Source organism: Actinomyces urogenitalis (genome assembly GCF_002861525.1).
GTDB lineage: Bacteria > Actinomycetota > Actinomycetes > Actinomycetales > Actinomycetaceae > Actinomyces > Actinomyces urogenitalis.
In genome coordinates this window covers 165,774-207,543 of record NZ_PKHA01000003.1, presented here as the reverse complement: position 1 = coordinate 207,543, position 41,770 = coordinate 165,774, and the positions used below count along the sequence as shown (strand labels likewise).

Annotated in this window: 32 protein-coding genes and 1 tRNA gene; 17 read left to right on the top strand and 16 right to left on the bottom strand. The window is 67.3% G+C overall.

Going from position 1 to position 41,770, the window contains the following annotated elements; all coding sequences use genetic code 11:
* Together CYJ26_RS10810 and CYJ26_RS05020 are read right to left on the bottom strand one after the other, a co-directional pair.
* Positions 1-341 (bottom strand): transposase (locus CYJ26_RS10810; protein WP_244902031.1); only part of this gene is annotated, 341 nt, incomplete at its 3' end.
* 890 nt (positions 342-1,231) lie between these two features.
* Positions 1,232-1,305: transfer RNA gene (locus CYJ26_RS05020), tRNA-Pro, on the bottom strand.
* 121 nt (positions 1,306-1,426) lie between these two features.
* Between CYJ26_RS05020 and CYJ26_RS05015 the strand changes: the two genes are divergently transcribed.
* The 6 genes from CYJ26_RS05015 to CYJ26_RS04990 all read left to right on the top strand — a co-directional run bounded on the left by CYJ26_RS05015 (position 1,427) and on the right by CYJ26_RS04990 (position 6,517).
* Positions 1,427-1,717 (top strand): hypothetical protein, encoded by a 291-nt coding sequence (locus tag CYJ26_RS05015; RefSeq protein WP_024036722.1) that lies wholly within the window; start codon positions 1,427-1,429, stop codon positions 1,715-1,717.
* A 127-nt stretch (positions 1,718-1,844) separates the two neighbouring features.
* Positions 1,845-3,209, top strand: coding sequence for a trigger factor (gene tig / locus CYJ26_RS05010; RefSeq protein WP_006548646.1), 1,365 nt, complete (start codon positions 1,845-1,847; stop codon positions 3,207-3,209).
* 208 nt (positions 3,210-3,417) lie between these two features.
* The gene (locus CYJ26_RS05005) at positions 3,418-4,014 is read left to right on the top strand and encodes an ATP-dependent Clp protease proteolytic subunit (protein WP_034237261.1); all 597 of its coding nucleotides are present in this window, start codon (positions 3,418-3,420) and stop codon (positions 4,012-4,014) included.
* A 1-nt stretch (position 4,015) separates the two neighbouring features.
* Positions 4,016-4,711 (top strand): ATP-dependent Clp protease proteolytic subunit, encoded by a 696-nt coding sequence (locus CYJ26_RS05000; RefSeq protein WP_024036723.1) that lies wholly within the window; start codon positions 4,016-4,018, stop codon positions 4,709-4,711.
* 148 nt (positions 4,712-4,859) lie between these two features.
* The gene (clpX, locus tag CYJ26_RS04995; RefSeq protein WP_101638065.1) at positions 4,860-6,152 is read left to right on the top strand and encodes an ATP-dependent Clp protease ATP-binding subunit ClpX; all 1,293 of its coding nucleotides are present in this window, start codon (positions 4,860-4,862) and stop codon (positions 6,150-6,152) included.
* On the top strand, positions 6,149-6,517 hold the full coding sequence (locus CYJ26_RS04990; RefSeq protein WP_048682533.1) for a chorismate mutase: 369 nt from the start codon (positions 6,149-6,151) through the stop codon (positions 6,515-6,517). The genes clpX and CYJ26_RS04990 overlap by 4 nt, the downstream gene beginning before the upstream one ends.
* A gap of 65 nt (positions 6,518-6,582) precedes the next feature.
* Here the strand turns inward: CYJ26_RS04990 and CYJ26_RS04985 are convergent, their stop codons facing one another.
* Both CYJ26_RS04985 and CYJ26_RS04980 read right to left on the bottom strand, forming a co-directional pair.
* Positions 6,583-8,511, bottom strand: a complete 1,929-nt coding sequence (locus CYJ26_RS04985; RefSeq protein WP_034237180.1) for an AMP-dependent synthetase/ligase — start codon at positions 8,509-8,511, stop codon at positions 6,583-6,585.
* 168 nt (positions 8,512-8,679) lie between these two features.
* Positions 8,680-10,587: an AMP-dependent synthetase/ligase gene (locus CYJ26_RS04980; RefSeq protein ID WP_006548652.1), complete on the bottom strand. Its 1,908-nt coding sequence runs from the start codon at positions 10,585-10,587 to the stop codon at positions 8,680-8,682.
* Between the two features lie 219 nt (positions 10,588-10,806).
* On the opposite strand from CYJ26_RS04980, the gene CYJ26_RS04975 reads away from it, so the two are divergent.
* Together CYJ26_RS04975 and CYJ26_RS04970 are read left to right on the top strand one after the other, a co-directional pair.
* Positions 10,807-11,946: a hypothetical protein gene (locus CYJ26_RS04975; protein WP_048682539.1), complete on the top strand. Its 1,140-nt coding sequence runs from the start codon at positions 10,807-10,809 to the stop codon at positions 11,944-11,946.
* 119 nt (positions 11,947-12,065) lie between these two features.
* On the top strand, positions 12,066-12,371 hold the full coding sequence (locus CYJ26_RS04970) for a YhbY family RNA-binding protein (RefSeq protein WP_006548654.1): 306 nt from the start codon (positions 12,066-12,068) through the stop codon (positions 12,369-12,371).
* Positions 12,372-12,721: 350 nt separating this feature from the next.
* Here the strand turns inward: CYJ26_RS04970 and CYJ26_RS04965 are convergent, their stop codons facing one another.
* Entirely contained in the window at positions 12,722-13,417 is a 696-nt protein-coding gene (locus tag CYJ26_RS04965) for a DNA alkylation repair protein (protein ID WP_101638063.1), read from the bottom strand.
* Positions 13,418-13,610: 193 nt separating this feature from the next.
* On the opposite strand from CYJ26_RS04965, the gene valS reads away from it, so the two are divergent.
* On the top strand, positions 13,611-16,424 hold the full coding sequence (valS, locus tag CYJ26_RS04960; RefSeq protein ID WP_101638062.1) for a valine--tRNA ligase: 2,814 nt from the start codon (positions 13,611-13,613) through the stop codon (positions 16,422-16,424).
* An 84-nt stretch (positions 16,425-16,508) separates the two neighbouring features.
* Here the strand turns inward: valS and CYJ26_RS04955 are convergent, their stop codons facing one another.
* The 7 genes from CYJ26_RS04955 to proC all read right to left on the bottom strand — a co-directional run bounded on the left by CYJ26_RS04955 (position 16,509) and on the right by proC (position 25,126).
* Positions 16,509-17,579 carry a Gfo/Idh/MocA family protein gene (locus tag CYJ26_RS04955; protein ID WP_034237184.1) on the bottom strand — a complete coding sequence of 357 codons (1,071 nt, stop codon included), beginning with the start codon at positions 17,577-17,579 and terminating at the stop codon, positions 16,509-16,511.
* Positions 17,576-18,604, bottom strand: coding sequence for a Gfo/Idh/MocA family protein (locus tag CYJ26_RS04950; protein WP_101638061.1), 1,029 nt, complete (start codon positions 18,602-18,604; stop codon positions 17,576-17,578). Before CYJ26_RS04950 ends, CYJ26_RS04955 begins: the two co-directional genes overlap by 4 nt.
* Before the next feature lie 5 nt (positions 18,605-18,609).
* Complete coding sequence (locus CYJ26_RS04945; protein ID WP_034237186.1) at positions 18,610-19,443, bottom strand: carbohydrate ABC transporter permease; 834 nt, start codon at positions 19,441-19,443, stop codon at positions 18,610-18,612.
* A 22-nt stretch (positions 19,444-19,465) separates the two neighbouring features.
* Positions 19,466-20,314: a carbohydrate ABC transporter permease gene (locus tag CYJ26_RS04940; RefSeq protein WP_034237265.1), complete on the bottom strand. Its 849-nt coding sequence runs from the start codon at positions 20,312-20,314 to the stop codon at positions 19,466-19,468.
* Positions 20,315-20,399: 85 nt separating this feature from the next.
* Positions 20,400-21,674 carry an ABC transporter substrate-binding protein gene (locus CYJ26_RS04935; RefSeq protein WP_101638060.1) on the bottom strand — a complete coding sequence of 425 codons (1,275 nt, stop codon included), beginning with the start codon at positions 21,672-21,674 and terminating at the stop codon, positions 20,400-20,402.
* Between the two features lie 42 nt (positions 21,675-21,716).
* The gene (locus CYJ26_RS11185; protein ID WP_101638059.1) at positions 21,717-24,050 is read right to left on the bottom strand and encodes an ROK family protein; all 2,334 of its coding nucleotides are present in this window, start codon (positions 24,048-24,050) and stop codon (positions 21,717-21,719) included.
* A gap of 224 nt (positions 24,051-24,274) precedes the next feature.
* Entirely contained in the window at positions 24,275-25,126 is an 852-nt protein-coding gene (gene proC, locus CYJ26_RS04925; protein ID WP_006548664.1) for a pyrroline-5-carboxylate reductase, read from the bottom strand.
* A 138-nt stretch (positions 25,127-25,264) separates the two neighbouring features.
* Between proC and CYJ26_RS04920 the strand changes: the two genes are divergently transcribed.
* Complete coding sequence (locus tag CYJ26_RS04920) at positions 25,265-26,281, top strand: ornithine cyclodeaminase (protein ID WP_101638058.1); 1,017 nt, start codon at positions 25,265-25,267, stop codon at positions 26,279-26,281.
* 34 nt (positions 26,282-26,315) lie between these two features.
* Here CYJ26_RS04920 and CYJ26_RS04915 read toward each other — a convergent pair whose 3' ends face one another.
* Positions 26,316-27,821, bottom strand: coding sequence for an alpha-amylase family protein (locus tag CYJ26_RS04915; RefSeq protein ID WP_101638057.1), 1,506 nt, complete (start codon positions 27,819-27,821; stop codon positions 26,316-26,318).
* A gap of 46 nt (positions 27,822-27,867) precedes the next feature.
* Between CYJ26_RS04915 and CYJ26_RS04910 the strand changes: the two genes are divergently transcribed.
* From CYJ26_RS04910 to ileS, 4 genes are all read left to right on the top strand, one after another.
* Positions 27,868-28,632, top strand: a complete 765-nt coding sequence (locus CYJ26_RS04910; RefSeq protein ID WP_006548667.1) for an SDR family NAD(P)-dependent oxidoreductase — start codon at positions 27,868-27,870, stop codon at positions 28,630-28,632.
* A gap of 111 nt (positions 28,633-28,743) precedes the next feature.
* The gene (locus CYJ26_RS04905; protein ID WP_101638056.1) at positions 28,744-29,409 is read left to right on the top strand and encodes a hypothetical protein; all 666 of its coding nucleotides are present in this window, start codon (positions 28,744-28,746) and stop codon (positions 29,407-29,409) included.
* Positions 29,410-29,525: 116 nt separating this feature from the next.
* Positions 29,526-31,202, top strand: coding sequence for an alpha-amylase family glycosyl hydrolase (locus tag CYJ26_RS04900; RefSeq protein ID WP_101638055.1), 1,677 nt, complete (start codon positions 29,526-29,528; stop codon positions 31,200-31,202).
* A gap of 357 nt (positions 31,203-31,559) precedes the next feature.
* Entirely contained in the window at positions 31,560-34,922 is a 3,363-nt protein-coding gene (ileS, locus tag CYJ26_RS04895; RefSeq protein WP_006548672.1) for an isoleucine--tRNA ligase, read from the top strand.
* Positions 34,923-35,001: 79 nt separating this feature from the next.
* Here ileS and CYJ26_RS04890 read toward each other — a convergent pair whose 3' ends face one another.
* Entirely contained in the window at positions 35,002-35,814 is an 813-nt protein-coding gene (locus tag CYJ26_RS04890) for an HAD-IIA family hydrolase (RefSeq protein ID WP_006548673.1), read from the bottom strand.
* A 258-nt stretch (positions 35,815-36,072) separates the two neighbouring features.
* Here CYJ26_RS04890 and CYJ26_RS04885 point away from each other — a divergent pair, with 258 nt between their 5' ends.
* The 3 genes from CYJ26_RS04885 to ndk all read left to right on the top strand — a co-directional run bounded on the left by CYJ26_RS04885 (position 36,073) and on the right by ndk (position 39,355).
* Positions 36,073-38,013 carry a bifunctional folylpolyglutamate synthase/dihydrofolate synthase gene (locus tag CYJ26_RS04885; protein ID WP_101638054.1) on the top strand — a complete coding sequence of 647 codons (1,941 nt, stop codon included), beginning with the start codon at positions 36,073-36,075 and terminating at the stop codon, positions 38,011-38,013.
* Between the two features lie 112 nt (positions 38,014-38,125).
* A complete protein-coding gene (gene dhaL, locus CYJ26_RS04880; protein WP_101638053.1) occupies positions 38,126-38,788 on the top strand; it encodes a dihydroxyacetone kinase subunit DhaL in 663 nt (220 codons plus the stop codon).
* 132 nt (positions 38,789-38,920) lie between these two features.
* Complete coding sequence (gene ndk, locus CYJ26_RS04875) at positions 38,921-39,355, top strand: nucleoside-diphosphate kinase (RefSeq protein WP_024035071.1); 435 nt, start codon at positions 38,921-38,923, stop codon at positions 39,353-39,355.
* Between the two features lie 69 nt (positions 39,356-39,424).
* Here the strand turns inward: ndk and CYJ26_RS04870 are convergent, their stop codons facing one another.
* Both CYJ26_RS04870 and CYJ26_RS04865 read right to left on the bottom strand, forming a co-directional pair.
* Positions 39,425-40,714 (bottom strand): ABC transporter permease, encoded by a 1,290-nt coding sequence (locus CYJ26_RS04870; protein WP_081945004.1) that lies wholly within the window; start codon positions 40,712-40,714, stop codon positions 39,425-39,427.
* Positions 40,711-41,694, bottom strand: a complete 984-nt coding sequence (locus CYJ26_RS04865; RefSeq protein WP_034237193.1) for an ABC transporter ATP-binding protein — start codon at positions 41,692-41,694, stop codon at positions 40,711-40,713. The genes CYJ26_RS04870 and CYJ26_RS04865 overlap by 4 nt, the downstream gene beginning before the upstream one ends.
* Positions 41,695-41,770 lie beyond the last annotated feature (76 nt).

Genomic DNA, 41,770 nt, shown 5'->3' with positions numbered 1-41,770 from the left:
GGGCCTCCTGCTTGCTGGATCCGGCGGCGGACGTCATCGACGGCCGCACCGGCGAGCTTGACGATATGGAACGCGTCCAGCACGCAGGTGGCGTCCTCGTGCTGGTCATCGATCGCGTTCTTGTATCCCTGGAACGGGTCCAGCGTTGCGATCTCGACCTGCTTGCGGAACTCATCGCCGCGCTCGTCGAGCCAGTCTCGGTAGGCCTTGCCGGATCGGCCGGGGACGAGGTCAAGGAGCCTGGCAGTGGGGTGGGATCCTCGAGCCAGATCGACCATCCCGGTGAGCTCCTTCGGTCCGCGCCGGCGCGGGTCCCGGTGATGCCAGACATGTTCGTCCACGCCCAGGACCTGCACGTCCTCGAACCGGGAAGGGTCGTTCGCGGCCTCGATCAGGACCGGTCGAACCTGGGACCAGAACGTGTTCCACGTCGTGCCGAGCTGGCGGGCCAGGCCCTGGATCGTCGCCCCCTCGCGCCGGAGCCGGCCGATCGCCCAGCGGACAGCGCGCCTGCTTAGCAGGCCCCGTGGAGCGCAGACCTGCGGATTGCTCGACGAAGGTCGTCACCGCGCAGACGCCCTCGAGACAGATCCAGCCACGCTTACGCCACCGGATCCGCACCGGACGGCCCACCCACGGAGCATCGATCACCTCGACCACCACCCGACCGTCACCGGTGGCGATAACCCCGCAACCGGGGCATCCGGCCACTGGATCGCAGGACTCCACCTCGAGCACCAGTCCGGCCCGGGCCTTCGAGACGGCCACCAGATGAAGGCCCGGGAAGTCCAGAAGGAAGTCGCACCGGTCGCAGCGATCGAGCGCGTCAGGGCATGCACAACGATGGTTGGGCATCGTCGAGGTCCTTGAGATCAGCGGGCGTAGGAGTCCGCTCATCATCAAGGACCTCGACGTCTATCCCCAGCTACCCCCCATCACCGGCGCGCCCACACTCAACTCTGAAGAGCCCATAAAGTGATACAACGGGGTTTAAGTGATACAACCCCTAAGGTGAGGTTTCCAAGGTGGGATCACGAGCATGGCCTCCCCATCATTCACTCTCTCCCACGAGCTCATGCACGGGTGCGAGCTTCACGGCGTGCCCGCCGGTCATCTACCCCGGTGCGCTGACATGAGGGCGGGCGAGCAGACCGCGAATCACCCTGCCGGGAGTGAGCGGGCGCGAAACCTGCAACCCGGTGCGGGCCAAAACCTGCAACACTCCCAGCGGTCGGGGTAGCGGGATTTGAACCCACGATCTCCTGCTCCCAAAGCAGGCGCGCTACCAAGCTGCGCTATACCCCGTGGCTCAACCGCGGCGAGGCGGACGAGCACCGGCAGTGTACCTGAGGCGGGGCGTGGGCCCAATCCGGCCGGCGAGCGCGGCTGCTTGGGAAGCGGGAGAGGACCGCCGTAGCGTGCTCCTATGCCGTCCTACCGCACCATCCTCACCATCGGCGCCCTCGCTCCTGGCCGTGCCCCGCTCGACGTCGAGCGCGCCGCACGGGACGCCGTCGAGGCCACTACGATCCTGGAGGCCTTCCAGATCGACGTCGTGCGCGGCGAGCCTCGCGTCACCGTTCGCTTCACTGGGGCGGACGACGGCGAGGCTCGCGCCGTCCATGACCGCACCACCGCCGCGGTCCGCCAGGTGGCCAGCACGCCGCGGGCGGTGCTGGCCAAGGTGGTCTCCGGTCGCAGCGTCCCGCTGGCCTAGGCCTGTGCCCAGACTCATTTGGGGCCAGAGGCCATCTGTGCCCTAAGATGACACAGATTGACGCCACCGGCGTCCGCCGGGAGGAACGTCCGCCCTGGCGTACCACTAGCACCTACCCGGAGCACCCGTGAAGAGCACTGTCGAGAACCTTGACCCCGCGCGCATCAAGCTGACCGTGGAGGTCCCCTACGAGGAGCTCAAGCCCAGCCTCGACGCCGCGTACAAGCAGATCGGTTCTCAGATCCAGGTTCCCGGCTTCCGCCGCGGCCACGTCCCCAACCGCGTCATCGACCAGCGTGTGGGCCGTGGCTCGGTCATCCAGGAGGCCGTCAACAACAAGCTGAGCGACTTCTACCGCGAGGCGATGACCGAGGCTGGCCGCGTCCCGATGCTCCAGCCCGAGATCGAGATCACTGAGCTGCCCAACGTCACTGGTGAGCAGGGTGGCCAGCTGGTCTTCACCGCTGAGGTCACCGTTCGCCCCGAGATCGAGATCCCGGAGCTGAGCGAGATCGAGGTCACCGTTGACTCCGTCGCCGTCACCGACGAGGACGTGGACACCGAGCTGGACAACCTGCGCGCCCGTTTCGGCTCGCTGAAGTCCGTCAAGCGCAAGGCCAAGACCGGCGACTTCGTTACCATCGACCTCAAGGCCGTCATCGACGGCGAAGAGGTTGACTCCGCCTCCGGCGTCTCCTACGAGATCGGCAAGGGCAACATGCTCAAGGGTCTGGACACCGCTCTGCGCGGCCTGAAGACCGGCGAGTCCGCGACCTTCACCACCCAGCTGGCCGGCGGCCCGCACGAGGGCGAGGAGGCTGAGGTCACCGTGACCGCCGAGGCCGTCAAGCAGCGCGAGCTGCCCGAGGCTGACGACGACTTCGCCCAGATGGCCTCCGAGTTCGACACCATCGAGGAGCTGCGTGAGGACCTGCGCAAGCAGGCCGGCGAGCGCAAGGCCGGGGACCAGGCGGTCGCCGCCCGCGACGCCCTGCTGGAGCAGCTGCGCGAGAAGATCGAGTTTGAGCTGCCCGATGGCCTGGTCGACAACGAGATCGCCCAGCACCTGCAGGCTGAGGGCAAGGCCGCTGACGACCCGCACGCGGACGAGATCCGTGAGGACATCACCACCGGCGTGCGCGACCAGATCATCCTGGACGTCCTGGCTGAGAAGCTCCAGGTGGGTGTCACCCAGGACGAGCTCATCGAGTTCCTCATCCAGACCGCCCAGCAGTACGGCATGGAGCCCGGCCAGTTCATGCAGGGCGCTCAGCAGGCTGGCCAGATCCCGGCCTTCGTCTCCGAGATCGCCCGCAACAAGTCCCTCGCCATGGGCCTGCGCCAGGTCAGCGTCAAGGACTCGGACGGCAAGGACGTGGACCTGACCGAGTTCATCGGCTCCGACGAGCTCGACGCCCAGAACCTGGTCAGCCAGGTCGCCGAGGCTGCCGCTGAGGACGAGGACAAGGCTGAGGAGAACGAGGAGGCCTGAGCCTCACTCCGTCTCTGACACTGACGACGGCGGTGCGTCACCCACGTGGGGAACGCACCGCCGTCGTCGTGATCAGCCTGCTCGGTTCCCGCGATTGGTGGGCCGTGAGCGAAAAGAGCGGTGGGCCGGGCATGGAGGGCCGCCGCCCCGCGTTAGCGTTGGCATCAACGACCACGAGAGGACTGACGTGAGCGAGCACATCGCGCCCATGGCTGCCGACTCCCACGGCGGCGGACTCGGCCTGACCGACTCCATCTACAACCGGCTCCTCAAGGAGCGCATCATCTGGCTCGGTTCTGAGGTGCGCGACGACAACGCCAACGCCATCTGCGCCCAGATGCTGCTGCTGGCTGCCGAGGACCCGGAGCGGGACATCTACCTGTACATCAACAGCCCCGGTGGCTCCGTGACGGCAGGCATGGCCATCTACGACACGATGCAGCTCATCCAGCCTGACGTCGTGACCGTGGCTACCGGCATGGCTGCCTCGATGGGGCAGCACCTGCTGTCTGCCGGCGCCAAGGGCAAGCGCTACATCACCCCCCACGCCCGCGTGCTCATGCACCAGCCCTCCGGCGGTGCGGGCGGCTCGGCCACGGATATCCGCATCAACGCTGACCTCATCATCAAGATGAAGCACGAGCTGGCCGAGATCACGGCGGACAACACCGGTCACACGGTGGAGGAGATCATTGCCGACTCCGACCGTGACCACTGGTTCTCCGCCCAGGAGGCCCTGGAGTACGGCTTCGTCGACCACATCATCTCCTCCTCGCGCGAGATCCAGCAGAACGGAGAGAACTGACATGACAAGCTCTCGCCCCTACTTTGACGCCATGGCGCGCCAGATGCAGGTCGGCGGCGTCAACCCGGCCGCCCTGCCCGCAGCCCGTTACGTCATGCCTCAGTTCGAGGAGCGCACGGCCTACGGCTTCAAGCGTCAGGACGCCTACTCCAAGCTGTTCGAGGACCGCATCGTCTTCCTCGGTGTACAGGTGGATGACGCCTCCGCTGACGACGTCATGGCCCAGCTCCTTGTCCTGGAGTCCCAGGACCCCGACGGCCTGATCACCATGTACATCAACAGCCCCGGTGGTTCCTTCACCGCCCTGACGGCGATCTACGACACGATGCAGTACATCAAGCCGCAGATCCAGACCGTGTGCCTGGGCCAGGCCGCCTCGGCGGCAGCGGTGCTGCTGGCAGCCGGAAGCGAGGGCAAGCGCCTGGCGCTGCCCAACGCCCGCATCCTTATCCACCAGCCGGCGATGGAGGGCATGCAGGGACAGGCCTCAGACATCGAGATCGTGGCCAACGAGCTGGACCGCATGCGCACCTGGCTGGAGGAGACCCTGGCCGCGCACACCGGCCAGAGCGTGGACAAGGTCCACGCGGACCTGGAGCGGGACAAGATCCTGACCGCTCAGGCTGCCCTGGAGTACGGCCTGGTGGACCAGGTCCTCTCCTCGCGCAAGACTCCGCGCTCGCCCCACTCGGCCTGAACGCAGTCAACCGTGGCCGCCGGGGCCCGACGACGCATCTGCCTTGCGCCGTCGGGCCCCGGCGCGTCCTGGTGAAAGGCCAGGCCGGGCACCGTAGGCTGAGGAAGAGCCCGCCGCTGGCGGGTTTGAGGAACCGGGAGGAAACCAGGTGGCACGAAGCGCTGAGAGCGTCGACCTTCTCAAGTGCTCCTTCTGTGGCAAGAGCCAGAAGCAGGTCAAGAAGCTCATCGCGGGCCCTGGGGTCTATATCTGCGACGAGTGCATTGAGCTGTGCAACGAGATCGTCGACGAGGAGCTGGCCGAGTCCGGAGCGGGAGTCCCGCTCGAGCTGCCCAAGCCCCAGGAGATCTTCGACTTCCTCAACGAGTACGTCATCGGCCAGGAAGCCGCCAAGCGCGCCATGAGTGTGGCCGTGTACAACCACTACAAGCGCGTCCAGGTGCGTGAACGCGCCGTGGCTGAGGGCGACGGCCTGGAGCTGGGCAAGTCCAACATCCTGCTGCTCGGGCCCACCGGAACCGGCAAGACCCACCTGGCTCGCACCCTGGCGCGGCTGCTTGATGTCCCCTTCGCCATCGTGGACGCCACGGCCCTGACGGAGGCCGGCTACGTGGGCGAGGACGTGGAGAACATCCTCCTCAAGCTCATCCAGGCCGCTGACGGCGACGTCAAGCGCGCGGAGAAGGGCATCATCTACATCGACGAGATCGACAAGATCGGCCGCAAGGCCGAGAACCCCTCGATCACCCGTGACGTCTCCGGCGAGGGCGTGCAGCAGGCCCTGCTCAAGATCATTGAGGGAACCACCGCCTCGGTCCCCCCGGGTGGCGGGCGCAAGCACCCCCACCAGGAGTTCCTGGAGATCGACACCACCAATATCCTCTTCATCGCGGCGGGCGCTTTCGCGGGCATCGAGGACATCGTGCGTCAGCGCCAGCGCAAGGAGTCCGGGGCGACGACGCTCGGCTTCGGAGGCACGCTGAGCGAGGAGACCCAGGACGTCTTCACCACCAAGGTGCGCCCGGAGGACCTGCACAAGTTCGGCCTCATCCCCGAGTTCATCGGGCGCTTGCCGGTGATCGCCACGGTCCAGGACCTGGGGGTCAAGGAGCTCGTGCGCGTGATGACCGAGCCCAAGAACGCCCTGGTCTCCCAGTACGAGTACCTCTTCAGCCTCGACGGCGTCGAGCTGGTGATGACTGGCGAGGCTATCGAGGCAGTGGCTGAGATGGCGCTGGCGCGCAAGACCGGTGCCCGTGGGCTGACCTCGATCGTCGAGGAGGTCCTGGGAGACGCGATGTTCGAGGTGCCCTCGATGCCGGAGGTGGGGCGAGTCGTCGTCGACGCCGATGCTGTGCGCGGCACCGCCAAGCCACGCTACGAGGCGGGATCGGGCACGCTGAGCGCGACCAGCCGCAGTGGGCGGAGCCGGACAGCATGAGCGGGGCGCCAGGACCTCGCACCGAGGCCGTCGAGGCTGCTCAGCCAGGCGTCCCCGCAGAGCTGGCAGGCTACCGGGCCACGATTGACAACCTGGACGCGGCGCTGGTCCACCTGCTGGCGGAGCGCTTTCGCTGCACCCAGCAGGTCGGGATGCTCAAGGCCCGGCTGAACCTGCCGCCCTCGGACCCCGGCCGTGAGGAGCGCCAGGTGACTCGGCTGCGTGCCCTGGCCGAGGACTCAGGACTGGACCCCGTCTTCGCGGAGAAGTTCTTCGCCTTCATCGTCGAGGAAGTCATCCGCCACCACGAGGCAATTCGTACTGAGCAGGCCGGCGAGCACACGGCTGGGCAGGCGGGCGCCTGAGCCCAGCCGGCGCCCTGAGACGTCTGCCGGCCGTCTGCCGGCGCCGCCTCAGGGCTGGCGTCGCCTCAGGACTGCGGACGCGCCGGAACCTTGGAGTACAGCGCGTCGATCTCCTCGGCGTAGCGCGCGATCGTCTCGGCGCGCCGGACCTTGAGGGACGGGGTCAACAGCCCGTTGGCGATCGTGAAGTCAGTGGGCAGCACGGTGAAGGTGCGGATCGACTCCGCCCGCGAGACGGCCTCGTTGGCGCGGGTGACCGCGCGCTCCAGCGCGGCGCGCACACGCGGGTCCTGGGAGGCCGCCACCGGGTCCATGTCCTCCATGCCGTGGCTGGAGAGCCACAGGGGCAGCATCTCGGCGTCCAGGGTCACCAGCGCACCGATGCACGGGCGGTTGTCACCCACCACGAGGACTTGGCTGACCAGCGGGTGACCGCGCAGACGGTCCTCCAGAACCGCGGGGGCCACGTTCTTGCCTCCGGCGGTGACGATGAGCTCCTTCTTGCGGCCCGTGATGCGCAGGAACCCGCCCTCGTCAAAGGACCCGATGTCCCCGGTGCGCAGCCACTGGTGCTCGTGGGAGCCAGCCTGCCCAGCCTCCTCCTCGTGGGCGCCGTCGGCAATGAAGCACTCCTGGGTGGCGTCGGGGTTGTTGTGGTAGCCACGGAAGACCCCGATTCCGCGCACCAGGATCTCGCCGTCGTCAGCCAGCCGGATCGAGGTCCCGGGAAGCGGCAGGCCGACGCTGCCGATCCGGGTCGCGCTGGGCAGGTTGACCGAGCAGGGGGCTGCGGTCTCGGTCAGGCCGTAGCCCTCCAGAACGGTCACGCCGGCGCCACGGTAGAAGTGGCCGAGCCGCTCGCCCAGCGGCCCGCCGCCGGAGATGACGTGGGTGACCCGGCCGCCCAGGAGCGAGCGCAGCGTGGAGAAGACCAGCTTGTCAAAGGTCGCGCGCTGAGCCCGCAGTGTCCGGGAGGGCCCGGCTGGCGTGTCCAGGGCACGGGAGTAGGCGATGGCGGTCTTGGCCGCCAGACGGAAGACCTTCTGCTTGGCCCCTGTGGCCCGGGCGTCCGCGGCGTTGTAGATCTTCTCGAAGACGCGGGGCACTGCCAGCACAAAGGTGGGCCGGAACAGCCCCAGGTCGGTGACGAGGTTCTTCACGTCAGGGGAGTGCCCCACCACGCCGTGCTCCGAGCACACGATCGCGATCTCGACGAAGCGCGCGAGCACGTGGGCCAGGGGCAGGAAGAGCAGCGTGCGTACCTCAGTGCCGCCCAGGACCTCGGGCACGTAGTGGCAGGTGTTCAGTGCGAGGTAGACCAGGTTGCCGTGGGTGAGCTCAGCGCCCTTGGGCCGTCCGGTGGTGCCCGAGGTGTAGACGATGGTGGCCAGGCTCTGGCTGGTCAGCACGGCGGTGCGATCGTCCAGGACCGACTTGTCAGTGTCCTTGCCGGCGCCAATGAGCTCGGTGACGGCCTCCTTGGCCAGGCAGAAGACCTTGAGGTCGGCCAGCGCAGGGTCCTGCGCCTGGAGGGAGGTGACTACGGCCTCCATAGCCTCGTCCTCGACGACGATGAGACGCACTGAAGCGTCGGTGAGGATCCAGGAGGTCTGCTCGGCCGAGGAGGTCTCGTAGACCGGCACCGCGACGCAGCCCGCCTCCCAGATGGCGAAGTCCAGCAGCGTCCACTCATAGGAGGTGTGGGCCATGATGGCCACGGCGTCCCCGGCCTGGAGCCCCTGAGCGACCAGGCCTGCCGCCACCTCGCGCACATGGGCCCGGAAGGACCTGGCCGGCATGTCCCGCCAGCGCCCGCCGACGGAGGACTTGCGGGCGATGAGGGCACCCTCGGGATTACGGCGCACCCGCTCGGCCAGCGCCCAGGGAGTGGTCATTCCGGCGTGGACAGGAGCGGCCAGGGCGGTGGAGTACTCGCGGGCGGTGGTGGTCTGGGCGGGGCCGTGGGAAGCGGGGGAGGAGGCGTCATGGCTCATAGAGCCAGTGTGACGCACGTGGGGGCCTGACGCTCCTCGTGGCAGCGTCAGTGTCCGGGCCGCGTGCTTGTGGAAACCACAGGACGACGGCCGGGCTCACCACGGTGGCAAGCCCCGCCGTCGTCCTGGCATCAGGGCGTGGCCAGGCACCCGGCCGCGGCGGCCAGCTCAGTCCTGCGGGCCCTTCTTGGTCGTGGAGTAGATGTCCGCCACGACGTCGGCGTAGACCTTCATCACCGCCGCGCGCTTGACCTTGAGCGAAGGCGTGAGCAGCCCGTTGGCCTCGGTGAAGTCCGTGGTCAGCACCCGGTAGGTGCGGATGGACTCCGCACGCGAGACCGCCCGGTTGGTCCGGGCGACGGCGCGGTCCAGCGCCGCCAGGATCTCCGGGTTGGTCGAGGCCTCAACCACGTCCATCTCCGGCAGGCCGTGGTTCCTCAGCCACTGCGGCAGCATCTCGGCGTCCAGGGTGATGAGGGCGGAGATGAAGGGCTCGCCGTCACCCACCACGAGGACCTGGCTGACCAAGGGGTGGCCGCGCAGACGGTCCTCCAGGATCGAGGGCGCCACGTTCTTGCCCCCGGCGGTGACGATGAGCTCCTTGCGCCGGCCCGTGATCCGCACCCAGCCGTCGGCGTCGATCGAGCCGATGTCCCCGGTGCGGAACCAGCCGTCGGAGGTGAAGACCTCGGCGTCGGCGGGGTTGTTGTGGTAGCGCGGGAAGACGGACAGGCCTCGCACCTGCAGCTCGCCGTCGTCGGCCACACGGATGTGCATGCCCGGCACAGGCGGCCCGACGGTGCCGATCTTGTTACGGATGTCAAGGTTGACGGTGGCCGGGCCGATGGTCTCGGTCAGGCCGTAGCCCTCGAGGACGACCAGGCCGATGCCGCGGTAGAAGTGGCCCAGGCGCTCACCCAGCGGGCCTCCGCCCGAGATCGCGTAGCGGGCATTGGGCCCCAGCAGCGCCCGCAGCTGGCGGTAGACCAGGCGATCGGCCAGTGTGTGGGCGGCCTTGAGAGCCGGCGAGGGACCTGCCTCGGTGTCCAGGGCCCGGGAGTAGGAGACTGCGACCTTCGCCGCCCAGCGGAAGGTCTTGAGCTTGGCGCCCGAGCCGGCCTTGGCGTCAGCGGCGTTGTAGATCTTCTCCAGCACGCGCGGGACCGCGAGCACGTAGGTGGGGGCGAAGGCCTGGAGGTCAGGCAGCAAGGTCTTGGCGTCTGGGGTGTGGCCGAGCACGCCCTGGCCACCGATGGCCAGCAGCTGGAGGAAACGCGCGTAGGCGTGGGCCAGGGGGAGGAAGAGCAGGAGCCGGCTGTCCGGGCTGAACAGCAGGTCCGGGATCCACCGCACACCGTTCCATGCCAGGCCGGCGCAGTTGGTGTGGGTCAGCTCCACCCCCTTGGGACGGCCGGTGGTGCCAGAGGTGTAGATGATGGAGTACAGGTCGTCTCCGCGCAGAGCGGCGGTGCGGGCCTCCACCTCCTCGCGCGGTACGCTGGCCCCGGCGACGGTGAGCTCGGTTAAGGCATCGTGGTCCAGGGACAGGATCTCGGCTACCGGCGCCTGCGGGTCGGCTGCGCGGCGGGCCGCGACGGCCTGACGCACGATCTCGGCCAGGGCGACGGACTCGGTGATGACTAGACGCAGGCCCGCGTCAGCCAGGATCCACTCGATCTGCTCGGCAGAGTCGGTCTCGTAGATCGGCACGGAGACGAGGCCGGCACGAGCGATCGCCATGTCCAGCAGCGTCCACTCATACGAGGTGTGCGCCATGAGCCCCACCGTCTGGCCCGGCTCCAGGCCCCGAGCCACCAGACCCGCGGCCACGCGCGCCACCTCCTCACCGAAGCTGCGGGCGCTGACCGCAACCCAGGTGTTGCCCAGGGGCGACTTGCGTTCGATCAGGGTGGCCTCGGGCAGGCGCTCGATGCGGTCAGCCAGGAGCCAGGGAACGGTCCAGGTTGGCTCAGGAGTCTTGACGAGCGGAGAGATCGCGACGCCGTCGACCACCGATGGAGAACCGGCGATGGAAGGAGTGGCTTGTGACTCAGTCTGCTGGGTACGTGAACTCACCGCGGCATTATCTCAGGCTGGCCCGCACGGCGCCGCCGTGACGAGCCACAGATCGACCACGCTCGGCCCTGAGGATTTCCTCAAAAGCCTTGGGGTATCTGGTCTGACGGGACGTAGGTCGGGGAAACGGCCTGTGATAGCGTCAGCGAGTCGGTGCTGGTGGCTGCGCTCTGCCGGTGGCCGACCTTCCCCATCCTGACATCCCCCGAAGGACCGCGCATGCGTACACGTCCTGTGATCGCCGTCGTCGCTATGGCTGCTCTGGCAGTGGCTGGAGCACTGAGCGCCTGCTCCTCCAAGGAGCCAGTGGCGGTCACTGCGCTCACGCCGTCAGCCTCCGCCAGCGCCGAGCCGAGCGTCAACCCGGTCTTTGTCAAGGCTGCCAAGGTCTATCGGCAGGTCCTGGCTGATCCGGCTCCATACCTTGGGCTCGATGCGGGCGTGAGCGCGCAGGAGGTCACCTACACCCTCGACCCGCTCGGGGACGCCTCCACGCCTCGCCTGGTCCTGCAGGCGATGAACCTGGGGCAGGGCCAGGAGACGATCGGCGTCCTGCGTTTCATCAGCGTCCAGCCAGAGGGAGACGACGTCACGGTCCTGGACGCCGACTACTCCGTCGGCGTGGCCAGTGCCGGGGGCTTTCGGGGGCAGGTGGCTCGTTCCTCCCAGGGCAAGGGTTTGATCTACACCTGGTGGCTCTCGGGCACCGGTGAGGGATCGGTGACCCGGATCACGGCGGGCGCGACCGGGTTCACGCAGGAGCAGCTGTGTGAGGGACAAGTTGTGCAGGTCTCTTGCCTGCCCGACGGCGAGCAGGGCGAGGAGATCTCCTGGACCGACGCCTCGGACACGAGTCTGCTTGACGCTCTGGAGTCCGGGACGTGGGACCCGACAGCCTCCGCCTCGCCGGCTAGTGACCAGGGATCGGCCGGTCAGGGCACGCCACTCGGGCAGGGAGGAAAGCTGACCAAGGACCGGCCTGCTGCCACCAGCCCCAACGGGGACCCGGTCTACACCGGCACTGTGCACATGACTGACTACGACGGAGTGCTCGCCCTGCAGGGGCAGCAGGATCCGAATCCCGGGTCAGGCCAGTACACCCCTGGACCCTATGCGCTGCTGGTCCTGGACCAGCCGCAGGAGGTCACAGCGACCAACGGCGACGGGCAGGGAACGTCCTCGCGCACCGCCTCCATGGTGCTGCTGGGCTACGCGGAGCAGGCCTCGGCGTGGAGCCAGTACGACGGCCAGCGAATCTCGGTGTCTCACCCCGCCGCTCAGACCTTCTGGCCCTCGGACACCTCCCTGCCTCTGGGAGAGCCGCGTCTGAACGGCGCCGCGACGCTCCTGTCACGCTAAGGACCACGGCTGCGACGACGTCGGCCTGGGGACACCTGGGTAGGCTGAGCCGCAGTCCGGGGCTGAGCGTGATGCCAGCCCGCCTCGCGCCAGTGGGCGCCAAGCCAAGGAGAGCAGATATGGCCCTGACCAAGAAGCAGGTCAAGCAGCTGCGGTCGCTGGGACACCACCTCGATCCGCAGGTCATGATCGGCAAGAACGGGCTGACTCCAGGACTGGTGGCCCAGGCCGAGGCCACGATTGACCAGCGTGAGCTCATCAAGTGCTCGGTCCTGGAGTCCAGTCCCGTGGAGGCCAAGGAGGCGGCTGGTGCGCTGGCCGGAGAGCTGGAGGCGGAGGTCGTCCAGGTCATCGGCGGCCGTTTCATCCTCTACCGGCGCACGCGCCGTGACGACGTCAAGCCCCTGGAGCTTGTGCGGGACTGAGCGCTGAAGGCGCGGGGCGTCCAGGGCTGTCGCTTCAGTGACCGGGGCCGCTGCATCGTGGTCTGAAAGGTGCCTTGTCGCCGTCGTCGGGGTGGCTGGGGCGTGCTTTGCTGACTGGACCGGCGTTCTGCTGATTGGTGCGTACTTGCCAGGCTCTGGCAGGCACGCACCAATCAACAGGGCACGTAGCAATCGACAACCGTGCGTCTCAAAGCAGGATCCGCTGCCTGCACGGGCCGCCGGCAGACACGCCACAGTCACCGATGCACGCAGCAATCGGGAACCTGCGTCTGACTGGCGGTTCGCCGTGTGCTCCTACACGTGCAGTGTCGATGCCGCGGACGGGTCTCCTACCGGGGGAGCGTGGCGCGTACCTGCCGCAGGAGGTCCTTGGTCTCGGGCGGAATCCGCGTCGCGTCCAGGCACTTGGCGATCGCCTTGCGGCGTACCGAGACTGAGAGTCGGCCAGCCAGCTCCTCCTGGGTCAGCCACGGCAGTGCGGTGCCCGGCTGCTTGGTCACGGCAGTGGCCAGGTACCAGGCGACCATCATCTCCAGGTAGTACTCCTGCGACGTCACTGATGCCACCAGCTCCACGAGCTCGGGGCGAAAGGCCTCACCCAGGAAGAACTCCATGAGGACACCGATACCGAAGCGACGGGTGTACAGGTGCTCGGCCGCGATCCACCGCCGGGCGGCGGCCTCCAGCGTCGGCAGGTCACGGCGCAGGGGCTTGGCGCTCATCGAATCGCACACGGCCCAGTTGTCGATGTAAGGCAGGAAGGCCTCGGCGCCGTCGAGAAACTGCTGGGGGTCCTTGGACTGGCTAAGCAGCAGGCCGTGGAGCATGTTCTCGTCAAAGAGCCGGTGAGGCAGGGTCTGGAGGAACTCGGCGACCTCCCCGGGACGCTCCCGCCAGGACTCCTTGGCGTAGGCGCGCAGCGCGGGCACGCGCGCCCCCACGATCGTGCCGGGGTCGATATGCGGCACCAGACGGGCGACGAAGTCGGCGTTGCCGGGGTCCGCGAGGTGGGCCACGCTCAGCATGGCTCTATTGTGCCTGGTCCATGGCGCGAGCACGCCGTTGGTCGGGGAGGAGGGCACGTCGACAGATGACGTCGGTGCGCCATGCCAGGTCGCCTGGATGCTCGTGGCGCGGGGCGACGTCGTAGCCCACCTCACAGGGCGGGAGCGCCGCCCGCTTGGGGCTCTCCCTGGTGACCATGACAGAATCAGGGCCATGTCTGGAACTGAGCCCTCTCCGCGGATCCTCCCCTCCGAGCTCCACAGCCCCCGAGTCCCCAGCAAGGTCAGCGCCGACGGTCTGGAGGCCGCCTGGGGCAAGCGCTGGGAGGAGGACGGCACCTACGCCTTCGACCGCTCCGCCGAGCGTCATGAGGTCTACTCCATCGACACCCCGCCGCCCACGGTCTCCGGCTCCCTGCACGTGGGCCACGTCTTCTCCTACACCCACACTGACACCGTCGCTCGTTACCAGCGCATGCGCGGCATGTCCGTCTTCTACCCCATGGGCTGGGATGACAACGGCTTGCCCACCGAGCGCCGCGTGCAGAACTACTTCGGCGTGCGCTGCGACCCGTCCCTGCCCTACGACTCCGACTTCGTCCCCCCGCACGCCGGTGGCGAGGGCAAGTCCATCAAGGCTGCCGACCAGGTGCCGATCTCGCGACGTAACTTCGTCGAGCTGTGCGAGCGCCTGACTGTTGAGGACGAGGCTCAGTTCGAGGCACTGTGGCGTCACCTCGGCCTGTCGGTTGACTGGAAGCAGAACTACCAGACCATCGGCGTGCGGGCCCGCAAGGTGGCTCAGGCCGCCTTCCTGCGCAACCTCGCTCGTGGCGAGGCCTACCAGGCCGCGGCCCCTGGCCTGTGGGACGTGACCTTCCAGACCGCCGTCGCCCAGGCTGAGCTCGAGTCGCGCGAGTACCCGGGTTTCTACCACCGCCTGGCCTTCCACGTCGTCGACCCTGCCGCGGCCCAGGCCGCCAAGGACGCCGGCGCCCCCATCGAGGAGGGCCCGGCCGGTACCGCGGACATCTGCATCGAGACCACGAGACCCGAGCTCCTGCCGGCCTGCGTGGCCCTCATCGCCCACCCTGACGACGAGCGCTTCAAGCCTCTGTTCGGTACCACCGTCGCCTCCCCGGTCTTCGGCGTCGAGGTCCCCGTCCTGCCCCACCCTGAGGCGGAGATGGACAAGGGCGCCGGCATCGCCATGTGCTGTACCTTCGGTGACACCACGGACATCGACTGGTGGCGTGACCTCGACCTGCCCCTGCGCGCGATCCTGCGTAAGGACGGTCGCCTGGAGACCGAGACCCCCGAGTGGATCACCGACGCCCACGGCCGCGAGGTCTATGAGGCGATGGCTGGCAAGACCACCTTCTCCGCTCGCAAGGTCCTGGTTGATGAGCTGACGGCGACCGGCGAGATGCGCGGCGAGCCCACCAAGACGGTGCGTCAGACCAACTTCTTCGAGAAGGGCGACAAGCCCCTGGAGATCGTCACCTCTCGCCAGTGGTACATCCGCAACGGCGGCAAGGCCTGGACCAACCCGGCCACCGGTAAGGACCTGAACGCTGAGCTGCTGGAGCGCGGCGCGGAGCTCGACTTCCACCCCGACTTCATGCGGGTGCGTTACGAGAACTGGGTCAAGGGGCTGAACAACGACTGGCTGATCTCCCGCCAGCGCTTCTTCGGCGTCCCCTTCCCGCTGTGGTACAAGGTCGGCGCCGACGGCGAGGTCGACTACGACGCGATCATCACCCCTGAGGAGTCCGCCCTGCCAGTGGACCCGTCCTCTGACCCGGCTCCCGGCTACACCGAGGACCAGCGTGGGGTGCCCGGCGGCTTCGTCGGTGAGCTCGACATCATGGACACCTGGGCCACCTCCTCCCTGTCCCCGCAGCTGGTCTCGGGCTGGCTGGAGGACGAGGACCTCTTCGCTCGTGTCTACCCCATGGACCTGCGCCCGCAGGGCCAGGACATCATCCGTACCTGGCTGTTCTCCTCCGTGGTGCGTGCTGACCTGGAGTTCGGCGCTCTGCCCTGGAAGCACGCTGGCATCTCCGGGTGGATCCTGGACTCTGACCACAAGAAGATGTCCAAGTCCAAGGGCAATGTGGTCACGCCCATGGGTCTGCTGGACAAGTACGGTTCGGACGCCGTGCGCTACTGGGCTGCTTCGGCCCGCCTGGGACTGGACCCGGCCTTCGAGGAGGCCCAGATCAAGGTTGGCCGCCGCCTGGCGATCAAGGTCCTCAACGCCTCCAAGTTCGCTCTGTCGATGGGCGTGCCGTGGGACGCTGACGAGGCGACGCTGGCTGCCGTGCCAGCCCCGAGCCTGGACGTGACTAAGGTGACCGAGCCGATTGACCGGGCGGTGCTGGCCGCGCTGGCTGGCGTCGTCGACACCGCGACGGCTGCCTTCGACCGCTACGAGCACGCTCGCGCGCTGGAGGCGACGGAGTCCTTCTTCTGGACCTTCTGCGACGACTACATCGAGCTGGTCAAGGACCGCGCCAACGACTTCGAGGGCACGCACGATGCCGCTGCGGTGGCCTCGGCCCGCACCACCCTCGCTATTGCGGTGGACACCTTTGTGCGCCTGTTCGCTCCCTTCCTGCCCTTCGTCACCGAGGAGGTGTGGTCCTGGTACCGCACCGGTTCGGTGCACCGCGCTGCCTGGCCCACCGCCGAGGGGCTGCGGGCGGGCGCCGGCGAGGCGGACGCCGAGCTCGTGGCGCATGCTGGTGTAGCGCTTGCGGCGCTGCGCAAGGTGAAGTCGGAGGCCAAGGTCAGTCAGAAGACGCCGATCCTCTCGGCGAGCCTGACCGTGGCTCCGGAGCTGGTCGCGGCGGTGGAGGCCGTGCGCGCTGACCTGCTGGAGGCCGCCAAGGTCACCGGTACCTTCGAGGTCGCGGCTGGCGCGCCGTCGGCCGCCGGGACGACGGCGGAGGGGGACGAGGCCGTCCAGGCGGCTCCCGTAACGGTCACTGCCGTCGAGCTGGGGGAGCCTCCGGCCAAGCGCTGAGCTCCACGTTCTGCGTGACATGACGCCACGGGACGGTCCACCGGGAGAGAATCCGGCGAACCGCCCCGTGGCTTCTGCCTGTGACTAGGAGGCTGAGGACACGACCTGCATGGTCGCGCAGTCGACCACACCTCCTTGGTATGCAGCCGAGATCAGGGCGGCCTCGACGATCGTCGCGGTGCGGGTCCCTGCAGCACCGTCAGGCACGGGGGCGTGCCCGTCGCGGATCCCGCGCTTGAACGCGTCGATCATCTTGGCGTCGAGGTTCTCACCGAATCCGAGGAAGAGCGCGCGCCTGCCCTCATCGGTCATGCCAGACAGCCCGTGGCCGAACGGCGCGATGTGCGCGAGCGTCGTGGTTGTCAGCACGTCAAGCGTGAGGCCCCCCCACACAGGTGCCTGGGAGGGCTGGCTCCACGAGCAGTCGATGCTCAGGCTCAGTCCGTTGGCGTACTCGACCTGAACCAGGCCCGCCGTCTCGGCATCGACGCCGGGGACGGCGCGGTGGAGAATCTGGTTGGAGACCGCGCGGACCCGGACAGGCTCGGACTCAAACAGCGCGTCGGCCAAGTCGGCGACGTGGACGGTGTGGTCCACGAGTGCTCCACCGCCTGCGAGCCTGGGATCAGTGAACCAACGACGGTCACCAACTGGGATCTTGCCGTTATTGGTCCCGCTCAGGGCGACGACGCTGCCAAGCTCGTTGCGCCTGATGGCGGTGGCCAGGTCCTGGAACTCGGCCGCGAAGCGTACCGGGTAGGCAACCATGAGGAAGACCCCGGCGTCGGCAGCCAGGGCGGTGTAACGCTGAGCCTCGGCGCGGGTTACCGCGAGCGGTTTCTCGCACAGCATGGGGACACCGGCCGCTGCGGCCATCTCGATGAGCTCACCGTGGCGGGTGTTCTCGGAGCAGATGATGACTCCGTCGGGTTTCCAGGCGAAGAGCTCCTCATAGGTGTCGACGTAGCTGACTCCCAGGTGATCGGCTAGTGCCCGGCCGCGCAGCTGCCCGGGTTCAGTGGCAGAGGTCTGTGCACCATCCGGGTCGGCACACAGTAGCGTGACGTCTGGCATGGAGGCCAGCAGCGTGGCATATCCAGCAGCATGGACATGAGCGAAGGAAGCGACAGCAATCTTGAGTTGACGCGGCATCATGCCACCTCCAGGTTGTGGCAGGTCACGGGGCTGTTGGTCTGGATAGAACGTGCCACCGCCTGGGCAAGGCGGATCGCCGCGATTCCATCGATGGCGCTCACGACTGGTTCATGGTCGTGGTGCGCACGGGTGGCCAGGAAGTCCTCGATCTCGGCGGTGTACGGAGAAGGGCCTGAGGACGAGGGGATCGTGGTAGCCCCGTCGCTGCCGCCGTTGGTGGAGATGGGCAGGTCGTGGGCGGAGGCGTAGCTGAGCTTGCCGGTGGTGCCTGCCAGGGAGAACTCCGTGGTGAACCGCATTCCCGGCGGTCCCCAGATCGCTTGAACCTGACTGACTGCGCCGGAAGAGTGTGTCAGGGTGCAGTCAAGCATCTCGATGGGCAGATCGCCCTCGCCCTGAGCGTGGGCCAGGGTGGCGTAGACCGTGTCGACCGGTCCGGCAATCCACAGGGCTTGATCCAGGTCATGGATGGCGAGGTCCATGACAAGGCCACCTGAACGTTCCTCATCAGCAAACCACGAGGACCAGCTCGGGTAAGAACCAGCCCGACGGAACCTGCAGACGGCCAGCTGCCCGATCTCACCACGCTCGACCGCCTTCTTGGCCTGCACGTAGGCCGGGAAGAATCGCACCACGTGTGCGGGATAGAGCGTGCGGTGACATGAATGAGCGAGGGACGCGATCTCTTCAGCCTGGTCTAGCGTGCGCGCCAACGGCTTCTCGCACAGGACATCGAGTCCTGCCTCCAACGCCTGTCGAGCGAGCTCTGCGTGGGTGTCCGTGGGTGTACAGATATCAACGGCCTCCACACTCTCAAGCATCTCAGGCAGTTGCGAGCAGACCTGGATCGGTACGTGCCGTCCTCCGGTCAGACCAGGATTGCGCTCCTGCATCTGCTCCAGCTCACGGGCGAACTCCTCGGCACCCTCAAGCGAGTACAGGTAGATCGCTTGGGCGTGGGCGAGCCAGCCCGGCGCATGGGCACGGGCGATACCGCCTGTGCCAATGATTCCAAGAGAGATCACGAGAATTAACCTTTCATTCCAGAGAAGGCGAGTCCCTCGACGACGCGCTTTTGCAGCAGGAGGAACAGAATGAGAACGGGTGCCATGGCCATTACCGAGGCCGCCATCATGACCGAGTAGTCGACCTGGGTCCGGCCGGCCAGCGTGGCAATTCCAGCGCTCAGTGGCATCGAGGTCTCACGAGTAGTGACAACTAAAGGCCACAGCAGGTCATTCCAGGACCAGAGGACGGTGGTAATGGCAACTGCGGACAGGCCGGGGCGGGCCAGAGGCAGCATGACCTTCCAGAAGGTCTGGAAGGGGGAAGCCCCGTCCAGACGTGCTGACTCTTCCAGCTCACGCGGCAGTGACATGAAGGACTGACGCATCAGGAAGGTACCGAAGGCAGAGAAGATACCCGGCAGTGCTACGCCCCAGGGGGTCTCCAGCAGATGGAGGTCCTGGATGATCTGGTACTGCGGGATCAGGTAGACCTGGCCTGGCACCATGAGGATGGCCAAGATGAGGGCAAGGATGGCTCCCTTAAAGGGAAACCGCAGACGGGCGAAGGCATAACCGGCCAACGAGCACAGGATAAGTTGGCCGAGGGTACGGATCACTGTGATCAGGACGGACACTCCGAGCTGGTTGAGGAAAGGTAGCTTGGTAAAGACGTCCACGTAGTTGTGCCACTGCGGCGTCTCCGGGAAGAACCGGACCGGAACCGCTTGGATCTCAAAGTTGGTGGAGATCGACATGATCAATTGCCAAATAAAGGGAAAGACCATGACGATCGAGGCCAGACACAGTGCGATATGAGCCCAGGTGTCATTGCGCTTGACCCTGCGGGTGGGAGTCAATGCGCCCTTCTTGAGTGGCAGATTAGGCAAGATACTGCACCCACTTCTTCTGTAGCTTGAACTGGAGCGCGGTCAGGATTCCAACGACGAGCAGGATGGCCATCGCGATCGCCGCGGCATACCCCTTGTGGTTGACCATGAAGGCCTCGTTGTAGAAGAGGTAGACAAAGGTGCGGGTATGGGGCATAGCGGGATTGTTTGAGCCCATCATGGCGAAGAGAAGGTCGAAGACCTGGAACCCGTTGATTGCCTGAATAACCGTGAGGAAGAAGATAGATGGAGTGAGGAGTGGGACGGTAATGGAACGGAACTGGCGCCAGTGGGAGGCGCCATCGATCGAGGCTGCCTCGTAGAGCTCGGAGGGAATTGCCTGCAGACCGGCTGACAGGATGATCATGTTGAATCCAATGGAAGACCACATCCCTACGATTGACACTGCCACGATGGCAAAACCGGGTGTGGAGGTCCAGTAGGGCGGATCAGAGATACCAATGCTCCGTAGGGCCTGATTGATAATTCCGAAGTCCCCATTAAACATCAGACGCCATACCAGTGCGATTGCTGTAGGCATTGCGATGTAAGGCATGAAGAAAGCAATCCGATAGAGCTTGGCGAAGCGCAGCCCTGGCCTGGAGATCAGCGACGCAAATATCACTGCGATCGGGATCCCCAGCATGAGGACCACGGTGTAGGTCAGGGTGTTGACAGTGGCGTTGCCAAAGGCGGAGTCGGTCGCCAGCTTCTCGTAGTTAGCCAGTCCGACGAATTTGGAAGAGGTGCCAAAGACATTGGGCTGGGTGAAAGAGGAATAGAAGTTCTTCAGGATCGGGTAGAGGTAGAACACCGCCACGCCGGCGAGGACCGGAAGCACGAATAGCGCTCCGGTCCTCGCCTCAGCGAGGTGGATCCGACCGCGCGGCCTGGTCCTGGTCCGCTCGGGAGATCGCTGCATGGGGTTACTCCGACTGCAGCGCTTCGTTCATCTTGGCGGCGAGCTCCTTGCAGACCTCAGACACGTCCCGCTTGCCAGAGAAGGCATCAGGCAGGAGCTGCTCCTCGAAGTCGTTCCACACCTGGGTGTTCCTGGATACCGGGTAGGGCACGGCATAGTCAGTGGCCGCTTCAGCAAATGCCTTCATGTTCCACTGAGGCTGGGAGTCTTGGAAGGTCTCCTGTGTGCCGTTGAAGGCGGGGTTGGCGATGCCTAGTTCAGCTTCCCTCAGATGCTGCTCCTTCTGTGCCAGGAAGGAGACGAAAGCCTTGGCGGCCGCCTTGTTCTCTGAGCCAGCTGCCACGACCGTGGTCAGACCGTGGATGACCGAGGCGCGCTGCTCGCCCTTGGGCAGGGGCGCGATGTCCACGTGGTCCTTGTTCGGCAGTTTCTCGGCGAACTCGGAGACGATCCAGGTTCCGGACCAGATCATGGCTGCCTTCTCGGACTCGAACATGACGTTGGGCTTGGTATCCGCCATCGCTTCCAGGGACGGGCTGGCGCCTGAGGCGATGAGCTCTTTCCAGAACTCGATCCCCTTGATCGACGCATCGTGGTCGTAGCCGGACTTGCCATCCTCAATGATGAAGCCGCCTGCTTGATGGACGGTGTTGTACCAGCCCTCCTGTCCTCCAGCCAGGCCGGTGGCAACGCCGTAGACACCGTCGTCCTTCAGAGCAGTCGAGATGGTGTTCGCCGTCGTTGTGAAGTCCTCCCAGGTCCAGTCCTCCTGGGGGTAGGCCACCCCAGCGGCATCGAAGAGCTTCTTGTTATAGAACACAGCGACGGTGTCGTAGTCCTTGGGGACGCCGTAGTGCTTGTCCTCTACCGTGTAGAGGTCCACCAACGCCTGCGGGTAGTTGTCCCATGAGACATCAGCCAGGTCGTCCAGGGGTTCCAGCATTCCGTTGGATGCGTAAAGCTCGATATGCGGACCATTCATCCAGAACAGATCTGGGAGATTGTCCCCCTCGGCCTGGGTCTGCAGCTTGGTCCAGTACTGTGAATAGGGCGTGATCGAGGTTGTAATGCTGACCTCGGGGTGGAGTTTGACGAACTCTGCGATGTGCTGGTCGATGGCCACCTTCTGGTTCTGGTCCCAAAAGGAGAAGGTTAGGTTGCCCGTGATCTTGCCGTCAGAGCCGCCCGAGTCCTCGCCTCCTCCACAGGCAGCCAGGGTGAGGGCGACTCCGGTTGCCAGGCCGCTGGCCAGTGCGGTGCGACGGGAGATGGTGCGCATGGTGAACTCCTTTGTTCTGTGATGAGGTCGTGGGCAGGAGGCTCACGACTGCTTGCGCTGGTTGTTGTTGAAGTAGTTGATGAGGTCGTCAGGGAGGGGTGGAATCTGCTCGGGGCGCGACCCGTGGCGTAGGGAATCGGTGGCCTGAATGCCTGCAGCGACGGCGTACCAGGCGCCTAACGGTGAGGTATCCGTCGGCGCTCCATCGCGCACGAATCGGATGAATTCGGTGACCGTGAGGACATCAGCATCGCTATGGCCGCCGGCATCTCCCAGGATGGGGAAGGAAGTGTCCCCGTCAGGGGAGTAGTCCGAGCGCGAAGCCCATAGCCGGATGAGCCCGCCCTCGCCGTCGCCGAAGTTCTCGATCCGGCCCTCGGTGCCGATCACGGTGTAGTTGCGCCAGTAGTCGGGTGTGTAGTGGCACTGCTGGTAGGAGGCGTAGACGCCGGACTCCATACGCATCAGCATCATCGACAGGTCTTCGACGTCGATGGTCGGGTTGAGCCGCTCCTGGGCGAGAGGAGGCCAGTGGCTGGTGGCGAACCAGTCGCTCATCAGCTCATCAGAGTTGTCCGCCCTGCTGGCGACCTGGTCGTAGAGGGTCAGGCCTCCCATAGCCACTACCTCGGTTGTGTGAGAGTCGGCGAGCCAGTGCATGACATCGATATCGTGGGCGGCCTTCTGCAGCAGCAGACCACCGACGTGACTTCGTTCGGCGTGCCAGTCCTTGAAGTAGTAGTCCCCGCCGTGGCCGACGAAGTGGCGGCACCATATGGCCTTGACCTCGCCGATACGGCCGGAGCGGATGATGTCACGCATGGACCGCACGACGTTCATGTGCCGCATGTTGTGTCCGACGTACAGACCTGTGCCTGTGCGATAGGCGGTCTGGAGGATCCGGGTGGCTCCCTCGAGATCGATGGCTAGTGGCTTTTCCAGGTAGACCGGGATACCTGCTTCGAGCAGGTCGCAGGTGACCGAGGCGTGGGTGTCGTCAGGGGAGGTGACAAAGGCGATGTCGATGCCGGTCTTGACGAGTTCTTCGACGCTGCTGGTGACCGATAGCGAGTCCGGATCGCGTCGAAGGCGCTCACGCACGCGCTCACGCACGAGTGGGTGGGGATCACACACTGCGGTGATGTGCGCGTTGTTCTCTGGGCGTTCGCAAGCTAGGGCAAAACGTGAGCGCGCGCCGACGCCAACGATGCCTGCGCGTAAGGTCTCTGGCTTGCTGGACGATTGGAACAGGTTCATGACACTGTGAGATCCCTTCATAGAGGCTGCCGTGATGCTGGCGGTACCGGTGAGATGTACAGGGGTCGGAGAAAGGACTCCGGTCAGGATAGTGCCTGCTGCTGCCAGCGCCGTGTGGATAGCGCCGATGACAGAACCGGCTCCCTCCAGCTCCGCTAGCTCTAGGCGGATTCGTGAGCCGTTCTTGCCCTGGAGATCGTCTAGGCGCTGGATGACTTGGAGGATGGCGTCTCGCATATGGGCGTTGGAGGCGGAGAGCACGACGATGTCTGGATCGAGGACTGCCGAGACCGTGGCGATGGCCAAGGCCGTACGCGACATCCACTCCTCATCTGGCTCGTCGCCGGTGCGTAGATCGATGAGCTCGGAGATCTCTCCAGCTTTCCAACGACGTCCGCGGTGGACCTGGCCGTCGAGGATGAGCCCCGTGCGGGGCCCCCGGGTGAACTGGACCAGAAACAGGCACGAGTCTGCTTCAACCCGGTGTTCTTGGTATCGCAACGTGTACTCGCCGAAGGCGGCCATATTGATGTCGTTCTCGACTATGACCTGTACGCCCAGAGCCTGGGCCAGGCGTTCGGCAAGAGGAAAACCGGACCACACCGGGACAAAGTCAGAAGCGACGATGGAGCCGTCTGGGTCGACGACGCCGGTTGCTGAGACGCCTACCGCTAGTAGTCGTCCTGAGTCCTGCTGGGCCTGGGCAGCCTCGTGGATGAACGAGCTCAGCTGAGACAGGCGGCGGTCGGCATTGTCGGTGTCCAGGGTGTACTGGTGGGCGAGGAGAACCTCTCCTCGCAGGTTGACCACAACCAGGAGCATTGAGGTGGCTAGTAGGTCGACGCCGATGATGATTCCTGCATCTGGGCGGATGCGCCAAGAGGTTGCGGGCCGTCCTACCCCCTGGTCGCTGAGTGAGGCTTCTTCGGCAAGGCTGTTAGCGCACAGTTCGTCAAGGGTGGCGGTGACAGTCGGGCGGGAGTATCCGGTCTCCTGAGCGAGGAGCGAGACTGTCGTTGTCTGGTGGCGCCGTAGTGCTGCCAGGACGGCGTCGACCCTGGTGCAGTGTCCGTCCGTACGCCGACGAATTCGCTGATCTGAGGAGGTGCGAGTGCTCATCTTTGAGCCCTTTCTTGTGGCGTGACGTCAGTGGTCCGCACCACATCTTTAATGAAAGGGAGTTTAGCAAGGTGTCTGCATAATGCAAGTGGGAACGACGATAGAGAAACGGGCTGGGTGGGCCACTGCGATGTGGCGTTCTGAACCGGGGGCTAGACGGTGCGTAGCCCCCGGTTGCACACAGGAAACCCCGGTCTTGATGCGGTCTTGATGCGGGTGGAGGGCTAGGCCCCGAGCTCCCGGTCCCGGGCCACGGTGGCACGGAAGGCCTCAATGACTGCGCAGGAGAAGCCTGCCTGCTCCATCGCGACCACCCCGGCCACAGTGGTCCCGCCTGGCGAGCACACGGCGTCAACGAGGTCGGCGGGCGTCCGCCCTGCCTCGCCGCGCTCGCGCCGCTCCGCCTCCGCCTGGACCGTGCGGGCTGAGCCCGCCACCGCTTGCGCGACGATCTCGACAGCCTGGGCCTTGGGGATCCCACCCAGCACGCCGGCACGTGCCAGGGCGTCAATAAAGGTGAAGACGAAGGCGGGGGAGGAGCCAGCCAGCCCGATAAAGGCGGAGAAGTCCTTCTCCGCAAGCACCACTGTGCGTCCGACGGCCGCCATGAGCTCCTCGACGATGTCCAGATCCTCCTGGCCGGCTGCGCTCCCGGCCGCCAGCGCCGTCATGGACTCGCCCACCGCTGCCGCCATATTCGGCATCGCTCGCACCACGCGGGTGCCCGCGGGCAGCATCGCCTCCAGCTTCTCCAGGCTCAGTCCCGCCGCGATGGAGACCACGAGGGGCTTGCTCGCTGCGAGCTCCTGACTGAGCTCTTCCAGGACTCCGGGGATCACATGCGGCTTGACGGCCAGGACGACGACGTCCGACTCCTGGACCAGCGCGCTGGCCTGCGCCACGAGCTCAGCGCCGGTCTGCTGCGCCAACCGGGCCGCCGAGCCGTGGGCAGAGGTCACCAGGACTCGGTGGCCCGCCCCGCCCTTGTCAGCGCGGCGGGTCAGGCCTGCTGCCACCGCCCCACGCACGATCGCGCCCGCCATGTTGCCCGCACCGATGAAGCCAAAAGTCGTCATGCGGCCAGGCTAGTAGATCAGCTCCGTCAAAGACGTTGCCTGCTTGGTCACCGGCCCGTACAGTCGAGATGACGGTCAGCTCGTCGGTGCCAACGAGGGCGAGGGCGACAGCGGTGACCGTGGCTCCAAGGAGTAACGATGCGATTCGTCGACGTTCCCCACATGGTTCGTTGGATGAGGCAGACCGGGCCGCAGACCTTGCTGGCCGGCATGATCGAAGCGATGGAGAAGGACTTCAGGCGGTGGGACAGCTTTGAGCTTCGTCCGCGTGTGGCCTCGCACTCCGAGATCGGCGTCATCGAGCTCATGCCCACCAGCGACGGGCAGACCTACGCCTTCAAGTTCGTCAACGTCCACCCTTCCAACCCCGCTCGGGGATATCAGACGGTCACCGCCTTCGGCGTCCTGGCTGACGTCCACAATGGCTACCCGCGGCTGCTGGCGGAGATGACTCTGCTCACCGCCCTGCGTACCGCAGCAACCTCTGGGATGGTCACCCGCCTGCTGGCCCGGCAGGACTCGCGCCACCTGGCCCTCATCGGTGCCGGCTCGCAGTCGGAGTTCCAGGTGCTGGCCAACCGGGCCGTGCGGCCGATCGAGCGGGTGAGCGTCTACGACGTCGACCCGGCGGCCAGCCAGAAGCTGCGCCGCAACCTCGCCGCCTACGACATCGAGGTCGAGATCGCCGACTCGGCTTCCCAAGCCGTGGCCGGGGCGGACATCATCACCACCTGTACCGCGGACAAGCGCAACGCTCAGGTCCTGTCCCGCCACGACATCCGCCCCGGCGTCCACCTCAACGCCATCGGGGGCGACTGCCCGGGCAAGACCGAGCTCGACCCCGGCATCCTGGACATGGGCCCGGTCTTCACCGAGCACACCCCGCAGACCCGGATCGAGGGGGAGATCCAGGCCAAGCCGGCGCACTACCCGGTCACCGAGCTGTGGGAGGTGCTGGCAGGCGCTCAGCCAGGGCGCACGAGCGTCGAGCAGGTCACGGTCTACGACGGCGTCGGCTTCGCGGTCGAGGACTTCACGGGCCTGGTCTTCCTGGAGGACTGCCTCAAGCAGCAGGGAGGAGAGCGCTTCTACGAGGAGATCGACCTCGTCGCCGCGCCCAGCGACCCCAAGGACCTGTTCGGGATGCTGAACTGAGATACCAGGGACGACGGCGGGGCATGCTGCCCGGTCAGCCCAGCACCGCCCATCCGCACGGTGGCAGGACGACGCCGTCGCGCTCGGCGCGCGGGGCGGGTGCTTGACGGTCCGTGGCCAGGACCGTGTGCGCGCCGCGGGTGGGCAGCCAGGCCTCGTGCTCCTCCAGGGACAAGGCCAGGACCACCGAGGTCGGTGAGGTGCCGGCATCCTGACCTCCCGGCTCCTTGGCTCTGGGGGCCAGCCTGAGGCTGAGGAGCCGGTTGTCCAGGTGCACGGTGGTGACCTCGGCGTCATGGAGCCAGGACAGGCGACGGCGCAGCGCGATGAGCTGGCGGTAGAGGTCCTCAACCTCAGCCCCTGGGCGCTGGCCGGTGGGCAGGGCTGGCTGACGTGACCAGGGCTCGGCCGGCAGCGCAGGGCGCACCGCGTCGTCGCCTCCCAGCCTCTCCTCCTTGACCCCCTCGAGCCCTTCCTCGTCCCCGTAGTAGATAACGGGCGTGCCAGGCAGCGTCATGAGCAGGGCGACGGCGTGGGCGAGCCGGCGCGCCCCACCGGGACGGCAGCCCAGTGCGCTGGCGATGCGCGTGGTGTCGTGGTTGCCGAGGAAGGTGACCGGCACGAAGACGGGCAGGAGGTGGGCGTGGCGGCCCAGGCACCAGTCGAGCTCGTAGAAGTTCTCCTCAGCCAGGCCGTGCCAGACCGCTTGCCACAGCTCGTACTGGGTAACCGAGTCCATGCCGGAGTCCGTGACCACCTGGGCGTAGTCGCCGTGGATCACCTCGCCGAAGACATACACCTCAGGAAAGCGCGAGCGCAGTCGGGGCAGGACCTGGGTCCAGAAGGCTGGCGGGACGGCGTAGGCAGCGTCCAGCCGCCACCCGTCCACCCCAAGAGCGCACCAGTGCTCCATCACCTCGCTGACCATCTCCACCACGTCAGGGCTGGTGTGGTCCAGCTCGGGCAGCCATTCCTGCCCCTCGAAGCGAGCGTAGTCACTGGGGGCGGCGCCCGGCGCCCAGCTCCCCTCAGGCCAGGAAAGCCGGTACATCCCTGCCTCGGGCGAGCGTGGGCCGCTCTGAGCCAGACCGGCGAAGGAAGGGTGCTCGATCCCGGTGTGGTTGAAGACGCCGTCGAGGACCACCCTGATGCCGCGCGCATGGGCCTGGTCGATGAGGACTTTCAGGTCCTCGTTGGTGCCCAGCCTGGGGTCGACGTGGTAGTAGTCAACCGTGTCGTAGCCGTGGGACATGGAGTGGAAGACCGGCCCGAGCAGCAGGACATTGGCGCCCAGGGTGATGAGGTGGTCCAGCCAGGGCACGAGCCGCGCCAGGCGGTGCTCATCGGCCACCAACCCGGCCGACGAGTCAGGGTCCTGCGGGTCTCCAGGCGGACACAGCGGCTCGGCGCCGACGGCGCCCAGCGGGTAGACGTGCCAGGCGATGGCGTGCCGGACCCAGCCGGGTTCCTGCCTGGAGTGGCCCGGAGCCGCAGTGGCGGTACCCGGCAGTGCAGATGGCGCGGCGTCGTCGACGTGCATGGCCTCACACTATCGCGCAGGGGCGGCGCGGCGGGAGAATGCTCCTATGACTACCACCTCCACCGCCCCCGTCCGCCGCGCCGTCGTCACCGGAGCCTCCACCGGGATCGGAGCAGCCACCGTCCGTCTCCTGCGCCGTCACGGTTGGGAGGTGGTCGCCACCGCTCGGCGGGCTGAGCGCCTCCAGGCACTGGCTGACGAGACCGGCTGCGGCTGGGTGGCAGCGGACCTGCAGGAGCCCGACGACGTCGCTCGCCTGGCACGCGAGGTGCTGGCGGGCGGCCCGGTTGACGCCGTCGTCAACAACGCCGGTGGCGCCCTGGGGACGGACTCGGTGGCTGACGGGAAGGCAGGGGAGTGGGCCGCGATGTACGAGCGCAACGTGCTCGGCGCGCTCGCGGTGACTCAGGCCTTCCTGCCCGGTCTGCGTGAGCGTGGAGGGGATGTGCTGTTCCTGACCTCGACCGCTGCCCATGACACCTACCCGGGAGGCGCCGGCTACGTCGCGGCCAAGCACGCCGAGCGCATCATCGCCAACACCCTGCGTCTGGAGCTGGTGGGGGAGCCGGTGCGCGTCATCGAGGTTGCTCCGGGCATGGTGGCGACCGAGGAGTTCTCCCTTAACCGCTTCCATGGTGACCGGGCCAGGGCGGAGGCGGTCTATGCCGGTGTCCAGGCGCCGCTGAGTGCCGAGGACGTGGCTGAGTGCGTGGTGTGGACCCTGGAGCGACCGGCCCACGTCAACATTGACTCCCTCATCGTCCGGCCGCGAGCGCAGGCTTCCAACACCGTCGTCGCGCGGACACTGTGAGCCCATCAGGGTCACAGAAAGGTCATAAGAACTAGTCAGAAGGCAATGAGGGGACGCTCGTAGTCTCGGGGGTAACTCCACAGGAGTGGAGGGGATCCCGAGAGGAGACTCATGAGCGGCCACGACGAGCCCACCGGCAGCCTTCCGGCGCACGACGACGCATCCCCGCAAGGCAGTGCTGTCCAGTATCAGCAGGTGACGGCCACGCTGCCCACGGCTGGGGAACCGAAGCAGCCCGAGGGTGGCGAGCAGGCGCCGACGCTGCAGCGCGATGGCGCGTCCTCCCACCTCACCCCTGCTCAGCCTGTGGCTGGCGCCGATGGCCTGCTCGGTCTGGTGGCCGCTGAGGCGGCGGCTGCTCGGAAACCGTGGTACCGCCGTCTGTCGGTGCGCGTGGCCGCCAGTGTCGCGGTGGTTGCAGCCTCCTTCGGACTGGGCTGGGGTACCCATGCCCTGGTGGGCTCTGACGGGGAGCCGGAGCAGGGCTCGTTTGCCGGACCGGGTGGCCAGGGCGGACCTGGTGGCGGCGGCCAGGGTGGCCCTGGTGGCATGGGCGGCCAGGGGCCCGGAGCCTCGGGGCAGCAGGGGCAGGACGGATCTGGACAGGCAGGGCGGACCACGCCTGACTCGGGCTCGCAGGGCTCTGACTCGCAGGACTCGGGCGATGAGGGTGGATCATCAGGTGGCAGCGGAGTCCTTCAGGATGAGGGCTCTGGCTCCACCTCCGACTCTGCGGCCGGGACCGGGATCGTGGGGACCGGCCAGGACGTTGTCTGAGTCAGCCTGATCCTGCCTACGCCTACCTGAGCCGAGCTGGCGGGGCTTGCGCAACCGTCGTCAACGGTGCGTACTCAATCACACGCTGAGTCCAGATTGCGTAAGTGAGGAGTGGCATGAGAGCCCAGCACGGCTTCCACGACGCCGTCGTCTACCAGGTCTACCCCAAGTCCTACCGGGACACCGACGGCGACGGCGTCGGGGACCTGCGAGGGGTGATCGAGAAGGTCCCCTATATCGCCTCCCTCGGGGTGGACTACGTCTGGCTCAACTCCTTCTACCCCTCACCGGGGCGGAACAACGGCTATGACATCGCCGACTACCGGGCCATCGACCCGGCCATGGGTGCGATGGAGGACTTTGACGCTCTGACCCAGGCGCTGGCGGCGCACGGCATCAGCCCCATGCTCGACATGGTCCTCAACCACGTCTCCACCCAGCACGCCTGGTTCCAGGCCGCGCTTGCAGGCCACCAGCGCTACCGCGACTACTTCTACATCCGTCCCGCCAAGGCTGACGGCTCGCTGCCCACTAACTGGGTGAGCAAGTTCGGTGGACCGGCACGGGCTCCCTTCGGGCCGGTGGATCAGGACGGGCGTCCGATGTCCGGGGAGTACGGTTTCTCCAGCCTCATCGGTGTCATCACCGGCTCCATGATCCCGGTCATCGGCGTCCTGGCGGCCTCCGGCATCCTCAAGGGCATCCTGGCCCTGCTCACCCAGCTCGACGTGGTGGACTCCGGGACCCCGACCTACACCTTCATCGACGCCATGAGCTCGTCGATGTTCTACTTCCTGCCCATCATCATCGGCTTCACCGCGGCCCGCCGCCTGGGGGCGGACCCCATCATCGTGGCGATCATCGGTGGGGTGCTGACCTATCCCAGCGTTGTGGCCATGTCCAACCCGGCCACCGAGGGCCACACCGTCACCGCTCAGATCGGACGTACCGTCTTCAACTCTGACTTCTTCGGCCTGCCCGTGGCGCTGCCGGAGGGCAACGCCTACGCCTACTCCATCTTCCCGATCATCGTGGCAGCCTGGCTGGCCTCGCGCATCGAGCCCTGGCTGAAGAAGGTCATCCCCGCCGTCGTGCGATCGATCTTTGCCCCGCTGCTGGAGATCTTCATCGTCTCCGCCCTCGTGCTCGTGGTCTTCGGCCCGATCGTCATGACGATCTCGGGAGCCATCGCCTCTGGCATGACCTGGGTGCTCTCCCTGTCCTACCCAGTGGCGGGCTTCGTCATCGGTGGCCTGTACCAGTGCCTGGTCATCTTCGGCCTGCACTGGGCCGTCATCCCTATCATCTCCCAGCAGATCGCCGACCCGGGATACTCGCCGCTCAACGCCATCGTCTCGGTGTCCATGATCGCCCAGGGCGGTGGGGCGCTGGCGATCTGGATCAATGCCAAGAACGTACGGGTCAAGCGCCTGGCAGGACCTGCCACGATCTCGGCGATGTGCGGGGTGACCGAGCCGGCCATGTACGGCCTCAACCTCAAGTACGGCCGGGTCTTCATCACCGCCTCGATCGGTGGAGCCGTGGGCGGCCTGCTCACTGGGCTCTTCGACGTCAACATGTGGGGCTTCATCGGCGCCTTCGTCGGCTTCCCCTCCTTCGTCAACCCCGAGGGGCTTAACTCCTCCTTCACCGGCTTCTGGATCGCCTCGGTGGTCACTCTGGTCGTGTCCTTCGTGTGCACGTACTTCTTCGGTTTCAAGGAATCGGACTTCGAGACGGAGAAGAAGGTGGAGAAGGTACGCCTGGGTAACCGCGAGCCCGTGGCGCGCTAGGGCAGTGTGGCGAGGTTGACGCTCCTGGTGTGCCGCCCAGGCTGGTGCCTGCCAGGCCCGCCCGGATACACTCGGCGCCAATCAGGCACTGACCCGGCCGCAGCCTCACGGCCTGCGGGTATCACCGGCGAGCCTCCCGGAAGAACGGGCCGACGACGTCGCGCACGCGCCGCCGTCAGCCTCACTAGACCCGGGCGGGTGAGGCCCGTACAGCCTCCCAAGGAGCGGTCGCGCCTCGTGCGCGGCAAGCGAGGTGGTACCGCGGTACCGCCCGCCCTCGGCCTGCCAGGGCACGAGGGAGGTGCGGCGTCGTCCTCGTGAGACACGGTTGTTCACGAGCACGACGCGAGGCACCCCATGGCTGACGCCCAGGCCACCACCCACACCGGCCAGTCCTTCCACCCGGCCGCCTACCCCCTGCACCGCGACGGGGCCGGCGTGTCCCCCTCGCCCTCCTTCCCGCAGATGGAGGAGGAGGTCCTGGCCTACTGGAAGCAGGACGGCACCTTCAAGGAGTCGGTTGACTTCCGCCCCGCCTACGACGACAACGGCCACTCCAACGAGTTTGTCTTCTACGACGGCCCGCCCTTCGCCAACGGCCTGCCCCACTACGGTCACCTGCTGACCGGCTACGTCAAGGACGCCGTCGGTCGTTTCCAGACCCAGATGGGCAAGCGCGTGGAGCGCCGCTTCGGCTGGGACACCCACGGCCTGCCCGCCGAGCTGGAGGCCCAGCGCGAGCTCGGCATCGACGACGTCTCCGAGATCACCCGCCCCGGCGGCATCGGCATCAAGGCCTTCAACGAGGCCTGCCGCTCCTCGGTGCTGCGCTACACCCATGAGTGGGAGGGCTACGTCACCCGCCAGGCGCGCTGGGTCGACTTCGACAACGACTACAAGACGCTCAACCCCGACTACATGGAGTCGGTCATCTGGGCCTTCAAGACCCTGTATGACAAGGGCCTGGCCTACCAGGGCTACCGCGTCCTGCCCTACTGCTGGCACGACCGCACGCCGCTGAGCAACCACGAGCTCAAGATGGATGACGACGTCTACCAGGACCGTCAGGACAACACGGTCACGGTGGGCCTGCGCCTGGAGGAGCCGCTGCGTGAGGGCGCCACCACCCCCGAGCTGGCCCTGATCTGGACGACGACGCCGTGGACCCTGCCCTCCAACGAGGCCGTGGCCGCCGGCCCCGACATCGACTATGTCATCGTCCACGTTCCCGAGGACCTCGACTCCCCGGTTGCCGGAGCGGACGTGGTCCTCGGCGAGGCTCGCCTGGGCGCCTACGCCAAGGAGCTGGGCGAGGAGCCCGAGATCCTCGCACGCCTGAAGGGCAGGGAGCTGGTGGGGCGGCGTTACCACCCGATCTTCGACTACTACGACGACGCCGGGCACCGTGCCGAGGGCGCGGCCCCCGGCCCCAAGGGCTGGACCATCATCTCCGGCGACTACGTCACCACCGAGGACGGTACCGGCCTGGTCCACATCGCTCCGGCTTTCGGTGAGGATGACATGTTCGTGTGCCAGGAGGCCGGGATCGCTCCCGTCCTGCCGGTGGACGACGGCGGCTGCTTCACCTCCGAGGTCCATGACTACCAGGGCCTGCAGGTCTTCGAGGCCAACAAGCCGATCACGGTGGACCTGCGTGACGCCTCGGGCCCCATGGCCCGGCGTGAGGAGGCCAAGCGTGCCGTCCTGGTCCAGCAGAAGAGCTACGTCCACAGCTACCCGCACTGCTGGCGCTGCCGTAAGCCGCTGATCTATAAGGCCGTGTCCTCCTGGTTCGTGGCCGTGACCAAGTTCCGTGACCGTATGATCGAGCTCAACCAGCAGATCACCTGGACCCCGTCCCACATCAAGGACGGCATCTTCGGCAACTGGCTGGCGGGTGCGCGCGACTGGTCGATCTCGCGCAACCGGTTCTGGGGCGCCCCGATCCCCGTGTGGGAGTCCGACGACCCGGCCTACCCGCGGCGCGACGTCTACGGCTCCTTCGCTGAGCTCGAGCGCGACTTCGGTGTCAAGGTCACCGACCTGCACCGCCCCGCCATCGACGAGCTGGTGCGTCCCAACCCGGACGACCCGACCGGCAAGTCGATGATGCGCCGTATCCCCGACGTCATGGACTGCTGGTTCGAGTCCGGCTCGATGCCCTACGCCCAGGTGCATTACCCCTTCGAGAACGTCGAGTGGTTCGAGTCCCACAACCCCGGGGACTTCATCGTGGAGTACATCGGCCAGACCCGCGGCTGGTTCTACCTCCTCCACGTGCTGGCTACCGCCTTGTTCGACCGTCCTGCCTTCACCTCCGTGGTCTCCCACGGCATCCTGCTGGGTGAGGACGGGCAGAAGATGAGCAAGTCCCTGCGCAACTACCCGGACGTCAACATGGTCTTCGACCGCGACGGTGCCGACGCGATGCGCTGGTTCCTGCTGTCCAGTCCGGTGGTGCGCGGAGGCAACCTCTCCGTGACGGACCAGGCCATCCGTGACACCGTGCGTCAGGTTCTCCTGCCGCTGTGGAACACCTGGTACTTCTTCACCCTCTACGCCGGCAAGGTCAATGGCGGCCAGGGGTACGTCAGTGACGGCCTGGACCTGACGGACCCCTCCCTGTTTGGCCCGCGCGGAAGCCTGGCGGTCATGGACCGCTACGTCCTGGCCCGCGTCAAGGACCTGGCGGACACGGTGCGCACCCAGATGAGCGCCTACGACGTCACCGGTGCCACCGCCAGCGTGCGTGAGTTCATCGACGTGCTGACCAACTGGTACCTGCGCACCTCCCGCTCGCGCTTCTCCGACGCCGAGGAGCAGGTGTGGCGCCCGGCCTTCGACACTCTGGCCACCGTGCTGCGGGTGCTCACCGAGGTCATGGCGCCGCTGGCTCCGCTGGTGAGCGAGGAGATCTGGCGTGGACTGACCGGCGGGCGCTCGGTGCACCTGACCGACTGGCCCGTCCTGCCCGCCCACGTGGCCGACCAGGCGCTGGTCACTGCCATGGACGAGGCCCGTGACGCGGTCTCGGCGGCGCTGAGCCTGCGCAAGGCGGAGAAGCTGCGCGTGCGTCAGCCGCTGCGCACGCTGACCATCGCCACCTCGGACCCGGCGGGTCTGGCTCCCTTCCGCTCGCTGATCGCCGAGGAGGTCAACGTCAAGGAGGTGCGCATCCTGGACGCGGCCGACGCCGGCTACCACGTGGAGCAGGTGCTCACCCTCAACCCGCGTGCCTTCGCCCCTGAGGTCCGCAAGCTCACCTCTAAGCTCTTCGCCGCCGTCAAGGCAGGGGAGTGGACGCTGACCGAGGACGGGGACGTGCGTTTTGACGCCGTCGTCCTGGACAGCGCCGCGGTGGTGCTGGAGGCCGAGGACTCAGCCTTCACCCTGACCAACCGGATCGACGTCGAGGACGAGTCCCTGTCTGCCACGATGCTGGCCTCGGGCGCCTTCATCGTGCTCGACACCGCCCTGGACGAGCAGCTGGAGGCCGAGGGCTGGGCGCGTGACCTCATCCGCCTGGTCCAGGACGAGCGCAAGGCCGCCGACCTGGAGATCGGCGCTCCGGCCCGCCTGACCCTCACGGTCCCGGCGGACAAGGACGCCTGGACAGGAGCCCACCTCGACCTCATCAAGGCTGAGACCAGCTGCGTGGCGATCGACCTCGTCACCGGCCCGGAGGGCAGCCAGCCCAGCGCCGAGGTCGCCACGGCCTGAGACCTGCTGAGCGCGACGGCGCCGCCACCCTCTGTGTGAAGGTGGCGGCGCCGTCTCGTGGGGGGGGGGAGAGACCCCGTCAGTCCCCGGCCTCGATGTGGGCGATGAGGTCGCCGATACCGTCGTGGATGGCGAAGGGACGGAAGGGGAAGAGCGAGACCTGTTCACGCGAGGTCGAGCCGGACAGGACCAGGTAGGTGCGCAGACCCGCCTCGACGCCGGCGCGCACGTCGGTGTCCATCCGGTCACCGACCATCGCGGCCGTGGTGGAGTGGGCGCCGATGGCGTTCAGACCCGCGCGGATCATGACGGGGTTCGGCTTGCCCACGAAGTAGGGCGAGCGGCCGGTGGCGGCCTTGATCATCGCTGCCACGCTCCCGGTGGCCGGCAGCGTGCCCTCGTCAGAGGGGCCGGTGACATCAGGGTTGGTGGCGATGAACTTGGCGCCCTTCTCGATGAGCCGGATCGCGTGGGTGAGCGCGTTGAAGGAGTAGTTGCGGGTCTCGCCCAGCACCACGTACTCCGGGTCCTGGTCCGTCATGATGTAGCCCGCGTTGTGCAGGGCGGTGGTCAGGCCGGCCTCACCGATGACGAAGGCGGACGAACGGGGCGACTGCTGGGACAGGAAGGCCGCCGTGGCGTTGGCCGAGGTCCAGATCCGGTCCTCGGGGATCTCCAGGCCCGAGCGCTCCAGGCGCGCGGACAAGTCACGGTTGGTGAAGATCGAGTTGTTGGTCAGCACCAGGAAGGGCAGATCCCTCTCCTTCAGCGCGTCGAGGAACTCCTGGGCCCCGGGAAGGGCGCGGTGCTCGCGCACGAGCACGCCGTCCATGTCGCTCAGCCACGCGCCGACGGGAGGAAGCTCGGTGAGGGGAGCGGTGCTGGTGTCCATGGGTGACTCCTTTGCCTGTGACGGCCCGCAGGGGCGGTACCTGTTGCCTGCGCCTCGCCATGGCGACGCGGCGCACTGTCTATATATATCGGATCATACGGACTGCCCCGCCCGGCCGCCCATGCTGGGCAGGGGCGTCAGGCCTCCAGCGTGACCCCTCTCGCATCGGTCTCACCGTGAGCGGACGGCTGCGTGAGCACCGCGCGGTCAGCGGTGGCTAGGCTGGCCCAGGTCCGCACACGAGCAGGGGAGCGCAGCATGTCCACCACGCACGACGACGTCACCGGCCAGCACCCGGGAGCCGCCTTCGGTATCCCTGAGGGCGCCGAGGGCGAGGAGGTCGTCGACGCCGTCTTCGGCGATGCCCGGCCCAGTGAGGGCCTGGAGGCCCTGCGCGCGGAGCTCGCCGCCCAGGCCGAGGGGCGCATCGCCGGCATCGAGGGCATTGATCCCGCGCTGATGCCCTACCTGGAGGCCGCGCAGGAGGAGGACTCGCTGGTAGGCCCGGACGGGTCCCTGACCCTGGCGCAGGTGCGTGAGGCCGGTATCTCGCAGGCCGAGCGCGAGGCGGCACAGGAGGAAGAGGACCTGCAGGCCCTGCGTGAGCTGGTGGCTCACAACATGCTGGGTTCGACGGGCTCCGGCGACCTGGACCAGCTCGACGCCCTGCTCGCTGAGGTCGACGAGGACGACAGCGACGACTGGGACCAGTGGGACCAGTGGGAGCCGGTCCTGCCGCAGGCGGATGATCCCACCGACCTGGGTGAGGAGCTGGCCAGCGAGATCGAGCAGCACCAGGCCGATCTGCGCGCAGCCGCCCACGGCGTCGAGGTCTCGGCGCGTATGCGCCAGGTTGAGGCCGAGATCCTCTCTCGCGCCCCTGAGCACAAGGTCCAGCCCTCCCTGGAGCGTGTCGAGGCGGTCCTCGACATCATCGGCCACCCCGAACGCACCTACACGGTCGTCCACATCACCGGCACCAACGGCAAGACCTCGACGGCGCGGATGACCGAGCGGCTGCTGGCGGCCACGGGGATGCGCACCGGCCGGTTCACCAGCCCGCACCTGGCCACCATCCGCGAGCGCATCAGCCTGGACGGTGAGCCCATCAGCGAGGAGGGCTTCATCGCCGCCTGGGAGGACGTGGCCCCCTACGTCGCCATGGTGGACGAGCGCTCGCAGGCGAGCGGCGGCCCGAGGATGTCCTTCTTCGAGGTCCTGACCGTCATGGCCTTCGCGGCCTTCGCCGACTACCCGGTGGACGTCGCGGTGATCGAGGTCGGCATGGGCGGTACCTGGGACTCGACCAACGTCGTCGACTCCGCCGTCGAGGTCATCACGCCCATCGGCCGTGACCACCAGGCCTGGCTGGGGGACACGATCGAGCAGATCGCCTCCAACAAGGCCGGCATCATCAAGGATGGCGCCACCCTCATCACCTCCACCCAGCCTCGCCAGGCCCAGGAGGTCATCGCTGAGGCCGCTGCGGCCCACGCCGTGGTGTGGCGCCGCGAGCTGGGGACGCAGGAAGACCCGGACGCCACGGACGCCGGAGTGCTGCAGGTGGTGGACCGCACGCTGGCTGTGGGGGGACAGATGGTCACTCTCAAGACGGCGGCAGCTACCTACGAGGACGTCTTCATCCCCCTGCACGGGCAGTACCAGGCTCATAACGCCCTGCTCGCCCTGGCCGCGGCGGAGGCGGTCTTCGCCGGGCGGGCTCTGCCGGCCCGGGTGGTCCAGGACGGGTTCGCTGCGGCGACCTCGCCCGGGCGCCTGGAGGTGCTGCGCTCCTCGCCGACCGTGATCGTGGACGCCGGGCACAACCCGCACGGCGTGTCCGCCTTGGTCCCGGCCGTGCAGGAGGCCTTCGGCTTCCAGCACCTGGTGGCCGTGGTCGGGGCGATGGCGGACAAGGACGTCGAGGGGATCCTCTCCGTCCTGGAGCCGGCGACGGACGCCGTGGTCGTTGTCCCCATGGACTCTCCGCGGGCCATGGAGGTCGAGGACCTGGCCGCCGTGGCGCGGGAGGTCTACGGCGAGGACCGTGTCATCGTGGCCGAGGACCTGGGTTCCGGCGTCGAGCAGGCCGTGGCGCTGTCCGAGGGCTTTGACGCTCCGATGACGGCCTCAGGCGTGCTCATCGTCGGGTCCGTCGTCCTGGCGGCTGAGGCCAGGGCGCTGTTCCACCGCGCCTGAGACGGGTGTGGGCTCCCAGACCTCGCCACAGGTGGAATGGCGTGGGAGACTTAAACAAGCATACGGGTGGTGCGCGTGAGTGCGCATGAGACGAACTGAAGAAGGAGATGGCATGAGCCTCGACGCCGAGTGGGCGATCCAGTGGGTACGACGCAGCGCCGTCGTGGTGCAGGAGCACCGCGACGCCCTGACCGCCCTGGACACAGCGATCGGCGACGGCGACCACGGCGCGAACCTGGAGCGTGGGTACAACGCTGCCGTGGCGCGACTGGACGAGATCGCGGCTGCGGGGCAGGCTCCCACGACGGCTGGGGAGGTGCTCCAGCTGGTGGCGACCTCGCTCATCACCACGGTGGGCGGTGCCGCCGGGCCGCTGCTGGGCACGGCCATGCTGCGGGCCTCCCACACGGTCGACGGCGCGCAGGTCGATGGTGCGCAGGTGGCGCAGATGCTCCAGGAGGCAGCTGACGCCGTGAGGCTGCGGGGACGGGCCGAGGCTGGGGACAAGACGATGCTGGACGCCTGGCAGCCCGCTGCGGCTGCGGCGCGTCAGGCCGCCGATCGCGGCGAGGGCCCGGTCGAGGTCCTCCAGGCTGCGGCCACGGCGGCGCACGAGGGCGCGCAGGAGACCTTGCCCCTCAAGGCGCGCAAGGGACGTGCCTCCTTCCTGGGGGAGCGCTCGCGTGGGCACCTGGACCCCGGAGCCTGCTCGACGGCGCTGCTCATCCAGGCTGCCGCGGACACCGCGCTGGCCGCCGTGGACCAGGAGAGCTGACCCTCGCTGAGGGACGCGAGGGTGCTACCGGGAGCTGGCTGCCTCGTGTAGCGTGCAGCACGACCTCGCCCCTCCTGGCCTGTCCGGGCCATGGTGGAGCGGGAGATACGTACCGTCTACCGAAGGAGTGCCATGGCTGAGGCCCCGGGCCGCATCCTCATCCTTATCAAGCCTGACGCCGTCCAGCGTCACCTCACCGGGGAGATCCTGCGCCGTATCGACGCCAAGGGGTATGACCTCATCGCGCTGCGCCGTGAGATCGCCACGCCTGAGATCCTCCAGCGTCACTACGCCGAGCACGTGGACAAGCCCTTCTACCCCTCGATCGTGGAGTACATGACCTCCGGTCCGCTCGTGGCGGTGGTAGCTCGCGGGCACCGTGTGGTGGAGGGGCTGCGTTCCTTGATCGGCCCGACCGACCCGACGACGGCGCCTCCTGGCACGATCCGCGGGGACCTGGGGCGTGACTGGGGCACGGACGCCATCGAGAACCTCATCCACGGCTCGGACTCGGATGAGTCAGCCGAGCGCGAGATCGCGATCTGGTTCCCCGAGCTGGCTGAGTGAGGCATCCCGGCAGTACTGGGACGGCCCACATGCGCTGACCAGCACCGCCGGCTGCGCGATGACGCAGGATCAGGCGGCCCGGCGTCCCAGCACCTCCTTGAGCGGGACCCTGGCGCCCATGCGGGTCACAGCCCGGGTGTAGACGCGAGCGGCCAGGCGCACCAGCAGGGGCAGGACTGCCAGCGCGATCGCCAGCGCGATCGCCTGCTCACCCCAGTCGGAGTACCCGAAGGTCAGGCGTGCCGGCATGAGGAAGGCGGAGAAGGGCGGGATGTAGGCCAGAACCCGCCACACCACCGACTGGGGACTGCCCATGGCCATGACGAAGGAGAGCATGTAGGGCACCATCGCCAGCATCATGATCGGCATGGTCACGTTGCCCATGTCCTCCTGACGGCTGACCAGGGCGCCTGCGGCCCCGAAGAGGATCGCGAAGGTCGCGAAACCGACGACCATCCACACCAGCATGACCGCCACCACCGAGTCCAGACGCAGGTCCGTGTTCGGCAGGACGTCCATGACGGCAGCGGTCGCGGCGGCCACGACGGCGATAAGCGCGTAGGAGGAGATGACGGCCAGACCCGTCCCGATCACCTTGCCGGCCAGCAGGGAGGTCGGGCGCACGCAGGCCAGGAGGATCTCCACGATCCGGCTTGACTTCTCCTCCACCACGCCCATGGCGATGACCTGGCCTCCACCCATGATGACGATGAAGAGCAGGATGTTGACGATCATGAGGGTCGTGTAGCGCACCCCGGCGTCCGCTCGGTCGCTCGACGGCGGGTCCAGGACCGTCACGCTCGGAGCTGCCTCAGCCACCGCCTGGCTCACCGCCGCGGGGTCCCCACCCAGGGCAGCGACCTGGTCGGCCAGCGCGCGCTGCTGGATGAGGGCGCTCAGCGCTGCCACCACACCCTGGTCCGCCTTCTCCTGGACCATCAGCTCGGGCTGGTCGGCAGCGAGGTCCAGGACCATGTCGACGTGCCCGGCCTGGTCCGCACTGTCCTCGCCCAGCGTGGTGGCCGGGTCCTGGCCCGTCAGGTCCACGATCTCGACGGGCCGGCCAGAGGAGGTCGTGAGCTCAGAGCCGGCGGCGTCAGTGAGGGCCTGGACCGCAGTGGCGCTGCTCCCGGTCACACCCAGCCGGTAGGGCTCGTCCTGTCCGCCGGAGAAGTAGCCGTAGGCGACGATGCCGGCCACGACCAGCACCATCATGATGATCTGGGAGATGACGGCTGACTTCTTCAGTAATTGGGTGCGCAGCTCGCGCCCGGCCACGAGCCGGATCTCGGCCCAGGCGGACATGGAGGCGTCGGGCGTGGCGCCGGAGGGACGGGTAGTCGTGCTCGTGGTCGTCATCGTGTGGTCTCCTCGGTGCGGGGCGGGTTCTCGCCGTCGACAGCCGGTGCGGTGAGTGCCTCGCGGAAGATCTCGGTCAACGGCTTGCGCACCGGTCCCAGCTCGCGCACGGTGCCGAGGGAACGGGCAGCAGCCAGCAGCTCCTGCTCGTCCTGGCCGGACGCTGTGACGATGAGGCGGCCATGGGAGTCCCGGCTGACCTCGACCTGCGGCAGACCGGCCAGAGCGGGGGAGAGGGGGCTCGGTTCCGTCTGGCTGGTGGCAGCCGGTGCCCCGGCGGCCGCTGCGCCGTCGTCGATGACGACCCTCCAGCGTGGGGAGGCGGTGGCAGCCAGCTCCTCGATCGTGCCGGCGGCAACCAGCTGGCCGGAGCGGATGATGACGATCCGGTCGCACAGGCGCTCAACGACGTCGAGCTGGTGAGAGGAGAAGAGCGTGGGGATACCGGCCTCAGCCCGCTCACGCAGGACCTGGCTCATGACGTCCACGGCCACCGGGTCCAGGCCGGAGAAGGGCTCGTCCAGGATGAGCAGGGCCGGGTCAGCCACGAGGGCCGCGGCCAGCTGGACACGCTGCTGGTTACCGAGTGAGAGCTTCTGGACCTCGTCGCCGCGGCGGGCCTGGATGCCCAGGCGCTCGGTCCACTCCAGCGCGGCCTCCTGCGCACGGGCCTTGCTCACGCCGTGGAGCCGGGCCAGGTAGGTCAGCTGGGCCTCGACCTTCATCTTGGGATACAGGCCGCGTTCCTCCGGCATGTAACCGATACGGCGGCGCAGGCCGGCGTCCACCGGCTGCCCGTCCCAGGTCACGGTTCCTGAGTCGGCCTCCAGCACCCCCATCGCGATGCGCATCGTGGTCGACTTGCCGGCGCCGTTGGCCCCGACGAAGCCGACCAGCTCGTCGTCGCCAACATGGAAGGACAGCTCGTTCAGCGCCTGCAGGGAGCCGAAGCGTTTGGACAGGCGAGAAATCTGGAGCACAGGGCCTCCTGGTGTCGGTCGTGAGACCGAGACTAACGACCGATCTGCGCACCGGCCTCCTCCTCGGGGGGGGGGG

What these genes read in the sequence shown, in the direction of transcription:
- proC (WP_006548664.1), bottom strand. Translation starts at nt 25,126, where the DNA reads ATGACGACTTTTGGCTTCATCGGTGCGGGCAACATGGCGGGCGCGATC.
- valS (WP_101638062.1), top strand. Translation starts at nt 13,611, where the DNA reads ATGTCTGGAACTGAGCCCTCTCCGCGGATCCTCCCCTCCGAGCTCCAC.
- CYJ26_RS05015 (WP_024036722.1), top strand. Translation starts at nt 1,427, where the DNA reads ATGCCGTCCTACCGCACCATCCTCACCATCGGCGCCCTCGCTCCTGGC.
- ileS (WP_006548672.1), top strand. Translation starts at nt 31,560, where the DNA reads ATGGCTGACGCCCAGGCCACCACCCACACCGGCCAGTCCTTCCACCCG.
- ndk (WP_024035071.1), top strand. Translation starts at nt 38,921, where the DNA reads ATGGCTGAGGCCCCGGGCCGCATCCTCATCCTTATCAAGCCTGACGCC.
- CYJ26_RS04965 (WP_101638063.1), bottom strand. Translation starts at nt 13,417, where the DNA reads ATGCTGAGCGTGGCCCACCTCGCGGACCCCGGCAACGCCGACTTCGTC.
- CYJ26_RS04955 (WP_034237184.1), bottom strand. Translation starts at nt 17,579, where the DNA reads ATGATGCCGCGTCAACTCAAGATTGCTGTCGCTTCCTTCGCTCATGTC.
- CYJ26_RS04985 (WP_034237180.1), bottom strand. Translation starts at nt 8,511, where the DNA reads ATGAGCCATGACGCCTCCTCCCCCGCTTCCCACGGCCCCGCCCAGACC.
- CYJ26_RS11185 (WP_101638059.1), bottom strand. Translation starts at nt 24,050, where the DNA reads ATGAGCACTCGCACCTCCTCAGATCAGCGAATTCGTCGGCGTACGGAC.
- CYJ26_RS04920 (WP_101638058.1), top strand. Translation starts at nt 25,265, where the DNA reads ATGCGATTCGTCGACGTTCCCCACATGGTTCGTTGGATGAGGCAGACC.
- CYJ26_RS04970 (WP_006548654.1), top strand. Translation starts at nt 12,066, where the DNA reads ATGGCCCTGACCAAGAAGCAGGTCAAGCAGCTGCGGTCGCTGGGACAC.
- CYJ26_RS04990 (WP_048682533.1), top strand. Translation starts at nt 6,149, where the DNA reads ATGAGCGGGGCGCCAGGACCTCGCACCGAGGCCGTCGAGGCTGCTCAG.
- CYJ26_RS04885 (WP_101638054.1), top strand. Translation starts at nt 36,073, where the DNA reads ATGTCCACCACGCACGACGACGTCACCGGCCAGCACCCGGGAGCCGCC.
- CYJ26_RS04915 (WP_101638057.1), bottom strand. Translation starts at nt 27,821, where the DNA reads ATGCACGTCGACGACGCCGCGCCATCTGCACTGCCGGGTACCGCCACT.
- CYJ26_RS04935 (WP_101638060.1), bottom strand. Translation starts at nt 21,674, where the DNA reads ATGCGCACCATCTCCCGTCGCACCGCACTGGCCAGCGGCCTGGCAACC.
- CYJ26_RS04870 (WP_081945004.1), bottom strand. Translation starts at nt 40,714, where the DNA reads ATGACGACCACGAGCACGACTACCCGTCCCTCCGGCGCCACGCCCGAC.
- CYJ26_RS04975 (WP_048682539.1), top strand. Translation starts at nt 10,807, where the DNA reads ATGCGTACACGTCCTGTGATCGCCGTCGTCGCTATGGCTGCTCTGGCA.
- CYJ26_RS05000 (WP_024036723.1), top strand. Translation starts at nt 4,016, where the DNA reads ATGACAAGCTCTCGCCCCTACTTTGACGCCATGGCGCGCCAGATGCAG.
- dhaL (WP_101638053.1), top strand. Translation starts at nt 38,126, where the DNA reads ATGAGCCTCGACGCCGAGTGGGCGATCCAGTGGGTACGACGCAGCGCC.
- CYJ26_RS04900 (WP_101638055.1), top strand. Translation starts at nt 29,526, where the DNA reads ATGAGAGCCCAGCACGGCTTCCACGACGCCGTCGTCTACCAGGTCTAC.
- CYJ26_RS04905 (WP_101638056.1), top strand. Translation starts at nt 28,744, where the DNA reads ATGAGCGGCCACGACGAGCCCACCGGCAGCCTTCCGGCGCACGACGAC.
- CYJ26_RS04910 (WP_006548667.1), top strand. Translation starts at nt 27,868, where the DNA reads ATGACTACCACCTCCACCGCCCCCGTCCGCCGCGCCGTCGTCACCGGA.
- CYJ26_RS05005 (WP_034237261.1), top strand. Translation starts at nt 3,418, where the DNA reads ATGGCTGCCGACTCCCACGGCGGCGGACTCGGCCTGACCGACTCCATC.
- CYJ26_RS04890 (WP_006548673.1), bottom strand. Translation starts at nt 35,814, where the DNA reads ATGGACACCAGCACCGCTCCCCTCACCGAGCTTCCTCCCGTCGGCGCG.